Source organism: Pseudomonas sp. 13159349 (assembly GCF_013305685.1).
GTDB lineage: Bacteria > Pseudomonadota > Gammaproteobacteria > Pseudomonadales > Pseudomonadaceae > Aquipseudomonas > Aquipseudomonas asiatica.
Map to the genome: position 1 here is coordinate 113,638 of NZ_CP045553.1, position 54,907 is coordinate 168,544.

Below are 54,907 nucleotides of genomic sequence, written 5' to 3' on the forward strand. Positions count from 1 at the left end.
GATGCGCTGCTGGTTTACGCCGAGCCGCCGTGGCCGACGGACATGCAGGTGCATGTACTGGCCGAGGAGCGCATCGGGCCGGTGCTTAGCCCGCATTTCGCCGGTTTCGAGCGCTTGCATGGCGCGCCGGCCAAGGCCTTGCTGGACGAAGCCTTGCTGCACACCACCTCGCGCCCGCAGGCTTGGCCGACCTGGGCGCTGGAACAGGGTTTGGAGCCGGCGGCCCTCCACTATGGCCAGGCCTTCGAGCACCTGTATTACCTGCTGGAAGCTGCCGTGGCCGGGCTGGGTGTGGCGATTGCGCCGCAGCCGCTGGTCGCTGACGACCTGCGAGCTGGCCGTTTGAGTGCGCCGTGGGGCTTTTCACCTACCCCTGCGGCATTGGCGCTGTGGGTGCCCAGGCGCGCCGCGGACGGGCGCGCCGAGCAGTTGGCGCAGTGGCTAAGGGCGGAACTGGCGCGACAGGGCGCTTAGTTGCGTTTGCACATCAGGTACGCCGCCAGCAAGCCTAGCGCGCCAATGGCAACGCCGGCAGTTGTGTACGGGTGTTCCTGGGCATAGTCGCGGGTGGCGATGCCGGTCTGGCGGGTGCGGTGCTTCACTTCCTCGTAGGCATCGCTCAACAGGTGGCGCGAATGACGCAGGGCACTCTCGGCGTTGCTGCGGATTGCCTTCACCGATTTCTGGGACTCCTCCGACGCATCATGCTTGAGGTTTTCCAGGCTTTTCAGAAGGCTCTCGATCTCCGCTTCCATGCTTTCCAGGGACGTTCTACGCAGCGAATTGCGGTGCATGTTGACTCTCCTTTGCAGTATGGACTGTAAGGATTGCGACCTTGGGTCCGCGGGAAAGTGCGATCGAACTTTCGTCAATGGTGACCGCTCGCAGGTAAACCAGGCCTGCGCTGCTAGGCTCAATCTCACCATCATCCGAGGAGAGCGCTCATGACCGATCATCACACCTACAAGAAGATCGAGCTGGTGGGGTCTTCGACCACCAGCATCGAAGAGGCGATCAACAATGCCCTGGCCGAAGCCGGCAAGAGCATCAAGCACCTGGAGTGGTTCGAAGTGATAGATACCCGTGGCCATATCCGTGACAACAAGGCGGCGCATTTCCAGGTCACGCTGAAGGTCGGCTTCCGTATCGCCAATAGCTGAAACACTGCCGGGCTGGATGAGCCCGGCATGATGGGGTATTTAGGGAGGGGGCGCCTTGGCGGGCGCCTTTTCTGATTTCATCTGCACAAGGAAAGCGAGTGATGAATAAACTGATTCTGGCGCTGGGCCTGATGACGCTGGCCGGTGGTGCGCTGGCGGCGGGCAAGCCGTGCGAGGAGCTCAAGGCAGAGATTGCGGCCAAGCTGGATGCCAAGGGGGTCACCGGCTACAAGCTGGAGATAGTCGACAAGGGCGACCCGGCCGGCAAGGTGATTGGCAGCTGCGAGGCTGGTACCAAGGAGATTGTGTACCGCCGCGGCTAATATGCTGGCCTCTTCGCGGGCTCGCCCGCTCCCACAGGCATATCACAGGCCTGAGAGCGACGCTGTACCTGTGGGAGCGGGCAAGCCTGCGAAGAAGATCACGCGGTCTTGAGAGCCTGCGCCATCAGTTCATAGGACCGAATCCGGTCCGCATGCTCATACAAATCACAGGTGAAGATCAGCTCATCTGCCCCGGTCTGCTCCAGCAGTACTTCCACCTTGGCCCGCACCTTCTGCGGGCTGCCAATCATCGCCAGGCCGAGGAAGCTACCCACCGCGTCCCGTTCATGGGGCAGCCACAGCCCATCCATGCTTTCCACAGGCGGCTTCTGCATCAGGCTCTGCCCGCGAATCAGCGCGAGGATGCGCTGGTACACCGAAGTGGCCAGGTACTCGGCCTTTTCGTCGGTTTCCGCCACCACCATGGGGATGCCCAACATCACATACGGCTTGTCCAATGTGGTCGAGGGCTTGAAGTGGTTGCGGTACACGCGGATCGCCTCGTGCATGTAGCGCGGCGCAAAGTGCGAGGCGAAGGCGTAGGGCATGCCGCGCATGCCGGCCAGTTGAGCGCTGAACAGGCTGGAGCCGAGGAGCCACATCGGCACCTCGGTATCGTGCCCTGGCACGGCGATCACTTTTTGATCATCGGTACGCGGGCCGAGGTAGCGTGACAGTTCCTCGACATCGTCCGGGAAGTCATCCGGGCCTCCGGCGCGGTCGCGGCGCAGGGCGTAGGCGGTCATCTGGTCGGAACCTGGCGCGCGGCCCAACCCCAGGTCGATGCGCCCCGGGTACAGGCTGGCCAGGGTGCCGAACTGCTCGGCGATTACCAGCGGTGCATGGTTGGGCAGCATGACCCCGCCAGAGCCCACGCGAATGCTCGAGGTCCCCCCGGCCAGGTAGCCGATCAGCACCGAAGTCGCCGAGCTGGCGATGCCGTCCATGTTGTGGTGCTCGGCTACCCAGAAGCGGTTGTAGCCAAAGCGCTCGACGTGCTGCGCCAGGTCCAGCGAGTTGCGCAGCGACTGCGCCGGGCCGGCGTCGGCGCGTACCGGCACCAGGTCGAGGGTGGAAATCTTCAGGTCACGCAGCTGCGTCATGGAGCCTCCGCAAAGGTGTTTGGCCCACAGGCCTTTTCAACTCTGTATGGGCACATTCGACGGATTCAATGCTTGCCGTGCGATTGCTCTGAACTTGCCGTAGGCGGCTGACCTCTGAAGCCATAAGCATGTAACCCGAGACCAGGAGGCATCATGAAAAAGACAGCATCGGCGATCTGGCAAGGTGGCCTGAAGGACGGCAAAGGCCTGCTTTCTACCGAAAGTGGCGCGCTCAAGCAGAACCCCTACGGCTTCAACACCCGTTTCGAGGGCTCGCCCGGGACCAACCCGGAGGAGCTGATTGGTGCGGCGCATGCCGGCTGTTTCTCGATGGCGCTGTCGATGATGCTGGGCGAAGCGGGGTTCACCCCGGACAGGATCGACACCGCTGCCGAAGTGACACTCGACAAGCAAGCTGATGGCTTTGCCATTACCGCGGTGCATCTGGTACTGAGGGCCAAGGTACCCGGTGCAAGTGAAGCGCAGTTCTTGCAGATCGCCGACAAGGCCAAGGCCGGGTGCCCGGTGTCCAAGGTGTTGAACGCGAAGATCAGCCTGGATGCGGCGCTGGTGGGTTGAAGCAGTGCAATGAGGGCGGTTTGCTGTAGTCTAAACAGCGTCGGCAGCACGCTGCCCTTTCAGGAGCCGTTTCATGATTCGCGTAGCAATCGCCGTGTTGGCTTCCCTGGTCGCCACATCTGCAGTGGCGGCGGTCAAGCCGTGCGAGGAACTCAAAGCCGAGATCGAGGCCAAGATCCAGGCCCAGGGGGTTTCGTCCTATACCCTGGAGATCGTGCCCAACAGCGAGGTCAAGGACCAGAACATGGTCGTCGGGACCTGCGATGGCGGGACCAAGAAGATCATTTATCAGAAGAATGATCGGTAGGTTCAGAATTTTGGGGGCCGCTTTGCGGCCCTATCGCGACACAAGGCCGCTCCTACCGGGATCGCGTATCTCCTGTAGGAGCAGCCTTGCGCTGCGAATGGGCTGCAAAGCAGCCCCAGGTCAAGGAATGCAGAACACCTCGCTAGGCTCGTTCACCACCACCTTGCGGCTGCCGTCATACAGCAGCACCTGCGGTTCCATCACCGGCGCCCGTGCCTCCAGGCGATAGCGTTCACCGGCCTTGAAGTTGTCAAAGCGAACAGTCAGGTAACAGGTACGATCCCGGGGCTGGGTCATGAGGCCGCCCCCATATATCTCGTAATCGAAGCGCACTACCAGTTCGTGCTTGCCCGGCGTCACCTGGAAGTAACGGCCATCTTCCAGGCGCTTGCCGTCGAGGCGGTCGGCCATGATCACCCTGCCGGGAGTCATGGTGTACAGATCGACCCAGGCCTGCTTGGGGTCGACGGGCGGCAAGGGGCTGGCGCATGCCCCCAGTGCACTGAGGGCGATCAGCATCATGGGCTGGCGCATGGCAAAGCTCCCACTTGCGACTTATAGGCTACAAGCATAGCGCCGTTTGTGCGTTTCAGGTGCGCTGGCAGCCTGCAGGCGAGCCCTGGCCAACCAGCTTTTGCTGACGGTCATAGAGTTTGATCCAGGGGCGGAAGCCGATGCTGCCAGCCTGCAACTGGTAGCGCTGACCGGCACTGAAATCCTTGAAGGTCACCTTGACCTGGCAATCCCGCCACAAAGGCTCCTCGACCGGGCCGATATTGCTGGGGGTAACCGGAAACTGGTAGCGCACGGTCAGCTCGTGGCTGCCGGGCTGTACTTCGAAGTAACGGCTGTCGGCCCAGTCGCGTTCATCTACCTGCACGGCGTGCAGCGAGGTGTTGTCGTAGGGCGTGAGGTCGATCCAGGCCTGGTTCGGGTCCGGGTCTGGCAAGGTCGAACAGGCGGATATCAGCAACAGTGAGCCGGTGACCAACAGTGCACGCATGGCGAAACTCCCCCTTGGCGAGATAGTCTTGGAGTGAATCGGCCTTGAGCGAGTCAGACAGTCCCGGATGCTTCGACTTATTCTTATGCAGCGCTCAGGCCCTGGGCCACTCGACCTTGTTTTCACCCGTTTGGTTCCCCTGCTGGCGGTGCTCCTGCTGAACGGTTGCAGCAGCGCCGCCTACTATGGACAGTTGGCCGAGGGCCAGTGGCAGCTGCTACGCGCACGGCAGCCAGTGGATCAGGTAGTGGCCAACCCGGCCACTTCGGCGCAATTGCGCGCGCGCCTGGAACACGCCAGGCAGGCGCGGGTATTTGCCAGCCAGCAGCTGAAGCTGCCGGACAATCGCAGCTACCGGGTGTATGCCGACATTGGCAGGCCCTATGTGGTGTGGAATGTGTTCGCTACCCCCGAGTTGTCGTTGCAGCCAGTGACGCACTGCTTCCCGATCGCGGGGTGTGTGGCCTATCGCGGTTATTATCAGCAAGGCGCGGCACGTGGGGCGGCGGCGTTGATGCGCCAGGATGGCATGGATGTGTACGTGGGCGGCGTGGAGGCCTATTCGACTCTGGGCTGGTTCGACGACCCTATCCTGTCGTCGATGGTGGGCTGGAGCGACGAGCGCCTGGCCACGCTGATCTTCCATGAACTGGCCCACCAGCGCTTCTATGTGCAGGACGACACCGAGTTCAACGAGTCGTTTGCCTCCTTCGTCGAGCAGGAAGGCACGCGGCAATGGCGTGTGGCGCGGGGCCTGGCTGCCTCTGGCGGGGAGCAGGGGCAGCAGCGTGAGCAGTTCATCCGGTTGGTGCTGGCCAGCCGCGAGCGGTTGCAAGCTATTTATGCCGGGCCTCTGGATGATGTGCAGAAGCGGGCGGCCAAGCAGGCGGAGTTCGAGCGGCTTAGGCGGGAATACCGGCAGGTGCGTGATGCCCAGTGGGGTGGTGACAAGCGCTATGACGCCTGGATGTATGGGTCGATGAGCAATGCCAAGTTGCTGCCGTTCGGGCTGTATGACCAGTGGGTACCGGCGTTTGCGGCGGTGTTCCGTGAGGTTGACGGGGATTGGCAGCGTTTTTATCACCGGGTCGAGCAATTGGGGCGGTTGCCGATCGATGAGAGGAAGGCGGCCTTACGGCGGTTGATGGCTAGCCGGTGAGGTTTTGGGGCCGCTTTGCGGCCCATCGCCGGCAAGCCAGCTCCCACCTCGACCGCATTGACCTCAAGCCATGTGCTACCCCTGTGGGAGCTGGCTTGCCGGCGATGGGCTGCAAAGCAGCCCCAATGGCCATCAAGCCTTGAGGAATGCCTGATGCATCTCGGCCAAGGTAGCAAAGTGGTAGGCCGGCTCTTCCGCCATCAGTTCTTCCTGGCTACCAAACCCGTACCCCACCGCCACCGCCTGCAAGCCATTGCTGCGCGCACCGATCAGGTCATGCTTGCGGTCGCCGATCATCAGCGTCTGCGCCGGGTCCAGCCCTTCTTCCTCAAGCAGGTGACGAATCAACTCGACCTTGTTGGTGCGCGTGCCATCCAGTTCACTGCCGTAGATCACCTTGAAGTGGTGGTCGAAGGCGAAGTGCCGGGCGATTTCACGGGCGAACTCCCACGGCTTGGAGGTGGCGATGTACAGCGTGCGACCCTGGCCGTTCAGGGCATCGAGCAGCTCCGGCACACCTTCGAATACCAGGTTTTCGTACAGGCCGGTGACCCTGAAGCGTTCCCGATAGAAGTTCACCGCATCCCAGGCCTTGGCTTCGTCGAAGCTGTAGAACTGCATGAAGGCCTGCAGCAGGGGTGGGCCGATGAAGTGCTCGAGGCGGGTGAGGTCCGGCTCGTCGATGCCCAGTTTGGCCAGGGCATACTGGATCGAGCGGGTGATGCCCTGGCGTGGGTCGGTCAGGGTGCCGTCGAGGTCGAAGAGGATGTTTTGCTGGTGCATTTGCGGGTTCCACTTGAGTGCTGCGTGGCCTTCTTCGCGGGCTTGCCCGCTCCCACAGGTACGGCACTGGCCTTGAAGGCTTCGCTAGACCTGTGGGAGCGGGCGCGCCCGCGAAGGGGTTATTCCGGTTGGTCGTAGCCTTCGGCCAGGTGCTGGTCCTTGAGCTTCACGTAGTTACTGGCGCTGTAGGCGAAGAACGCGTGTTCCTGGTCGTTCAGCAGCCGGGCTTGCTTCACCGGGCTGCCCATGTACAGGTAGCCACTGACCAGGCGCTTGCCCGGCGGTACCAGGCTGCCGGCGCCGATGATCACTTCGTCCTCGACAATGGCGCCGTCCATGATGGTGCTGCCCATGCCGACCAGGATGCGGTTGCCCAGGGTGCAGCCATGCAACATGACCTTGTGGCCGATGGTCACTTCGTCACCGATGATCAGCGGGAAGCCGTCCGGGTTGAACGGGCCTGCATGGGTGATGTGCAGCACGCTGCCGTCCTGCACGCTGGTACGCGCGCCGATGCGGATGCGGTGCATGTCGCCGCGTATCACAGTCAAAGGCCATACGGAGCTGTCTTCACCGATTTCCACGTCGCCCAGCACTACCGCCGATCGGTCGACGAAGGCCCTGGGCCCAACTTTCGGAGTGTGTTGCTGGAAGCTTCGGATGGCCATGATAGCGTCTCTCATCTGTGCCGATAGGCAGGCTGCCTGCTGCGGTCGGCGTCGATTGTAATTAAGATGGGGCAGTGTTTCTTCTGCCAAGGTATCCAAACCGTGAGTGCGAACAACCCGCTTCTGCAGTCCTACGATCTGCCGCCCTTCTCGCAAATCCGTGCCGAACACGTGTTGCCGGCGATCGAAGCGATCCTGGCCGACAACCGTAAAGCCATTGCCGAGATCCTCGAAAAGCAGGGCAAGAACCCTACCTGGGCTGGCCTGGTGCTGGCCATTGACGAACTGAATGACCGCCTGGGCGCCGCCTGGAGCCCGGTCAGCCACCTCAATGCGGTGTGCAACAGCGCTGAGCTGCGCGAAGCCTACGAGTCTTGCCTGCCGGCGCTTAGCGCCTACTCTACCGAACTGGGCCAGAACCGTGCGCTGTTCGAAGCCTACCAGGCGCTGATCGACAGCCCCGAAGCCGCCGGCTTCGATGTGGCGCAAAAGACTATCCTCGAGCACGCCCTGCGGGACTTCCGCCTGTCGGGTATCGACCTGCCGGCGGATAAACAGCAGCGCTACGCCGAAGTGCAGAGCAAGCTCAGCGAGCTGGGCAGCCGTTTCTCCAACCAGCTGCTCGACGCCACACAGGCCTGGACCAAGCATGTTACCGACGAAGCCGCGCTGGCCGGCCTGACCGATTCGGCCAAGGCGCAGATGGCCGCGGCCGCCCAGGCCAAGGGCCTCGACGGCTGGCTGATCACCCTGGAATTCCCCAGCTACTACGCGGTGATGACCTACGCCAGCGACCGCGCCCTGCGCGAAGAGCTATACGCGGCCTACTGCACCCGCGCCTCGGACCAGGGCCCGAATGCCGGCCAGTTCGACAACGGCCCGGTGATGCAGGAAATCCTTGACCTGCGCCAGGAGCTGGCCGAACTGCTGGGCTACAAGAACTACGCGGAGCTTAGCCTGGCCACCAAGATGGCCGAGTCCAGTGACCAGGTGCTGAGCTTCCTGCGTGACCTGGCCAAGCGGTCCAAGCCGTTCGCCGCCCAGGACCTGGAGCAGCTCAAGGCTTATGCCGCCGAGCAGGGCTGCCCTGAGCTGGCCAGCTGGGACGCCGGGTACTTCGGCGAGAAGCTGCGCGAGCAGCGCTACAGCGTGTCGCAGGAAGCCCTGCGCGCCTACTTCCCGATCGACAAGGTGCTGGGTGGCCTGTTCAGCATCGTGCAGCGCCTTTACGGTATCGAGATTGCCGAGCTCAAGGGCTTCGACAGCTGGCACCCGGATGTGCGCCTGTTCGAGATCAAGGAAAACGGCCAGCACGTCGGCCGCTTCTTCTTCGACCTCTACGCGCGCGCCAACAAGCGTGGCGGCGCCTGGATGGATGGCGCGCGTGACCGTCGCCGCACAGCCGCTGGCCAGTTGCAGAGCCCCGTGGCCAACCTGGTGTGCAACTTCACCCCGGCCGCGCCCGGCAAGCCGGCGCTTTTGACCCACGATGAAGTCACCACCTTGTTCCACGAGTTCGGCCACGGTCTGCACCACATGCTGACCCGCATCGAGCATGCCGGTGTATCCGGCATCAACGGCGTGGCCTGGGACGCGGTCGAACTGCCGAGCCAGTTCATGGAAAACTGGTGCTGGGAGCCGGAAGGCCTTGCACTGATCTCCGCCCACTACGAAACCGGCGCCCCCCTGCCCCAGGACCTGCTGGACAAGATGCTGGCGGCAAAGAACTTCCAGTCGGGCATGATGATGGTACGCCAGTTGGAGTTCTCGCTGTTCGACTTCGAGCTGCATGCAACCCATGGCGACGGCCGCAGCGTGCTGCAGGTGCTCGAAGGCGTGCGCGACGAGGTGTCTGTCATGCGCCCACCGGCGTACAACCGCTTCCCCAACAGCTTTGCGCACATCTTTGCTGGTGGTTATGCGGCGGGCTACTACAGCTACAAGTGGGCCGAGGTGCTGTCGGCAGACGCCTTCTCGCGCTTTGAGGAAGAAGGCGTGCTGAATGCCGAAACCGGCCGAGCCTTCCGCGAGGCGATCCTGGCACGTGGTGGTTCGCGCGAGCCGATGGAGCTGTTCGTCGACTTCCGTGGCCGTGAGCCTTCCATCGATGCCTTGCTGCGCCATAGTGGCCTGAGCGAGGACGCTGCAGCATGAGCGAGGTAGCCGTGAACAAGACCAAGAAACGCTTCATTGCCGGGGCGGTATGCCCGGCGTGCAGCGAGACCGACAAGCTGATGATGTGGAACGAAGACGGAGTACCGCACCGCGAGTGCGTGGCCTGCGGCTTTACTGACACCCTCAACGAGCAGGGCTTGTCGGTGCCGAAGGAGCTCGGCACCCGGGTCAACCATCTGGAGCCGAAAGCCGCGCCGGCCAAGGTACAGACGGTGCAGTTCTTCCCCAACCCGAAGCTGAAGAAACCGGCTGAATAAAGCCGTCGTGCCGCCCGGGTTCGTGCCCGGGCGGGCATGCCCCGGGTGGTAGATAGTCAGGCCACCTGCTGCACGCTGGCCATGCAAGCTCGCCTGCTCTTCTCTACGAGCAAGGTGTTGCACCATGGACAACCCCCTTCTGCAAAATAGCCGTATCCCCGTCGATTATCCTTCGATCACGCTTCAAAACATGCAGTTTGCCTTCGACCACGTGCTGTTGGCGCACGAGCAAGGCATCGAGCGCATCATTCGCGAACAGCAGGAACTGCCAACCTGGGATGACATGGTGCTGGCGGTGGACGGGCTGGATAGTCAACTGCTGACGGTGTTGTATGCCGCCTCGCCATTGGTTGGTCGGGATCAAGCCTGGGCCGGTGCCATCTTCGACTTCTTCGCCAAGGCCACGGAGCGGTTCGAACAGAAATTCGCCAATTCAGCACTGCAGGCCCTGTATGAGCGCTTGGCCAACAGCGACATCGGCAAGCAGCTGGATGCCCAGAAACGCGCCACGCTGCGCTGGCATCTGCACAAGTTCACCTCCAGTGGTGCATCGCTCGACCCCGCAGGCAAGGTACGCCTGGCCGAACTGCTGAAACGGATTGGCGCTGCGCGCGAGGCGTTTCGCAGCAACATCAACCGGCCAGGGCTGAGCATTACGGATGAGTCCGAACTGAGCGGTGTACCTCAACGCATCCGTGACGAGCTGGCTAGCAGGGCACAGGAGGCGGTTGAGCCGGGTTGGTTGATTGCATGTGAAAGCGTGACTACCGACGCCGTGCTCAAGCATGCCGACAACCGGCAGCTGCGTGAGCACGTATACCGGGCTTACAACACCCGAGGCGTCGGCCTTGGCCAACAGCAGGATAATCGCTCGCACCTGGAGCAACTGGCGAGGCTGCTGGAAGAAAAGGCCCACTTGCTCGGTTTTGCCAGCCATCTGGAGCAGAGCCTGCATTCGAAGAGCGCGGGTTCGATTGCCCAGGTGCGCGGCTTTCTTCATGACCTTGCCGACCATGTGCGGCCGGCCGTGCTGCAGTGGCGTGCAGATATGCAGCATCAGGCCGCAGCCAGAGGTCTGGGGAATGTCCAGCCCTGGGACATTGCCTATCTGCAGGCCTCGTCGCGCGAGGTGCTTTCCACCGAAGCCTTGCGCGAACACTTCCCTCTGAATGCCGTGGTCAGCGCATTGCAGCAGTTGGCGGAAAAACTGTTTGGCGTAACGCTGCTGGCCAAGCCGCTGGCAACCTGGGATGAAAGCGTGTAACCGTTTGAGGTGTGGCAGGACAACGCCTTGATCGGTTTCCTGTACTTGGACGCCGTACAGCATGCTGGCAAGCAACCTGACTCGGTGTTCACCACCTACATTCGCAATCGTCGGGTCGATGCCGAGGGCATCTTCCAGGCGGCCTCGGTGGTGGTCTACAGCGACGTGCCTGCAGCGCTGCCGGGTAGTCAGCCGTTGCTGGACCATCTGTCACTGCGCAAGCTGTTCCATGAGTTTGGCCATGCCTTGCACCATTTGCTGGTGCGCACGACCAACCACGTGATGTCCAACGTCACCGAACTCGGTACCGATGGCGTGGAACTGTTCGGCAAGCTGTTTGAGCGCTGGGTCTGGGACGCGGATTACCTGGTGGCGATCTCTTCGCCACTTCAGGATGGCAGCAAGCTTTCCCGGGCCCGGGTCGATGAATGCCTGCGCCGCTTGCGGCAGCAAGGTGTGGAGGAAACCGCGCGCGACCTGAGCATGGCGCTGTTCGATCTGGACCTGCATGGCACGCCGAACGATGGCCGGTCCCTCGAGCAGCGCCTGGGCGATGCCCGTGAGCGTTGTGGCTACTGGCCCTTGGCCGATTTCGAGCACCCGGCGCATGCCTTCGACCATCTGGTAAACGGCTACGATGCCGGTTATTACGCCTATCTGTGGTCGGACGTGCACGCATTCGACCTGTTCACCCGCTTCGAGGCCCAAGGCCTGCTGGACCGGGCCACAGGCCGGGCGCTGCAGGAAACATTGCTTGCCCCTGGGGCATCGCGACCTTTACGTGACGGCATTGAGGCGTTTCTCGGCCGGCAGTCAAGCCAACTGCCCTTCCTGCGTTGGCATGGCCTGAAGTGAGAGTGGGCTGACCGGAGGTGCTGGAAAGAATCAGGCATGCGCGATACTGTACATGAATACAGTATTCGGGGTAGGCCATGATTCCTCCAGCACCGCAAAAGGGCCGTGGCACGGCGCACAATCCGCACAACCGCTTTGCCCCCAGCCATTCGGTGGCGGAGGATGACGGCTGGTATCAGGAGGTGCCGCAAACCCAGGGCACCGAGGTACGGGTAGAGACGGCCAAATCGGTGATCAGTCGCAATACCTCGCCCGACCTGCCCTTCGACCGTTCCATCAACCCATACCGTGGCTGCGAGCACGGTTGCATCTACTGCTATGCCCGCCCTTCCCACGCTTACTGGGACCTTTCCCCCGGCCTGGATTTCGAGACAAAACTGATTGCCAAGACCAACGCCGCCGAGGTGCTTGCGCAACAATTGAACAAACCGGGTTACGTGTGCGCGCCGATCAACCTGGGTTCCAATACCGACCCGTACCAGCCGATCGAGCGTGAACAACTGCTGACCCGTCGCCTGCTCGAAGTGCTACTGCGTTTTCGCCACCCGGTGACCATCGTCACCAAGGGGGCGCTGGTGCTGCGCGACCTCGACCTGCTGGCCGAGATGGCTCGCCAGCGCCTGGTGCGGGTGATGATCAGCCTGACCACGCTGGACGATGACTTGAAACGGGTGCTGGAACCGCGTGCGGCGTCACCCAAGGCGCGCTTGCGGGCGATCCGCGTGTTGCGCGAGGCGGGAGTGCCGGTGGGCGTGTTGTGTTCGCCGATGATTCCGATGATCAACGACAGTGAACTGGAACGGCTGCTGGAGGCGGCGAGGGAGGCAGGTGCACAGAGCGCAGCCTACATGATGTTGCGCCTGCCGCTGGAAGTGGCACCGTTGTTCGAGCAATGGCTGCAGGACCATTACCCGCAGCGGGCGGCACATGTATTGAGCCTGATCCGCCAGAGCCGCGGCGGCGAACTGTATGACAGCCGCTTTGGTGCGCGCATGCGCGGTGAAGGCGTGTTTGCCGAATTGCTGGCGCAGCGTTTTGCCAAGGCCATGAATCGGCTGGAGTTCGAAGGGCGAGAAGCGCAGGCGCTGGATTGTTCGGCGTTTTGCCCGCCGGGTGGGCAGATGGCGTTGTTCTGATGCTTGAGCAGAGTACGGTCTTTGTGGGAGCGGGCGCGCCCGCGAACACCGGCACAGCCGGTGCCATGTACCGAGTTGCCTCCTTCGCGGGCACGCCCACTCCCACAGGTTCTGCGCAGGTTCCGGGTGCCCGCATGTGGCGCATTGCCAGCCCTCAATGCAACTAATTAAAGTTGATAATTGCAGTAATGGCTCTTGGCAGTTGATGTTTTTTTGCTATTATCCAATACCCGCCTTTCCTATCTGGAACACCCGTTCTAGAGCCTTCGAATTAAGTTTCAGTTAAGTTTTCCCCGCTAGCGTAGGAAATCAGTCTTCACCGACTGTGATCTATGGCCCGTGCGTGTCATCTAAATCCCTGCATAGCCAGAATCTTTCACCGGTAAAATGGATTTACCTACACACCGTCAAGAGGATGAATCATGCCCGTCAAGGACCCATCCAAGGTCGTACCGCAGGTCCCCGCGGAGAGCGCCGATGCCGCCCTGAAGCACATCGTCGACGGCTTCCTGCGTTTTCACCATGACGTTTTCCCCGAGCAGCAAGAGCTGTTCAAGAAGCTCGCCACCGCGCAAACCCCGCGAGCCATGTTCATCACCTGCGCCGACTCGCGCATCGTTCCCGAGCTGATCACCCAGAGTTCACCTGGCGACCTGTTCGTGACCCGTAACGTCGGTAACGTGGTACCGCCGTATGGCCAGATGAACGGCGGCGTTTCCAGCGCCATCGAATACGCCGTACTGGCGTTGAAAGTGCATCACATCATCGTCTGCGGGCACTCCGACTGCGGCGCCATGCGTGCCGTACTCAACCCGCAATCGCTGACCAAGATGCCGACCGTGTCCGCCTGGTTGCGCCACGCCGAAGTGGCCCGCACCGTGGTCGAGAACAACTGCTCGTGCGGCAGCGAACACGAAACCATGCAGGTGCTGACCAAGGAAAACGTCATCGCCCAGCTGCATCACCTGCGCACCCACCCTTCGGTGGCTTCGCGCCTGGCAGCCGGTGAGCTGTACATCCATGGCTGGGTCTACGACATCGAGACCAGCAAGATCGAAGCCTACGACGCCGCCAGCGATACCTTCCTGCCCTTGGCTGCTGGCGAGCCGGTCCCCTGCGCTACTCCGAGAGGCCGCTACTAAGCGACCCATCCACCCGCTGGAACCTTGATAGCCGGCTGCACCCCGTAGGGGTGTGGCACGGCCTTCGGCTGCCTTGAATTCCCTGACTGCCTTGCCGGCACGCCCGCTGGCGGCCCGCGCCTGCGCGCTCGTCAGGGGCAAACGTGCCCACGGCCAGGGGAATGGCTGTGTGACAAAGAAAGGAGAAACACGGTGAACATTACACAGTTGAAAGCGGCCCTGCCGCGTGAGTTGCTGGCGTCGGTGGTGGTCTTCCTGGTGGCACTGCCGTTGTGCATGGGCATTGCGATCGCCTCTGGCATGCCGCCGGCCAAAGGCCTGATTACCGGCATTATCGGCGGTATTGTCGTTGGTTTCCTCGCCGGTTCGCCGCTGCAGGTCAGTGGCCCGGCCGCCGGTCTGGCGGTATTGGTATTCGAGCTGGTACGCCAGCACGGCATGGCCATGCTCGGGCCGATCCTGCTGCTGGCCGGCTTGCTGCAGTTACTGGCCGGGCGCCTGCGCCTGGGCTGCTGGTTCCGGGTTACCGCACCGGCGGTGGTGTACGGCATGTTGGCGGGGATTGGCGTGCTGATCGTGCTTTCGCAGGTGCATGTGATGTTCGACACCGCGCCGCAGCCATCCGGCATGCAGAACCTGCTGGAGTTCCCGGCGACCGTGGCCGCCGCCCTGCCGCTGGAAAGCGTCGGCTCTGGTTGGATGGCCGGTGCGCTTGGCCTGGGCACCATCGCCATCATGTGGAGCTGGGAGCGGCTGCGACCGCAGCGGCTGCGCTTCGTCCCGGGTGCCCTGCTGGGTGTGTCGGCCATGACGGCCATCAGCATCTGGCTGGCTTTGCCGGTGAACCGCGTACAGGTGCCGGCCGACCTGTCCGAGGCTATCGACTGGATCCGCCCTGGTGACCTGATGCAACTGGCCGACCCTACCTTGTTGGTCGCCGCTTTTGCCTTGGCCTTCATCGCCAGTGCCGAAACCTTGTTGTCGGCTGCAGCGGTCGACCGCATGCACAGCGGCCAGCGTTCGGACTTTGATCGTGAGCTGTCGGCCCAGGGCATCGGCAACATGCTGTGCGGGGTGCTCGGTGCGTTGCCGATGACCGGGGTGATCGTGCGTAGCTCGGCCAACGTGCAGGCAGGTGCGCAGACCCGGGCTTCGGCGATCTTCCATGGCCTGTGGCTGCTGGCGTTCGTGGTGGCGCTGAGCAGCGTGCTGCAGCAGATCCCGGTGGCTAGCCTGGCGGGTGTGCTGGTGTTTACCGGGGTCAAGCTGGTGGATTTCAAGGCGTTTCGTGGGCTGGGCCGCTATGGCCGCATGCCGATGTTCACCTACGCGGCGACGGCGCTGGCGATCATCTTTACCGACCTGCTGACCGGTGTATTGCTGGGCTTTGCCCTGACCTTGCTGAAGCTGGCACTGAAGGCGGCGCGATTGAAGATCAACCTGGTCAGCCTGGAAAAGGCTGGACACATGGAGCTGCGGTTGAGTGGCGCGGCTACCTTCCTCAAGGTGCCGGCGCTGACCCAGGTGCTGGATAGCGTACCGGCGGGGACCACCCTGCATGTGCCGTTGGGTAACCTCAGCTATATCGACCACTCGTGCCTTGAGCTGCTTGAAGATTGGGGCCGCAGTAATTCAGCAAATGGGTCGCGGTTGCTGATCGAGCAGCGGCGCTTGAAGCGGCGGATCGAGGGGCGGATGCGGACTACGGCCGGGGTTGGGGCCTAGAGCCGGAATCTTTGCTGCATGAGCCGGCCCTTTCGCGGGCACGCCCGCTCCCACAGGTAATCCACAGTCATCAAGGCATGTGCTTTCCCTGTGGGAGCGGGCGTGCCCGCGAAGAGGCCGGGACAGGAACTTCAGGCCGGCTGGCCCAGCTCCACCCCCAGCTGCCGCGACAGGCACGGCCAGCGCTTCCATGCCGCGCCTGTTTCCGGGCTGCTCAATTTCTCGCGGTAGGCCTCTACCGATTCCACCGCGAAGCTTTCATCATTCAACATTTCATCCACCGAGTGGTGCACTACTTCATCCAGCTGATTGGCAAACGTCTCGCCAATCAACTGATGGGCAATCAGGTTGGCGACGGTGGTGTCGACCGGGATCAACGGTTGCTGGAAGTGACGGATGTACAGGTCGTTCACCTCTTCCACCAGGCGGTGTGCCAGGTAGGCCTCATCCAGCAGGCAGTCCAGGCCCACATGCCCTTGCATCACGCTGGGCGGCTGCAGGAAGTAGGCCTCGGCTATTTTCAGTACAGGTTTGATCTGCGATTCGATCCCGGCCTCGCGGGCGACCTCATGGGCGGCCTCCAGCAGTTCCGGAACCTGGTCGATGTAGGCGCTGACGAAGCGCGCCAAAGTACCCTGGGCGTCCTGCTCAGGCAGTTGGATCGAGGGGTGCAGGTGGGGCAGTTGCAGCTCGAGACGCTTTTTCAGTTGGCCGGTCTGGCCTTCGTGTTGATGGGCTTGGCTTACCTGCTCGCGTACAGCAGCGATGTTCATGACAACTCCAGGGACATTACGTTTCAAACGGAAGACACTAAATTAGCTCGGTATACAGAATACCTAAGACGCATTTGTTATAAGTCGCGCAAACGTGTGCATGCTCAGGCATATCGAAAAGCCACTATTGTGCCATGCCGTGTCAAGCGCGCGGTTTTCAGGCCATTCAGCCATTTCATGAAGTTCATTTCACGGGCTTCGTTGCGTGCCGTTGGTCGCTGTCTATACTCCCGGTGAACGTGATTCGTTGATGAGGCCCGACTGCTTTTAGCAGGGGCTCGGTCGTCGAAGCCAGGTAGTCTTGACCACCGTTCCCTCTTGCCGCAGGCCACGCCTCCGGGACTACAAGAACGAGAAGGGGAACCCGCAATGATGCGACATCCACATGTCTGGATGGGCCTCCTGTTGTGGTCGGTTTTTGGTCAGGCCAACGCCGCCTGGACCGTGAACATGCACCCAGGCGCGACGGAAGTCTCCAACGCCGTCTTCGACCTGCACATGACCATCTTCTGGATCTGCGTGATCATCGGCATCGTTGTCTTTGGCGCGATGTTCTGGTCCATGGTCATCCACCGCCGTTCCACCGGCCAGCAGGCTGCGCATTTCCACGAGCACACCTGGGTGGAAATCCTCTGGACCGTGGTCCCCTTCCTGATCCTGGTAGCCATGGCCATCCCGGCCACCAAGACCCTGATCGACATCTACGATGCCAGCGAGTCGGACATCGATATCCAGGTTACCGGCTACCAGTGGAAGTGGCACTACAAATACCTTGGCCAGGACGTGGAGTTCTTCAGCAACCTGGCCACCCCCACCGAGCAGATCCACAACAAGGCACCCAAGGACGAGCACTACCTGCTCGAAGTCGACCAGCCGCTGGTGCTGCCGGTTGGCGCCAAGGTGCGCTTCCTGGTAACCGCTGCCGATGTCATCCACTCCTGGTGGGTGCCGGCCTTCGCGGTCAAGCGTGATGCCATCCCCGGTTTCGTCAACGAAGCCTGGACCCGTATCGAGAAGCCCGGCATCTACCGCGGCCAATGCACCGAGCTGTGCGGCAAGGACCACGGTTTCATGCCGGTGGTGGTCGAGGTCAAGTCCAAGGCCGACTACGACACCTGGCTGGGCGAGCGCAAGGCTGAAGCTGCCAAGCTCAAGGAACTGACCAGCAAGGAATGGACCCTGGAGGAGCTGGTGGAACGTGGTGACAAGGTCTACCACACCACCTGCGTGGCCTGTCACCAGGCCGAAGGCCAGGGCCTGCCGCCGATGTTCCCTGCGCTCAAGGGCTCGAAGATCGCCACCGGGCCGAAGGAAGCCCATCTGGGCATCGTATTCCACGGCAAGCCTGGCACTGCCATGGCCGCGTTCGGCAAGCAGCTCTCGGAAGTCGACATCGCCGCCGTGGTCACCTACGAGCGCAACGCCTGGGGCAACAACAAGGGTGACATGGTCACGCCGAAGGACGTGCTGGCGCTGAAGCAGGCAGAAGCGCAATGAACCGGGTTACTCGCGGCAATCAATGGATTGCAGGAGACAGGACATGAGTGCAGTGATCGACGACCACGCCCACGGCCATGACCATGCGCACGGCCCGGCCAAGGGCCTGATGCGCTGGGTGCTGACCACCAACCACAAGGACATCGGCACGATGTACCTGTGGTTCAGCTTCATCATGTTCCTGCTCGGCGGCTCGTTCGCCATGGTGATCCGCGCCGAGCTGTTCCAGCCCGGCCTGCAGATCGTCCAGCCGGAGTTCTTCAACCAGATGACCACCATGCACGGCCTGATAATGGTGTTCGGTGCGGTGATGCCGGCCTTCGTCGGCCTGGCCAACTGGATGATCCCGCTGATGATCGGCGCGCCCGACATGGCCCTGCCGCGGATGAACAACTTCAGCTTCTGGCTGCTGCCGGCTGCTTTCCTGTTGCTGGTTTCGACCCTGTTCAGCCCGGGCGGCGGGCCCAACTTCGGCTGGACCTTCTACGCCCCGCTGTCCACCACCTACGCGCCGGCCAGCGTCACCTTCTTCATCTTTGCCATCCACCTGATGGGCATCAGCTCGATCATGGGCGCGATCAACGTGATCGCCACCATCCTCAACTTGCGCGCCCCAGGCATGACCTTGATGAAGATGCCACTGTTCGTCTGGACCTGGCTGATTACCGCATTCCTGCTGATTGCGGTGATGCCGGTGCTGGCCGGCGTCGTGACCATGATGCTGATGGACATCCACTTCGGTACCAGCTTCTTCAGTGCCGCCGGCGGTGGTGACCCGGTGCTGTTCCAGCACGTGTTCTGGTTCTTCGGCCACCCCGAGGTGTACATCATGATCCTGCCGGCCTTCGGCGCGGTCAGCTCGATCATCCCGGCGTTCTCGCGCAAGCCGCTGTTCGGCTACACCTCGATGGTGTACGCCACCGGCGCCATCGCCTTCCTGTCGTTCATCGTCTGGGCCCATCACATGTTCGTGGTCGGTATTCCCGTGGTCGGCGAGCTGTTCTTCATGTACGCCACCATGCTGATCGCCGTGCCTACCGGGGTGAAGGTGTTCAACTGGGTCAGCACCATGTGGGAAGGCTCGCTGACCTTCGAAACGCCGATGCTGTTCGCCATCGCCTTTGTCATCCTGTTCACCATCGGCGGTTTCAGCGGGCTGATGCTCGCCATCGCCCCGGCGGACTTCCAGTACCACGACACCTACTTCGTGGTAGCGCACTTCCACTATGTGCTGGTGCCTGGGGCGATCTTCGGCATCTTCGCCTCGGCCTATTACTGGCTGCCGAAATGGACCGGCCACATGTACGACGAAACCCTCGGCAAGCTGCACTTCTGGCTATCGTTCGTCGGCATGAACATGGCCTTCTTCCCCATGCACTTCGTGGGGCTGGCCGGCATGCCACGGCGGATCCCCGACTACAACCTGCAGTTCGCCGACTTCAACATGGTGTCGTCGATCGGCGCGTTCATGTTCGGCGCCACGCAGATATTCTTCCTGTTCATCGTCATCAAGTGCATCCGCGGCGGCGCGCCGGCACCGGCCAAGCCATGGGATGGCGCCGAGGGCCTGGAGTGGTCGATCCCTTCGCCTGCGCCCTACCACACCTTCCAGACGCCACCGGAAGTGAAATAGGAACCGTGCCATGAACGGCCTTTCGCTGAAACGTCTGGTGTTGCGCCTGTTGATGCTGACGGTGGTGATGTTCGCCTTCGGCTTCGCCCTGGTGCCTATCTATGACGTGATGTGCAAGGCCTTCGGCATCAACGGCAAGACCGGAGGGCAGTACGAAGGCAGCCAGGTCAGCGACCCGACGCGTTCGGTGCGGGTGCAGTTCATGTCGACCAATGCCAGCGACATGGTCTGGGACTTCTACTCCACCGCCGACCAGCTGGAGGTCAACCCGGGTGCGGTGAACCAGATGATCTTCATCGCCCATAACCCGACCGACCGGCCGATGAGTGCGCAAGCCATCCCCAGCATCACCCCGGCCGAAGCCGCGGCGTACTTTCACAAGACCGAGTGCTTCTGCTTCACCCAGCAGGTGCTGCAGCCCGGCGAACGCATCGAGATGCCGGTGCGCTTCATTGTCGACCGCGACCTGCCGGCCAGCGTGAAGCACCTGACACTGGCCTACACCTTGTTCGACATCACCGCTCGCCACCCGCCGGTCGCGCATGTAGCGGCCCAGGACGTCCAGGGCGCCCGTTAAGGGAAGGAGAACAGCAATGGCAAGTCATGAGCACTACTACGTTCCGGCGCAGAGCAAGTGGCCGATCATCGCCACCATCGGCATGTTCATCACGGTGTTCGGCCTGGGTACCTGGTTCAACGACATGAAGGCCGGCCACCCCGAGTCGCACGGGCCGCTGATGTTCTTCATCGGCGCGTTGTTCCTGGCCTACATGCTGTTCGGCTGGTTCGGTTCGGTGGTGCGGGAGAGCCGCGCGGGGCTGTACAGCCCGCAACTGGACCGCTCGTTCCGCTGGGGCATGAGCTGGTTCATTTTCTCCGAGGTGATGTTCTTTCTGGCCTTCTTCGGTGCGCTGTTCTACGTGCGCGTGCTGGCCGGGCCGTGGCTGGGCGGTGAAGGGGCCAAGGGTGTTGCGCACATGTTGTGGCCGACCTTCGAATTCACCTGGCCGCTGCTGCACACGCCCGACCCGAAACTGTTCCCGCCGCCCAAGGAAGTGATCGACCCGTGGCACCTGCCGCTGATCAACACCATCTTGCTGGTCAGCTCCAGCGTGACCATCACCATCGCCCATCATGCCCTGCGCCGCGACCACCGTGGCCCGCTGAAATTCTGGATGGCGCTGACCATCGTCCTGGGCGCCAGCTTCATCGCGTTGCAGGCCTACGAGTACCACGAGGCCTATACCAAGCTGGGGCTGACGCTGGGGTCGGGTATCTACGGCGCGACGTTCTTCATGCTCACCGGCTTCCACGGCGCCCACGTGACCTTGGGCACGATCATCCTGATCGTGATGTTCGTGCGCATCTTGCGCGGGCATTTCAACCCGGAGAAACACTTTGGTTTCGAGGCGGCCAGTTGGTACTGGCACTTCGTCGATGTGGTGTGGGTGGGGTTGTTCATCTTTGTGTATGTGCTTTAGGGCCAATCGCCGGCAAACCAGCTCCCACAGGGTCTCATTGGGCCTGAAGCATAGGTGATCCCTGTGGGAGCTGGCTTGCCGGCGATGAGGCCATCAAAACAAGTGCAGTTTCAGAAGGGGGCGTGTGAGACCAGCTGACCGCTGATGAAGCCCCAGGCCACCAGGCCGATGGTGAGGGCCGCCAGGGTCACCCGCACGGTCAGTGCCTTCAGCAAACGGGTCGAGTTTTCATCGTCCTTGACCAGAAACACCAGGCCGCTGAACAGGCTGGCAATCGTGGCCAACAGCATCAGGACAATCGCGGCCTTGAGCATGGCGATACTCCGGGGGGATGCGGTGATGTGGATAAGTATAGCGATCGGCCCGACGAGGCTCCGATGAGGCCGTTTCGTCCGGGCTGGGTACCAACCCTGGTGGTGCTTGCGCTGCTGCCGGGGCTGATCGCGCTTGGCTGCTGGCAACTCGGCCGTGCCGAGGAAAAGCGCGTGCTGCTGGCCGCCTATGCCGAGCGGCGGGTCGAAGCGCCCGTGGCCACGGCCCAGCTGACAGCGAACCAGGACAATGCCTTCCGCCGCGTGCATCTCTATGGCCGCTTCGACGCCGAGCACAGCTTGCTTCTGGACAACCGCATGCGTGACGGCCAGGCCGGTGTCGAATTGCTGCAACCCTTCCATGATCAGGCCAGCGGCCTGTGGCTGCTGGTCAACCGCGGTTGGCTGCCCTGGCCGGACCGCCGCGTGCCGGTGCATTTCGATACCCCTGCCCAGGCGTTGGCGCTGGACGCTTCGGTGTATGTCGCGCCTGGTAGCACGTTCCAGCTGCACCCCGACCCTGCAGGCGGCCAGTGGCCGCACCTGCTGACTGCCGTGGATGCCGCGCAGCTATGGCAACAGCTCGATCGCGATGGCTTCGCCCATGAGCTGCGCCTGGAACCCGGCCCGGCGACCTATCGCCTGGACTGGCCGGTCGTTGCCATGGGCCCGGAAAAACACCTGGGTTACGCCGTGCAATGGTTTGCCCTGGCAACCACTTTGGTACTGCTCTACCTCTACTTCGGCTGGCACCACAACAAGGAGAAACGCCATGGCCACCGCCACTCCACTGGACGTGCCTGAACGCAGCAAACCCAGAGCCCGCGGGCGTTTGCAGCTGCTGCTGATTCTGCTGGTGGTGCTCGGGCCGATGGTTCTGGCCACCAGCATGTACAAGCTCAAGTTCTGGGTGCCGGACGGCCGCAGCTACCACGGCGTGATGATCGGCAACGGGGAAACCCTTGCCGATCTCGGCGTGGCGGGCCAAGGCGAGCGCTGGCAGCTGCTGGTGAGCGCACCCACAGCCTGTGCCGAGGATTGCCAGCGGCTGGTGTACCTGGCCCGGCAGATCCAGGTCGGTCTGGGTCGTGATGCCAGCCGTGCCAGCCATGCCCTGGCGGCTGCCCAGCCGGCAAGCGCCGACTACCAGGCATTGCTCGGTCGCGAATATCCACAGTTGCAGCGTTACCCGCTTGATGCGCAACGCTACCTGCAAAAGGTCGGCGAGACCGGCCCGCAGCTGTGGATCGTCGACCCACACGGCAACCTGGTGCTGCGCTACGACGCCAAGGTCAACGGCAAGCATGTGCTGGACGACCTGCGCCACCTGCTCAAGCTGTCCAACATCGGCTAGGAGCCTGCCATGGCCAGACCCGGATTCCGCCTTGCTGTGTTCGCCACCTTGCTGGCACTGCTGGTCGTCCTGCTCGGTGCCTATACCCGCCTGACCCACGCCGGCCTCGGCTGCCCGGACTGGCCGGGTTGCTACGGCTTCATCAGCGTGCCCAAGAGCGAAGCGCAGCTGGCTCATGCCGAGCTGCATTTCCCCGAACACCCGGTGGAAGCCGCCAAGGGCTGGGCCGAGATGGTCCACCGCTACTTCGCCGGCACCCTGGCGATGGTGATCGCCCTGCTCGCCTTGCAGGCGCTGCGCCGGCATGCCCGCGATGGCCAGCCTTACCGCCTGCCCTTGCTGCTGCTGGGCGTGGTGCTGGCCCAGGCAGCCTTCGGCATGTGGACGGTCACCCTCAAGCTGTGGCCGCAGGTGGTCACCGCGCATCTACTTGGCGGCTTCACTACCCTGAGTTTGTTGTTCCTGTTGTCCCTGCGTCTGTCGCGGGCCTTTGCGCCCTTGCCAAAGCTGCCATTGAGCCTGCGCCGGATCGCCGCGCTGGCCTTGCTGGTGGTGATCGGCCAGATCGCCCTGGGCGGCTGGGTCAGTGCCAATTACGCGGCCGTCGCCTGCATCGACCTGCCCACCTGCCACGGCCAGTGGTGGCCGGCGGCGGACTTCAGCAACGGGTTCCACCTGACCCAGCATGTCGGGCCCAATTACCTGGGCGGGCAGCTGGACAGTGATGCGCGAACGGCCATCCACATCAGCCACCGCCTGGGCGCATTGCTAGTGACCTGCGTGCTGCTGATGCTCAGCTGGAAGCTGCACCGCTGCGGCCTCCCTGGCCTGGCGCGGCTGGTGCTGCTGGCGCTGGTGGTGCAAGTCGGCCTGGGCATCAGCAATGTGCTGCTGCACCTGCCGCTGGCCGTGGCCGTGGCGCACAACGCTGGTGGGGCGCTGTTGCTGTTGAGCATGGTGCTGGTGAACTACCGCATCCGCGTGGTCGACAAGGTTCGCGTGGGTGTCGGCCATGGCTGGCGCCTGCGGCCCGTGGCTGGCGTGGGCATCTCCCACCACATGAGGAATGATTCGTGGCGACGCTTCTGAGCGCACAGAGGGCCAGTTGGCGTGACTACCTGGAGCTGACCAAGCCCAAGGTGGTGGTGCTGATGCTGATCACCTCGCTGGCGGGCATGTTCCTTGCCACCCGTGCGGGTGTCAGCTGGAGCGTGCTGCTGTTCGGCAACCTGGGCATCGGCTTTTGTGCAGGCGGCGCGGCGGTGGTCAACCATGTGGTGGACCGACGCATCGACGCGCTGATGGCGCGTACCCACAAGCGGCCGCTGGCCCAGGGCCGGGTCGAGCCGCTGCCGGCGCTGCTGTTCGCCCTGGCGCTGGCGCTACTTGGCATGGCCCTGCTGCTGGTGTTCACCAACGCCCTCACTGCCTGGCTGACACTGGCTTCCCTGCTCGGCTATGCGGTGCTCTACACCGGTTTTCTCAAGCGCGCTACGCCACAGAATATCGTCATCGGCGGCTTGGCTGGCGCCGCCCCGCCGTTGCTGGGCTGGGTGGCGGTCAGTGGGCATGTCAGCGCCGAGCCCCTGCTGCTGGTGCTGATCATCTTCGCCTGGACACCACCCCACTTCTGGGCTCTGGCGATCCACCGCAAGGAGGAATACGCCAAGGCCGATATCCCGATGCTGCCGGTGACACACGGCGAGCGCTACACCAAGCTGCATATCCTGCTGTACACCTTGGTATTGCTGGCGGTAAGCCTGCTGCCGTACGCCATCCACATGAGCGGCCCGCTGTACCTGGCTTGCGCCCTGGTGCTAGGCCTGCGCTTCCTGCAATGGGCCTGGGTGTTGTACCGTGGCAGCCGGCCGCACGCAGCGATCGGCACCTTCAAGTACTCTATCGGCTACCTGTTCGCGCTGTTCATCGCGTTGCTCCTCGACCACTACCTGTTGCTGAACCTATGACCCGAACCCAGAAAACCGTCTTCATCCTCGTTGCCCTGGTCGCGTTGATCCTGGGCCTGACCGTCAACAAGGTGCTCAATGGCCGCGACCAGCCCAACCCCACCGAACTGATCGATGCCGGCATCATCCTGCTGCCGCAGAGCCGTACCGTGGCCGATGTGACCATGACCAACCAGGACGGCCAGCCGGTGCAACTGGATGACCTGAAGGGCAAATGGTCGCTGCTGTTCTTCGGCTACACCTACTGCCCGGACATCTGCCCGACCACCCTGGCCCAGTTGCGCCAGGTGAAGAGCGAGCTGCCCAAGGAGGCCGTCGACCGGCTGCAGGTGGTGCTGGTGAGCGTTGACCCGAACCGCGACACGCCGAACCAGCTGAAGCAGTACCTGGGCTATTTCGACAAGGATTTCGTCGGGGTGGCGGGGTCGATCGAGGATACCCAGAAGCTGGCCAATGCCTTGAGCATTCCGTTCATTCCGGCCGATACCAGCAAGCCGGGGTATACCGTGGATCACAGCGGCAACCTGGCGGTTGTGGGGCCGGATGGGCGTCAGCGCGGGTTCATTCGGGCGCCGTTCAACAACCAGAAGCTGGTGGCGCAGTTGCCCGGGCTTGTGAAGCGGGACTGAGATTTTTGGGCCTGCTGCGCAGGCCTATCGCGACACAAGGCCGCTCCCACAAAGTGCGGCGTACGCCTCGGTCCTCATGGTTTGCCTGCCAGGGCAAATCGCCGGCAAGCCGGCTCCCACAGGGGCCTCACAGAGCCTGAGGCTGGCGCTGTACCTGTGGGACCTGGCTTGCCGGCGAATGGGCCGCAAAGCGGCCCCGGGGATTTCGGATCAGAACGCCGGAACCACAGCGCCTTTGTACTTCTCGTTGATGAACTGCTTCACCTCAGGCGAGTGCAGCGCAGCAGCCAGCTTTTTCATGGCGTCCGAGTCCTTGTTGTCCGGGCGGGCAACCAGGATGTTCACGTAAGGCGAGTCACTGCCTTCGATGACCAGGGCGTCTTTTTCCGGGTTCAGCTTGGCTTCCAGCGCGTAGTTGGTGTTGATCAGGGCAGCATCGACCTGGGTCAGCACACGCGGGATCGTGGCTGCTTCCAGCTCACGGAACTTCAGGCTTTTCGGGTTCTCGGCAACATCCTTCACGGTGGACAGGATGTTCTTGTTGTCCTTCAGCTTGATCACGCCGGCCTTGTCCAGCAGCAGCAGCGCGCGGCCGCCGTTGGTGGCGTCGTTGGGGATGACCACGGTGGCGCCGGAGGACAGCTCGTCCAGCTTCTTGATCTTGGTCGAGTACACGCCCAGCGGCTCGATGTGCACGCCGGCAACGCTCACAAGGTTGGTACCCTTGGCCTTGTTGAACTCATCCAGGTACGGCTGGTGCTGGAAGAAGTTGGCGTCCAGGCGCTTTTCCGCCACCTGCACGTTCGGCTGGATGTAGTCGGTGAATTCCTTGACCTTCAGCTCCACGCCCTCTTTCGCCAGAACAGGTTTGACGAAGTTGAGGATCTCGGCGTGCGGAACCGGGGTAGCGGCAACGGTCAGGGACTCGGCGTGGGCCGAGAAGGCCGCGACAGCGGCGACAACAGCAAGCAGCTTCTTCATTGATCACTCCTTGTGAGGGCCGCGACGGCCCCCGAACGGGTCGGCCGGGCCGACCCCATTGGGGTTACTTACGGGAAAAATGCACGACCAGTTTGTCGCCCACGCTCTGCAGGACTTGAACCAGTACCAGCAACAGCACCACTGTGACGACCATCACGTCGGTCTGGAAACGCTGGTAGCCGAAGCGGATGGCCAGGTCGCCCAGGCCGCCGGCACCGACCACACCAGCCATGGCGGTGTACGAAACCAAGGTGATGGCGGTCACGGTAATGGCGGCGAAGATGCCCGGGCGAGCCTCCGGCAGCAGTGCGCTGGTGATGATCTGGCGGGTAGTGGCGCCCATCGACTGAGTGGCTTCGATGATGCCGCGGTCCACTTCACGCAGGGCGGTTTCCACAAGGCGCGCGAAGAACGGCGTGGCACCCACCACCAGCGGCGGAATGGCGCCGGCGACGCCCAGGGAAGTGCCTGTGATCAGCACTGTGATCGGGATCATAACGATCAGAAGGATGATGAACGGCAGCGAGCGCAGGATGTTGACGATCAGCGACAGCAGCGCATACACACCCTTCTGCTCGAACATCTGCTTTGGCCCGCAGAGGAACAGCAGCACGCCCAGCGGCAGGCCGAGCAGCACGGTGAAGAACAGCGAGCCGAACAGCATGATCATGGTGTCGACGCTGGCCAGCCAGATTTCGGCCCAGTCGACGTTGGCAAAGAAATTCAGGGCGTCCATCAACGCAGTACCTCCATATGTACGTCAGCTGCCTTGAAGCGGGCGAACGCCGCTTCCATGTCACCGCCGATCAGGGCGAGGGTGAGCTGGCCATAGGGGACATCCTTGATGCGGTCGATACGCCCGGCGAGGATGCTGTAGTCCACACCGGTTTCGCGGGCCACGGTGCCCAGCAGCGGCGCGTAGGTGGCGTCGCCCTGGAAGGTCAGGCGCACGATACGGCCCGGCACGTGGGCGAAGTCGTCACGCTGCTCGCCTTCGTCAACCTGCTCGTCTTCCTGGACGAAGCGCTTGGTGGTGGGGTGCTGCGGGTGCAGGAACACCTCGGCCACCGAGCCCTGCTCGACGATCTGGCCGGCGTCCATCACTGCCACGCGGTCGCAGACCCGGCGGATCACGTCCATTTCGTGCGTGATCAGCACAATGGTCAGCTTCAGCTCACGGTTGATTTCGGCCAGCAATTGCAGGACCGAGGCGGTGGTTTGCGGGTCGAGGGCGCTGGTGGCCTCGTCGCACAGCAGGATCTTCGGGTTGGTGGACAGGGCGCGGGCGATGCCGACGCGCTGCTTCTGGCCACCGGACAGCTGCGCCGGGTACTTTCTGGCGTGGTCGGAAAGGCCGACGCGGGCCAGCAGCTCGGTCACGAGCTTGTCGATTTCGCTGCGCGACAGCTCGCCGGCCAGGGTCAGTGGCAAGGCGACGTTGTCGGCGACAGTCTTGGAGGCCAGCAGGTTGAAGTGCTGGAAAATCATCCCGACCTGCTGACGGAAACCGCGCAGCTGGCTCGCGTTGAACGCGGTAACGTCTTCGCCGTCGACGATGATCTTGCCGCCGGAAGGCTCTTCCAGGCGGTTGATCAGGCGCAGCATGGTGCTCTTGCCGGCGCCGGAATGGCCGATCAGGCCGAACACCTGGCCATCTTCGATGGTCAGGCTGGTCGGATTCAGTGCGGGGATTTCCCTACCGGCGACGCGGTAGGTCTTGTGTACCTGTTGGAACTCGATCACGTAGCGAACCTTGTGGGGCGCATGGAATTTGGGTCAGCGGTTAGCTGGGGTCGCGCATTTTAGCCTTTTCCCATAGCTGTTCTTAGCATTTATTTCGTAATGCACCAATCCTTCGGGCATATCGCGACAACCGGTAATCCTGATTGAACGCTCGGCAAAGCCTCCCGGTCACTACTTGCACACAGCCCGAAACGGGTATGCCTTAAGACTGACGAGGAGAGCCGATCATGCCCAGCAAGAACACGGACGCGCCAAAGCACAGCGAGGCCGCTGGCACCCAGACCCCGGACCGGGCCAATACCAACGCCAAGTTGCAGAGCCTGGAGGCTGACCGAAGCGATGCCACAGGCAGTGCGTTGCGTACCAACCAGGGGGTGCGCATCGCTGACAATCAGAACACGCTCAAGGCGGGGGATAGAGGCCCCTCGTTGCTCGAAGATTTCATCATGCGCGAAAAGATCACGCACTTTGACCACGAGCGCATTCCTGAGCGCATCGTGCATGCGCGAGGAACAGGGGCGCATGGCTATTTCCAGAGCTATGGCAACCACGCCGAGCTGACCAAAGCCGGCTTCCTGCAGGACCCGGAGAAAGTCACGCCCGTCTTCGTGCGATTTTCCACGGTACAAGGCCCGCGCGGCTCAGCCGACACCGTGCGTGACGTGAGGGGCTTTGCTGTGAAGTTCTACACCGACGAGGGCAACTTCGACCTGGTGGGCAACAACATGCCGGTGTTCTTCATCCAGGATGCGATCAAGTTCCCGGATTTCGTCCACGCCGTAAAGCCGGAGCCGCACAACGAGATCCCGACCGGCGCTTCGGCCCATGACACCTTTTGGGATTTCGTCTCGCTGGTACCGGAGTCGGCTCATATGGTCATGTGGGCGATGTCGGACCGCGCTATCCCGCGCAGCTTGCGGATGATGGAAGGGTTCGGGGTGCATACGTTCCGCCTGATCAACGCCCAGGGCGTAGCCAGTTTCGTCAAATTCCACTGGAAACCGCGCCAGGGTGTGCACTCCTTGCTATGGGACGAAGCGCAGAAGCTGGCAGGCAAGGATGCTGATTTCCAGCGTCGCGACCTGTGGGAGGCTATCGAGACGGGTGATTACCCTGAATGGGAACTGGGTGTGCAGATCGTGCCGGAAGCCGACGAGCACAAATTCGATTTCGACCTGCTGGACCCGACCAAGATAATCCCGGAAGAACTGGTGCCGGTTACACCTTTGGGCAGGATGGTCCTGAATCGCAACCCGGACAACTTCTTTGCCGAAGTGGAGCAGGTGGCGTTCTGCCCGGCTCATATCGTGCCTGGCATCGACTTTACCAACGACCCTTTGTTGCAGGGACGGCTGTTCTCCTACACCGACACGCAGCTTAGCCGCCTCGGCGGGCCCAACTTCCACCAGATCCCGATCAACCGCCCCGTCGCTCCTAACCACAACAACCAGCGTGACGCCTTGCATCAGCATCTGGTGCACAAGGGTCGCGCATCCTACGAGCCCAATTCCATCGACGGTGGCTGGCCGAAGGAAACGCCACCAGCCGCGCAGGATGGCGGCTTCGAGAGCTACCAGGAGCGTATCGATGCGCACAAGATCCGCCAGCGCAGCGATTCGTTCAGCGACCATTTCTCGCAGGCGCGGTTGTTCTTCCAGAGCATGAGCCCGACCGAGCAGCAGCACATCATCAAGGCTTACAGCTTTGAGCTGGGCAAGGTGGAGCGGGAGACGATCCGTGCTCGGGAAGTGAATGAGATTCTCGCCAATATCGACCTGAAGCTGGCGGCTGCGGTTGCTGCCAACCTCGGTTTGCCTGCACCGAGCGCAGGCACTGTGCAAGTGAAGGGAAGCCAGCTTGCGCAGTCGCCTGCCCTGAGCCAGATGAACCACCCGGGCTCGGTTGGCATCAAGGGGCGCAAGATTGCCGTGCTGGTGGCAGATGGCGTAGACGCTGCCAGCGTGGACAAGCTGGTCAAGGCTCTGGAGGCGCACAGTGCCCGGCCGATGCTGCTTGGGCCGACCTCGGCACCGGTGACTGCCGCGGACGGTAAGCAACTGCCGGTGGATGCCTCCATGGAAGGGATGCCCTCGATCATGTTTGACGGGATTGTCGTGCCAGCGGGCAAGGCCTCGACCGATGCGCTGGCAGGCAGTGGTTTGGCCAAGCACTTCCTGCTGGAGGGCTACAAACACCTGAAGGCGATGGTGGTGACCAAAGACCTTTTGGGCAGCTTGGGGCTTAAAGAAGACAAGGGGTTGCTGCTGGGGGATGAGCAGAAGACCGTGGATGCCTTCGTCAAAGCGGTAGAGGGGCATCGGGTGTGGGAGCGGGAGGCGGCTGCGGAGGCTGTGCCTGCCTAAGGGGCTGCTTTGCAGCCCATCGCGACACAAGGCCGCTCCTACAGGAGATCGCATTCCCTTGTAGGAGCGGCCTTGTGTCGCGAAAGGGGCGCGCAGCGCCCCCAGATTCTTAACGCTGATGCGGAACCAGAACCACTTGCGCCGGCAGCGACCGCTGGATCTCGTGCTTCTGCTTCAGCTCGAACCCGCTGTCGATCTTGCGCACGCGTTTCTCCAGCAAGGTCTTCAGCCAAGGCGCATCTTCGGTACGCGGCACCTGGAACACCACGTCGCATTGATAGCTCACCACATCGGCGGCAATGTCATCCAGCTGGCGACGCATGGCGCGGCTGTCGGTGGTCTTCAAGGCCACCACGGTGCTCGGTGCAGCCGGGTCGATGATGCGCGCCTTGGGCTTGGCCTCGGCCGCTTTCAACGCCGCTTCAGCTTTCTCCAGCTCGGCCTTGCGCGCCTGGGTCACGGCGTCGCCACCAGTAACCGCCGGGGCCTGCGGCATCAGCGCGCGGGCACGGGCCAGGGCTGTGGCGGCAGCGTTCACATCACCCTTTTGCAGGAAGATCTGGCTGCGTTGCAGGTAGGCTTCGGCAAGCTGGCGCTGGTATTGCTCCAGGCGCGCGTCATCCGGCGCCTGGGCCTGCAAGGCTGCCAGCTGGTCTTCGGCGGTGGCCAGCTCGTTGCTGGCGATGTTCTGTTGCAATTGCTGCCAGGCATCTGCTTGGGCAGGTGCGGTGGCCTGTTCGACCGGCGCGTTTGAACACGCAGCCAGGAACAGGGAAAACGCGGCAACAAGCAGATAACGGGAGGCGAACGGCTTCATTCCTGCGACTCTCTATTTGCGCAAAAAGCGAGCAAGTCTACACCCAGGTGCGCACGCTCGAAAACAAGTCTTACAGACCCTTTACGTGCGGAAAGGTTGCAGGGCGCGCCTTCGCACGCCCTGTTTTTCAGCGTTTTGGCAGGGCCAGGCTCAGCAAGAATAGCACCGCCGCGCAGACCACGATCGATGGGCCGGCAGGGGTGTCCTTGAACCAGGACAGAGCCAGGCCGCCGCATACCGCGCTCACGCCCAGCAGGCTGGCGCCTAAGGCCATCTGTTCGGGAGAACGGGCGTGACGTTGCGCCGCAGCGGCAGGAATGATCAGCAGCGAGGTGATCAGCAGCACCCCGACGATCTTCATGGCAACGGCAATCACCACCGCGATCAGCAGCATCAGCGCCATGCGCAGCCCGGCCACCGGCATGCCCTCGACCATGGCCAGCTCCTCGTGCACGGTGACTGCAAGCAACGGCCGCCACAGTGCAGCGAGCAGCAGCAGGACCAGCGCGCTGCCACCGAGGATCCAGGCAAGATCGGTAGTGCTGATGGCCAGCAGGTCGCCGAACAGATAGGCCATCAGGTCGATGCGGACATCATGCATGAAGCTCAGCACCACCAGGCCCAGCGACAAGGTGCTGGGGGCGAGGATGCCAAGCAGTGTATCGGAGGCCAGCGGTTGGCGTTGCTGCAAGGTAACCAGCAAGATCGCCAGCAACAGGCAGCCCACGGTTACCGCCAGCGCCGGGCTGACGTCCAGAGCAAAACCCAGGGCAACGCCGAGCAGGGCGGCGTGGGACAGGGTGTCGCCAAAATAGGCCATGCGCCGCCACACCACGAAGGAGCCCAGTGGGCCGGCCACCAGCGCCAGGGACAAACCGGCAAGCAGGGCGTAGAGAAGAAAGTCAGCCATGCTTGCAGTGCGCTCCGTGAACATGGGTGCCAGGGGCGACCACCGAGCCGTGCAGGTCGTGGCTGTGGTCGTGATGGTGGTGGTAGATGGCCAGGCTGGGGGCGGCGGTCTTGCCGAACAGCTCGACAAATGCCGGGTCGCCGCTGACCTGTTCGGGGTGGCCCGAACAGCACACGTGGCGGTTCAGGCAAACCACCTGGTCTGTGGCGCTCATCACCAGGTGCAGGTCGTGGGAAACCATCAGCACGCCGCAGCCGTGACGGTCGCGAAGGCGGGTAATGAGGTTGTACAGCTCGGTCTGGCCAACCACGTCTACGCCCTGCACTGGCTCGTCAAGCACCAGCAACTGGGGTTCGCGCAGCAGGGCGCGGGCCAGCAGCACGCGCTGCATCTCGCCGCCGGAAATGGTCTGGATCGGGCTGTCGATGACCTGCTCGGCGCCTACTTCCTGCAACGCCGACAAGGCTGCCGCGCGGTCTACACCGGGCACCAGGCGCAAGAAGCGCAACACTGACAGCGGGAGCGTGGCATCGACCTGGATCTTTTGCGGCATGTAGCCAATGCGCAGTTTCGGCTTGCGCCAAACCTTGCCGCGGTGCGGCTTGAGCAGGCCGAGCACGGCGCGCACGAGGGTGGTCTTGCCCGCGCCGTTCGGGCCGATCAGGGTGACGATCTGGCCAGGTGCGACCGACAGGTCGATGCTGTCGAGCACCGCCTCGCCACCGAAGGTGACACCGACCTGCTCCAGGCGGATCAGTGCATCACTCATGCCGCGCTCCGGCAATTGCTGCACAGACCGACCACTTCCACCGTCTGGGTCTCGACCGTGAAGCCCACGCCCTTGGCGCTGCTGATGATGGCTTCGCTGATACTGTCCTGTTCCAGTTCGATGGCCACATGGCAGGCCCGGCAGATCAGGAACTGACCCTGGTGCAGGTGTTCCGGGTGGCTGCAGCCGATGAATGCGTTGAGCGAGGCGATGCGGTGCACCAGGCCGTTTTCCAGCAGGAAGTCCAGCGCACGGTACACCGTGGGGGGCGCGGCGCGGCGGCCGTCCTGCTCACTGAGCACGGCGAGGATATCGTAGGCGCCCAGCGGCTTGTGGCTTTGCCACACCAGTTCCAGCACTCGACGGCGCAGCGCGGTCAGGCGCAGGCCCTGGCGGGTGCACAAGGCGTCGGCTTCAGCCAATGCGCTGTGTACGCAATGGGAATGATCGTGAGGACGGTTGGCCAGCGGCGTGATGGACATGGGCAGCGACGGTTCTGGATGGAGACGTTATTATGTTACCTGTTTCTGACGACTCGAGTATTCACCGTGTCCCGATTCCTAGTCCTTTTTGTCGCTTTCATCGCATTCTCCGCCCAGGCCGACGTGCGCGTGCTGACCAGTATCAAACCCCTGCAGCAGATTGCCGCTGCCGTGCAGGACGGTGTTGGCACCCCTGAGGTATTGCTGCCTCCGGGGGCTTCGCCACACCACTACGCGCTGCGCCCGTCCGACGTACGGCGGGTAGGCGATGCCGACCTGCTTTACTGGATCGGCCCGGACATGGAAGGCTTCCTGCCGCGGGTACTGGGCAATCGCAGCAAGCCCACTGTGGCCGTGCAGGCGCTACCGGGCATGAAGCTCCGGCATTTTGGCGAGGACAGCCATTCCCATGAGGAAGAAGACCACGACGACCATGACCACGACCACCGCCCGGGCAGCCTGGACGCGCACCTGTGGCTATCGTCGGTCAACGCGCGTGTGATTGCAGCGAAAATGGCGGCTGACCTGGCGCAGATCGATCCGGCCAATACGGTGCGCTACCAGAGCAACCTCAAGGCCTTCGACGAACGCCTGGACGCATTGGATAAGCGGATCAAGGCGCGGGTGGCCGGGATTGCCGGCAAGCCGTACTTCGTGTTCCACGAAGCGTTCGACTATTTCGAGGCGGAGTATGGCCTGAAGCACACCGGGGTGTTCAGCGTGGCGTCCGAGGTGCAGCCGGGTGCGCAGCACGTGGCAGCCATGCGCAAGCGCCTGCAGGAAGTGGGCAAGACCTGTGTGTTCAGCGAACCGCCGCTGCGGCCGCGGCTGGCCGATACCTTGACCGCCGGGCTGCCGGTGCGCCTGGCCGAGCTGGATGCCCTGGGCGGTACCGACCCGGTGGATGGCAAGGGCTATGAGCGCTTGCTGGAGAAGCTGGGTGGCGACCTGGTTGGGTGCCTGGAACAGTTGTAAGCCTGTACCGACCTCTTCGCGGGTAAACCCGCTCTCTTAGAACAACACATGACTCATTGGTTCGGCGAGGTTCTGTAGGAGCAGCCTTGTGCTGCGAAGAGGCCGGTACTGACAAAGCCTGTCTGTTGCTTGTACCGGCCTCTTCGCAGCACAAGGCTGCTCCTACAAAGGACGCGTCAGACGAGCGATATTTGTTCTCTGCGCGACAGCGCAGCCCAAAAGGGCTGGGTAATCTCCCACAGGGATAGCGCCAGCCTCACGCTTGTCACCGTACCTGTGGGAGCGGGTTTACCCGCGAAGAAGCAGACATGCTCTAGAGGGCGAACGGCAGGTGCAAGGCCACCTGCTGACGCTGCGCCAAACGCACTTCGAACTCGCTCGGGTCGTGGATCATCACATCCATTCCGGCAAACGATTCCGCTGCAATCAGGCGCGACAGCCAGAAGCGCACGCAGCCTACCCGCAACATCTCCGGCCACAGCTCGGCTTCGGCCGCGGTGAACGGCCGCAGCGCCGCATAGGCCGCCAGCAACGCCTGGGCGCGTGGCACATCGATCGCGCCGTGTTCATCCAGGCACCAGTCGTTCACGGTGATGGCAATGTCATACAGCATCGGCCCGGAACAAGCGTTGTAGAAGTCGATCACACCGGTCAGGTGGGTGCCTTCGAACATCACGTTGTCGCGGAACAGGTCGGCATGCAGGTTGGCCCGTGGCAGGGCCAGGATCTGTGCCTTGTGCGCACTGATTTCATCCAGCGCCGGTTGCAGCAGCGCGGCTTGCTCGGTGGTAAGGCGCGGCAGCAACTCGGCCCCCGAAGCCAGCATCCAGTCCAGGCCGCGGTCGGTGCGGCGCTCGATGATGTGCTCGCGGGTAGCCAGGTGAATGTGCGCCAGCAGCTCGCCGACCTGGGCGCAGTGCTGGGCGTTCGGTGCCTTGATGTGCTTGCCCGACAGCCGTGGCTGCAGCAGCGCCGGCTTGCCGCACAGCTCGCGCAGGCCATTGCCGTCGCGGTCGCGTATGGCATAGGGCACCGGCATGTCGGCTGCGTGCAAAGTGTCCAGCAGCTCGATGAAGAACGGCATGTCCTCGCTGGGCCCGCGCTCGATCAGCGTCAGGACGAACTCCCCCTGTTCGAGGCTGACGAAGAAATTGCTGTTCTCGGTGCCGGCGGCGATGCCCTGGAAATCGAGCAGACGACCCAGCGCGTACGGCGCCAGAAAGGTTTCCAGCTCAGGCCGGGTCACGGGGGTGAAGACTGACATGATGAAAATTTGCCCATACGGGCACTTCCGCCGGGAAGTGCCGGGTTGATGTGAACGGTGCGCGTCAGATTACCACTCGAAGATCTTCCAGGACGGAATCAGCATGTCCGGCTGGTCGGAACGAATGAAATTGCCATCAGAGCCATCGGCGCGTACCAGGAAATAAGGCTTGCCGTTTTTCGGCGTGATCTTGATCGCATACAGGAACCCGTTCTGCCGGTACTCCTGGATGGTTTTGTCGCCTTCCGTGCGAATGGTCACCTCGGGATCGGCCGAGGGGGCGTCTTCCGCCGCCAGGGTGACGACAGGCATGGTGGCCAACAGACCGAGCAGTAACAGGCGATTGAGTGTACGCATGATAACCTTGTCCCTTTGTCGTCAATGATTCTGGCTATTCTAGCGCCGGACCCGTCGAAAAGGTTGATTCTGCTCATGAGCCAAGCGCCCCTCGTCCTGGTGGACGGTTCCTCCTACCTGTACCGCGCCTTCCACGCGCTGCCGCCGTTGACTACCTCCAAGGGCATGCCGACCGGCGCGGTGAAGGGGGTGCTGAACATGCTCAAGAGCCTGCGCAAGCAATACCCCGACAGCCTGTTCGCGGTGGTGTTCGATGCCAAGGGTGGCACCTTCCGCGATGCCATGTTCGCTGAATACAAGGCAAACCGCCCGAGCATGCCTGACGACCTGCGGGTACAGATCGAGCCGCTGCACGCCAGCGTCAAGGCGCTGGGCTACCCGCTGCTGTGCGTCGAGGGGGTCGAGGCCGACGACGTGATCGGCACCCTGGCGCGCAGCAGCGCCGCGTTGGACCGCCCGGTGATCATCTCGACCGGTGACAAGGACATGGCGCAGCTGGTGGACGGGCACATTACCTTGGTCAACACCATGACCGGAAGCGTGCTGGACGTGGCTGGCGTGCACGAGAAATTTGGCGTCGGCCCGGAACATATCATCGACTTTTTGGCGCTGATGGGCGACAAGGTCGACAACATCCCCGGTGTGCCGGGCGTGGGCGAAAAAACCGCGGTGGGCCTGCTGACCGGTATCGGCGGCGGTCTCAGCGACCTGTACGCTAACCTGGACAAGGTCCCGACGCTGGCCATTCGCGGCGCCAAGACCCTGCCGGCCAAGCTGGAAGAGCACCGCGACGCGGCGTTCCTGTCCTATGAGCTGGCTACCATCAAGGTCGATGTGCCGCTGGATATCGAAGTAGATGCCCTGGTGTGCGGCGAACCTGATCGCGACGCGTTGCTGGCGCTGTACACCGAGATGGAATTCAAGAGCTGGATCGCCGAGGTGCAGCGTGACGCTGCCAAGGCCGGTGACGAAATCGCGCCGGTCGCGGAGCAGGTGGCCAAGGTCGAGCCCAGGTACGAAACCATTCTCGACCAGGCCCGTTTCGACTTCTGGCTGGAGAAGCTGCGCCAGGCGCCATTGTTCGCTTTCGACACCGAGACCACCGGCCTGGACGCTCAGCAGGCCCAGCTGGTCGGCCTGTCGTTCGCCGTTGAACCGCACGAAGCGGCCTATGTGCCGCTGGCCCACGACTATGAAGGCGCGCCGGCCCAGTTGGACCGCACTGCCGTGCTGCAGGCGCTGAAGCCACTGCTGGAAGACCCGGCCAAGGCCAAGGTCGGGCAGAACGCCAAGTACGATATCAACATCCTTGCCAATGGCTCGCCCGCTATCGAAATGCGCGGCGTTGCCTACGACACCATGCTCGAGTCGTACGTGCTGAACTCCACCGCCACCCGTCACGACATGGACAGCCTGGCGCAGAAGTACCTCGACCATACCACCATTGCCTTCGAGGATATCGCCGGCAAGGGCGCCAAGCAGCTGACCTTCAACCAGATCCACCTGGACAAGGCCGGCCCCTACGCTGCCGAAGATGCCGACATCACCCTGCGCCTGCACCAGGCGCTGCAGGCGCGCCTGGCACAGACGCCAAGCGTGCAGCCGGTGTTGATGGACATCGAGATGCCGTTGGTGCCGGTGCTGGCCAAGATCGAGCGCCAGGGGGCGCTGGTCGATGCCGCGTTGCTGCAGGTGCAGAGCGGTGAACTGGGGCTAAAGATGGCCGAACTCGAGCAGCGCGCCTATGAGCTGGCCGGTGAGGAGTTCAACCTCGGCTCGCCCAAGCAACTGGGCGCGATCCTCTACGACAAGCTGGGCATGCCGGTGCTGAGCAAGACCACCAAGGGCCAGCCATCCACGGCAGAAGCGGTGCTCGACGAACTGGCCGAGCAAGGTTACCCGCTGCCGGAGGTACTGATGCAGTACCGCAGCCTGAGCAAGCTCAAGAGCACCTACACCGACAAGCTGCCGGGGCAGATCAACCCGCGCACCGGGCGTATCCACACCTCATACCAGCAGGCGGTGGCGGCCACCGGTCGACTGTCGTCCAGCGACCCGAACCTGCAGAACATCCCGATCCGTACTGCCGAAGGCCGGCGCATCCGCCAGGCTTTCGTTGCCAGCCCGGGTTACAAGCTGCTGGCGGCGGACTACTCGCAGATCGAGTTGCGTATCATGGCCCACCTGGCCAAGGACGAAGGCTTGCTGCATGCCTTCCGCAACAACCTGGACGTGCACCGCGCCACGGCGGCGGAAGTATTCGGCGTAGCCCTGGAAGACGTCACCACCGATCAGCGCCGCAGTGCCAAGGCCATCAACTTCGGCCTGATCTACGGCATGAGCGCCTTTGGCCTGGCCAAGCAGATCGGCGTAGACCGCAAGCAGTCGCAGGATTACATCGACCGCTACTTCGCCCGCTACCCGGGCGTGTTGGCGTACATGGAGCGCACCCGCGCCCAGGCGGCGGAGCAAGGCTTTGTAGAAACCCTGTTCGGCCGCCGCCTGTACCTGCCGGATATCAATGCCAAGAACCCGGCCCTGCGCAGAGGCGCCGAGCGCACGGCGATCAACGCCCCGATGCAGGGTACTGCAGCCGACATCATCAAGCGGGCCATGGTCAATGTGGATAACTGGCTGAGCGAGAGCGGGCTGGATGCACGGGTGATCCTGCAGGTGCACGACGAACTGGTGCTGGAAGTGCGCGAGGACCTGGTGGAGCAGGTGAAAGATGAAATTCGCCAGCACATGAGCAAGGCCGCGCAACTGGATGTGCCGCTGCTGGTCGAGGCAGGAATTGGTGCGAATTGGGACGAAGCTCACTGATCGGGTGGGGAAAGCTGTGTAGGATCCGTGTCGTAGGGATGCGGATCTTGGCACTGCTCAGTGCCAGCGGTGCTGAGGTTTCATGAAACTATCGCAAATAGTTTTCAGGGCTCTGGAACTAAACCGGTGAAGCGGAACTCAGAGTAACTGAATGGCTGGTGAAGCCTTTCGATGCTCCTATGTTGTGTTAAGTGTTGGCAGATATCTGGACCCCGCCCTAGCGGTCCGGACTTGGACCCCGAACTTCCCCCTCCCCATACGAAGTCCGGGGTTTTTTTTGCCCGGAATTTGACCTGATGGCGCAGCTACCCCTGTAGGAACAGCCTTGTGCTGCGAAAGGGCCGGTACAGCCAACAGACCTATACAGCCTGTCATGGCCTCTTCGCAGCACAAGGCTGCTCCTACAACGAGCGGTGCGGGCCTCAGGCTACTGGCTTGTCTTCCAGCTCCATCCAGTCCGCCAGCACCCGGTACGCCTCTTCCACGCCCAGGCGCTTGGGCGCCGAGAACAGCTGGATGGTCACGCCATCGCCCCAACCCTTGCGGATTTCCGACTGCACCTTGAGCAGGGTGTTCTTGCCCGCGCCGTGGGTCAGCTTGTCGGCCTTGGTCAGCAGGATGTGCATCGGCATGCTGCTGGCCTTGGCCCAGTCGAGCATCATCTTGTCGAAGTCGGTCATCGGGTGGCGCACGTCCATCATCAGAATCACGCCACGCAGGCACTCCCGGCTGCCCAGGTAGGCTTCCAGGTGTTTCTGCCAGTGCTGCTTGAGCGGAATCGGGACTTTTGCATAACCGTAGCCTGGCAGGTCGACCAAACGCCGTTCATCGTCCAGACTGAAGAAATTCAACAGCTGGGTGCGCCCGGGGGTTTTCGAGGTGCGTGCCAGGCTGGCATGGGTCAGGGTGTTGAGGGCGCTGGATTTGCCGGCGTTGGAGCGGCCGGCGAAAGCCACCTCGTAACCCTGGTCGTCCGGGCATTGTTCGACCTTGGCAGCGCTGAGGGCGAATTTGGCTTTCTGGCAGAGGCCGAGGATGGGGTTCTTGACTTGCATGGGATATCCGATGTGGGTGTTGCCTGACTCAATAGGCCCGAGCCTGGCAAGCGGTGTCGTTTCCGTTTGGATGGCGGAAGTATATAATGCCCCAGTTTTTGTGTGCTCATTCTCCCGGCGAAGGAGAACGGGCATGGGGTGTCGAACAATAGCTCGCGCAACAGAACGCAGCGCGGCCCCCAACCCTGAAGGTCGTTCCGCATGGCGAAATGGCTGCTTGCTGTCGGTATGTTCCTGCCGTTTTTCAGCGCACAGGCTACACAGGATCCCGAGGTGTTGTACAACCGCACGTGTGCGGCCTGTCACACCGGGCAGTTGCCACAGGCACCCAGGCAGGGTGACCGGGCAGCATGGGAGCCAAGGCTGGCGCAAGGCATGGATGTACTGGTGAAGCACGTGACCCAGGGTTTCAAGGCTATGCCGCCGCGTGGATTGTGCATGGACTGCAGTGCCGAGGACTACCGTTTGGTCATCCTTTGGATGAGTGGCAGTCCCGATACATAACATTTCACCCTTAGCCGTGTTGGATTAGCTGATGAACAAACTAGTCGTGAGTCTGCTGTTGACCCTGGGTGTCGCAGGTGCGGCCACTGCTGCGCAACCCGTCAAAGGCGATGCCGCCGCCGGCCAGGCCAAGACGGCCGTCTGTGGCGCCTGCCACAATCCCGACGGCAACAGCCTGGCACCGAACTTCCCGAAACTGGCCGGCCAAGGCCAGCGCTACCTTGAAAAACAATTGCACGATATCAAGTCGGGCAAGCGTACCGTGCTGGAGATGACCGGCATGCTGGCCGCGTTCAGCGACCAGGACCTGGCCGATATCGCCGCCTACTTCTCCAGCCAGAAAGGCAGCGTGGGCGCCGCCGATCCCAAGCTGGTCGAACGTGGTCGGGCGCTGTTCAACGGTGGAGACCTGGAAAAAGGCATGCCTGCCTGCACCGGCTGCCACTCGCCGAACGGCGCGGGTATCGCCTTGGCCGGCTTCCCGCACCTGGGCGGGCAGCACGCGCAGTACGTGACCAAGCAGCTCACCGACTTCCGCGAAGGCAACCGCACCAACGATGGCGATGCCATGACCATGCGCACCATCGCTGGCAAGCTGAGCAACCACGACATAGAGGCGCTGGCCAGTTACATCCAGGGCCTGCACTGAGGCCATTACGGTCGGCGCATTAACCTTCAGTTAATGTTGTAGGCCAATGATGAAAGGGCGGCCGGACCGCCCTTTTTTTCGTTCGCAGCCGTTACACTACAGAACTCGGCCCGTTCCCGGCCTGTCTCAGTGCAGGTCGCGTCGTGGTGACCAATGACTGCCCAGGAGTAAAGCATGCGTAAACTGATTCTCAGCGCCGCGCTGGTCGCTGCCAGCGTATTCGGTATGACTGCCGTCCAGGCCGCCGAGCCTGTCGCTGGCAAGGAATACCTCGAGCTGAGCAACCCTGTTCCGGTTTCCGTACCTGGCAAGATCGAAGTGGTCGAGCTGTTCTGGTACGGCTGCCCCCACTGCTACCACTTCGAGCCGACCATCAACCCGTGGGTCGATAAACTGCCCAAGGACGTCAACTTCAAGCGCGTACCAGCCATGTTCGGTGGCGCATGGGACGCCCACGGCCAGATGTTCCTGACCCTCGAAGCCATGGGCGTCGAGCAGAAGGTGCACGCCGCAGTGTTCGATGCCATCCAGAACCAGCGCAAGCGCCTGACCGACCCGCAGGACATGGCCGACTTCCTTGCCACCCAAGGCGTGGACAAGGACAAGTTCCTCGCCACCTTCAATTCGTTCGCCATCAAGGGCCAGGTCAACCAGGCCAAGGAACTGGCGAAGAAGTACGAGATCACCGGCGTACCGAGCATGGTGGTCAACGGCAAGTACCGCTTCGACCTGGGTACCGCCGGCGGGCCGGAAGGCGTACTGAACGTTGCCGACCAGCTGATCGCCAAGGAGCGCGCCGCTAAGTAGGCGGCGTAACCCATGCGCCGCTTCAGAACCGCGCGTGGCATTGGCCTGCACCAGCCGCAGGTCAACGAGCATCACCTGCAGGCCCCTGGCCTGCCTGAGGATGGTCGCCTGCGGCTGCTCAGTTTCAACATCCAGGTGGGCATCAGCACCGAGCGCTACCGGCATTACGTGACCCGCAGCTGGCAGCACCTGCTGCCGCACAACGGGCGTGCCGGCAACCTGCAGAAGATTGGCCAACTGCTGGGCGACTTCGACCTGGTAGCCTTGCAGGAGGCCGATGGCGGCAGCCTGCGCTCGGGCTACGTCAACCAGGTCGAGCACCTTGCCCACCTGGGTGCCTTCCCCTACTGGTACCAGCAACTCAACCGCAACCTCGGGCGTTTTGCCCAGCACAGCAACGGGGTGCTCAGCCGCCTGAAGCCGCATCTGCTGGAGGATCACCCGTTGCCCGGCCCGGCTGGGCGTGGTGCGATCCTGGTGCGCTTTGGCGAGGGTGAAGATGCGCTGATCGTGGTGATGATGCACCTGGCCCTCGGCGCCAAGACCCGCACTCTGCAGCTGGGCTACATCCGCGAGCTGATTGGCGGCTATCGCCACCAGGTGCTAATGGGCGACATGAATACCCATGCAACCGACCTGCTGGAGCACTCGCCGTTGCGCGACCTGGGCCTGATAGCCCCGCAAGTCGAGGCCACTTTCCCCAGCTGGCGACCACAGCGTTGCCTGGACCATATCCTGCTCAGCCCAAGCCTCACGCTGGAGCGTGTCGAGGTGCTGGCGCAGCCAATTTCCGACCACCTTCCCGTTGCTGTAGAGATTCGATTGCCTGATGCATTGACTGTGGATACGCTGCCGGTCCTGAGCTAATTGCCATCACCGTTTGCGGACCCGGGCATGACTGAAGACGCTGAGCGCTGGAAAGAAAAATACCTGAAAAGCATCGAGCAGCAGGAAAAGCTCGAGCGCCGTTGGGACGCCCGTCTCGACCTGCTGCGTCGTGGTTTGGTACGCAGCACCCTGGCTGCCGAAGGCAGCGACAAGGTGGTGGACCAGTGCATGAAGGAAATGCGCGAGGTCATCCGCAGCGACAACATGGACGCCGGCCTTGCCGGGTTGATTCCTCGTCTTGAGAAGGCGGTACTGGACTCCGAACAGCGTCGGGAAGCCCGCATGAACCAGGTCAGCGATGCGCTGACAGCGCTGGTCAACCAGCTGCAAGGCCTGCCATTGCCGAACGATGTGTCGCGTCCGTTGAAAAAGCTGGCGAAGAAGCTCGATGGCGGAGTGGCCCAGTCACGCGACCTGCCACCGTTGCTGGGCGAGTTGAGCGGCTTGCAGGGCCGCGCGCTGTCAGCCTTGGGCAAATCGGCGGCGGAGGCCCGCCCCGGCTTCTTGCAGCGCTTGTTCGGCAGCCGCGAGGATGGTGTGCAAGGCGAGCCAGCGCTTGTGCCTCTGGCGCTGCCGGTTGCCGAGGCGCAGCCCTTGGCGGCACCTGCCGGTGTCGATGCCCCGCAGCCCGACGACATGGACGCGCTACAGCCGCTGCCAGCCTCCTCAGCTTCTGTTGTCGAAGCCCTCGTAATATCGGAGCCCGAGCTGGAGGCACCAGGCCCGGCGCTTATCGAAACGGCCGAACTGTCACCAGCCCCGCTGCCGCAGCCGCTCCCGGACGATGTACCGGCAGCGGTAGCTATCGCCAGCGAGCCGCCGGTTGAAGCAGGACCGGCGCAAACACTCGAAGAAACCTTTGGCGAAGATGGCCCCTACGCCCTGCCCTACGCGGTGGAGCCGCCCTACAGCCAGGTTGCCGAGCACATCGAGCACACTCTGATCGGCTTGTTCGATGACCTCAGCCTGCCAGAGCGACACAAGGCCCAGGCGCTAGAGATGCGTGAACGCGTCGCCCGCGGCTTGAACTGGTATGAGCTGATACCGGTGCTGGATGACCTGGCTGTGCTCATGCTGGCGATCACCGACAGCGGCCAGCACGAATTCGAAACCTACCTGCAGCAGCTCAACGAACGCCTGGAAGGTTTCCAGAGCCACCTGCACGAGGCTAGCGCCGGCCATGCCGACAACAGCTCGGCCGCTCGCGAGCTGGATACCCAGCTGCGTGAGCACGTCGATGGGTTGCAGAGCAGTGTGCAAGGTGCCGCCGACGTCGACAGCCTCAAGCACATTCTGGAAAACCGCCTGGAAGGTCTGTTGGTGACTATGGATGAGCACAAGCATGAGCGTGATCGCCGCGAACAGGAGCTGGCTGGTCGCCTGCAAGGGCTGTCGGAGCGGGTGGCGAACATGGAGCAAGAGGCGCTCGGCTACCGTGAGCACTTGGAAGAGCAGCGCCAGAAGGCCTTGCTCGATCCCCTAACCGGCCTGCCCAACCGTGCGGCCTGGAGCGAGCGGGTCGAGCGCGAAATGCTCGAATGGCAGGCACACGGCGGCCATCTGGCGATGGCGATCCTCGACCTGGACCATTTCAAGCGTATCAACGATAGCTATGGGCACCTGGCTGGGGACAAGGTCTTGAAGATCGTCGCCGACCAGTTGCGCAAGCGCCTGCGCAGCCATGACTTCATCGCCCGGTTTGGCGGCGAGGAGTTTGTCCTGCTGCTGCCGCAAACCTCGCCGGCTGCCGCTGCCCAGATAGCCGAGATGCTGAGGGCCACGGTCGAGGCGTGCCCGTTCCACTTCAAGGGCGAACGGGTGGTGATCACCACGTCCATCGGCCTGGGTGCATTCCGTCCCGGCGAGCGCGGCGATCAGGTGCTCAAGCGCGCCGATGCGGCGCTTTACCGGGCCAAGGAATCGGGACGCAACCGTGTCGAGCTGGCATAGCCGGTAGCTGCTGACTCGCGGCAAGCACGGCCCTTGGGGAGCACGTTATACTGTAGCGCTCATACGCTGAGGCCACTGACGTGCTTTCCACGCTTAAAAAAACCCTGATTTCCTTCCTGCTGTTGTCTGTCGCCGGTTGCTCGACCGGCCTGCGCATCGACCGTAGCCACCCTTCGATCAACCAGGACAACCGCATCCAGTTCGTTGTCCTGCACTACACCAATGCTTCGCTGGAGCGTTCCCTGGCGTTGCTGACCCATGGGGAAGTCAGCAGCCACTATCTGATTGGTGACGGCCCGGCGACGGTGTACCAGCTGGTGGATGAAAGCCGCCGCGCCTGGCATGCCGGTGATAGCCAGTGGCAGGGGCGGACCTGGCTGAACTCCTCGTCCATCGGTATCGAAATCGTCAACCCGGGCTTCACCGACACGCCGAATGGGCGGGTCTGGCACCCTTACAGCGAAGCGCAGGTCCAGTCGCTGATCGCGCTGCTCAAGGACATCGTCAAGCGTAACAACATCGAGCCACGGCACATCATTGGCCACAGCGATATCGCGCCGCTGCGCAAGCTTGACCCGGGGCCGCTATTTCCGTGGAAACGCCTGGCCGACGCCGGATTGGGTGTCTGGCCGGATGCAACTGCCGTGGCACGGCAGCAAGCCTATTTCAGCGTCAACCCGCCGAGCGTTGGCTGGTACCAGCAGGAGCTGGCGCGGTTTGGCTATGCGATCGAGCAGACTGGGGTACTTGATGTTGCCACCCGCCATGTGATCGCCGCCTTCCAGATGCGTTTCCGCCCGCAGCGCTTCGATGGCATGCCGGATGCGCAGACGGCGGCGATGCTGCAGGTGCTCAACCGGATGCGTTGATCTGCCAAGGTGAGACGGGCTCTTGTTTAGGAGCGGCCTTCGGCGCTTGTAGCGAAGCGCCAAACGGCAAAGGTGATTCCTGATTCAGTTGCTATAACCTAGTAATCAACTGGATGCCCTCGATGTCAGCCCTCATCGCCTTGCTGCGCCAAATTTTTTACCGTCCCTGGATGCTGGCCACGTTGGCAGCACTGGCCAGCGCGGCACTGTTGCTTTCTGCAAGCATCGGCATTGCCCTGCAACAGATGAAGCAAAGCGAGAGTGCACAGATGAACGCCCAGGGCGAACGCTTTCTGGAGCGCCTCGAGCAGGTGTTCGGCCAGTTGCGCGAAGGGGTCGACCTGCTGCAGGCGCAACCCTTGCGCGGCTGCAGCCCGGCGATGCTGACCGCATTGCAGCAGGTAGGCCTGAGTTCCCGCTTCATTTATGAAGCGGCGTACGTGGATGGAGATGTGGCCTGCTCAAACCGCGGTGATGAGCGGGCGTTCGAACCCCTGCGCGCCCCCGACATTCAAGGGCCGACCTACAGCTACTGGCTGAATACCACGACCGAGCCGAACGAGAACCTGGCCGCGCTGATGCTTGGGAGGGGCAAGTTCGTGGTATCCACCTCTCGTGGGCACCTGACCGATGTGGTCGACTTGCCCCCGGGCGGCAGCCTGGTGGTGGTGTTGGACAACGGTGCCCGGGCCATCCCCGTGCTGGGCCCACCGCAGGTATGGCCGCCTCCTTCGGCCTGGTCAACCAGCCACAAGTCGCTGCTTGAACTCAGCGATCGACTGATCTACCGAATGCCGACCAAGTCACCGGACTACCAGTTGGTGCTGATCGCCCCGCGGGCGAGCCTGCCGTTGAGGATGAACGGCATGCTCTGGCTTCTGTTCCCCGGCAGTGTACTGGCGGCCTGTTGCATCGGCTGGCTGGTACTGCAACTGATCCTGCAGCGGCGGTCGATGAGCTCGGAATTGCAGAATGCTTTGCGTCGCGGCGAACTGCAGGTGCTCTACCAGCCGATCTTCGAGCTCGACAGCCGACGCTGTGTCGGGGCCGAGGCTCTGGTGCGCTGGCGCCGCCCGGACGGTACCCTGACCAGCCCGGACCTGTTCATCCCTTTGGCGGAAAACACCGGGCAGATTCGCCAGATCACGGACTTTGTCCTGCAGCGTGTGCTGGAACAGCTAGGGCAGCTACTGCGCTCGCACCCCAACTTGTACATTTCGGTGAATCTGGCGGCCTGTGATGTGATGGTGCCGCGCATCGGGCGGGTGGCGGCACGCTTGCTGGCCTTGCACCGTGTGTCGGCCAGCCAGATCGCCTTCGAGGTGACCGAGCGCGGCCTGATCGATGTGGTTGTGGCCCGCGACAACCTCCAGGCGCTGCGCGCAGTGGGGCATCAAGTGCTGATCGACGATTTTGGGACTGGCTATTGCAGCCTGGCGTACCTGCAAACCCTGCCAGTGGACTGCCTGAAGATCGACAAGGCGTTTATCGATGCCTTGGGGCACGACGCCGCCAGTAGCGGTGTTGCCCCGCATATCATTCGCATGGCTCACGACCTGCACCTGCGGGTGATTGCCGAAGGAATCGAGTGTGAAGACCAAGCGGTGCTGCTGAACAGCGAAGGGGTCAATTATGGCCAGGGCTGGCTTTTTGCCCGGCCACTGAATGCCCGGCAGTTTGCCGAACTGGTGACTCGAGGTCGGCTGCCGCGGCGGGTTGAGCATTGACTGATCCGGCACCGAAGATGGGGCCGGGGGCAGGGTACATTCAGACCGGTAGTGCCATGTAGAACTGGGTCCCCTGCCCCGGTCGGGAAAACACGCCCATGCGCCCGCCATGCAGCTGCACGATCTCTTTGCACAGCGCCAACCCCAGCCCCGCGCCGCCTTTCTTGCGCCCTACCTGCACGAAGGGCTCGAAGATGCGCCCCTGTTGCCCATAGGCAATGCCTTCGCCGTTATCCTCGACACTGATGATGACCCGCTCCGCATGCCGTCGTGCATGCAGGCGGATACGACCGCCGCTGGCGGTATGGCGGATGGCATTGTGCAACAGGTTGTCCAGCACCCGGTCGAGTTGGGCGACATCGGCCTGGATACGCGGTAGCGGCGGTTCCAGCTCCGTGATCAACTCGATCTGCTTGTTCGCCGCTGGCTCGGCAAAGCGATGTTGTGCACGTTCCAGCAGTTCGTCTATGGCGCAGGGAGCCAGCTCGAGCTTCTGCATCCCGCTCTGGTAGCGGCTGAAGTTGAGCAGGTCGTTGATCAACTGGGTCAGGCGCTGCATTTCCTCGCCGATGGTCTCCAGCAGGTCATGCTCGCGCGCCTCTGGCGGGAACTTGAGCCGCTCGCGCAACAGACCGAAGGCCATGTGCATGCCAGTCACCGGGGTGCGCAACTCGTGGGAAGCGCGCAGCACGAACTCGCTGCGCACGCGTTCGAAGGCGCGCTGCTCGGTTACATCATGCAGCACCATCACTGCGCCAAGTATCGGCCCTTGCGGGTGGCTGACCGGGGTCAGGCTGTAGGCGAGCAGGCGCGTTTCGTCATCGACGTCCATGTTCAGGTCGTCTGGCTGGCGGTCGAGGTTGCCGCCGCGCAGTACCTGCCGTAGCTGCTGTTCCAGTTCCGGGCGCTGCAGGGCTTCGGCCAGGCTGCTGCCGGCGCGGCTGTCGGTCCAGCCCAGCTGGCGCTGCGCCACCGGGTTGAGGTGTTCCAGGCGGCCCTGGCGATCAATGATCAGCAGGCCATCGTCGATGCTGTCCAGCACGGCCTGCAAGCGTTGCTGGCCAGCCAGCAGTTCATCGACGTTGGTGGCCTGGTGCTTGCGCAAGGCATCGGCCATCAGGCCGAAGCGGCGGGTGAGCTGGTTCAGTTCGGTGGCCTGTGTGACCGGCAGGGTGACGTCGAAATCGCCCTTGCCGAGTTGGTCGGCCGCTTTAGCCAATGCTTCGATCGGCTGACCGAAGCGCCGGGCGATGTTGTGCGCAGTGATGAAGCCCAGTACCAGTACCACCAAACCCATCAGGCCGAGTACGCCGCTGACCAGGAGGGCGTGGGCGCGGGTGTGTTCCTCGCTGCGGGTGATGTGCTCCAAGGCCTGCTTGTGGGAATCGATCAGATCGGTGCGGACCTGGTTGAACGCGGCCCCGAGTGGTTGGTCAACGCCCATGCTGCGGGAGGGCGCCGGGCTGTCGCGGTAGGCCTGGAGGAAGGCCTGGTAATTGCTGCTGGCCTTGCTGAAGCCGGTGCGCTCGCCACCTTGGTCCAGGCCTTGGTTCAGCAGGGTCTGGAAGTTGTCTTGCAGCAGCCGCAGGTTTTCCGGGGCGGTCTCGTCATCGAGGATCAGAGTCAACTGTTCGCCAAGGTTCTGGCGCAGCTTCAGCCCTATTTCCAAGGTGTGGGTAGTATCGCGCACCAGTCGCTGCTGCACCGTGGCCATTTGCAGCACGCTGACCAGGCCCAGCAGCAGCCCGAGCAGGGCCACGGTGACCAGCGCCGAAATGCTGAGGAAAAGCCGCGTGCGCAGCTTCATGGGCGGCCATTTCATAGGTTGTACTGCTTGCGCTTGCGGTACAGGGTGGATGCATCGATCCCCAGGGTCTTGGCGGCCTGGTCAAGGGTGTCACTGGCGGCCAGCACCGCGCCAATGTGGGCGCGCTCCAGCTCATCAAGGCTCAGCGCGGCGCCTATGCGAGGGGCGTTACCAGCAGGCTGCTCGCCCATGCCCAGGTGGCTGATTTCCACGCGTTCCTGCGGGCAGATGATACTGGCCCGCTCCACCACGTTACGCAGTTCGCGAATGTTGCCGGGCCAGCGGTAGTTGAGCAGGGCTGTGCGGGCTTCATCACTGAAGCCGCGCGCAGGCCGAGAGTATTCCTTGACGAAGCGGGCGAGAAAGCGGTCGGCCAAGGTCAGGATGTCTTCACTGCGCTCGCGCAGCGGCGGCAGGTGCAAAGTGATGACGTTCAGGCGATACAGCAGGTCTTCGCGGAAACGGCTCTCACGCACCATCTCTTCGAGGTTGAGGTTGGTGGCGGCGAGGATACGCACATCGGCGCGACGGGTGACCGGGTCGCCGACGCGCTCGTATTCCTTGTCCTGGATGAAACGCAGCAGTTTGGGCTGCAAGGTCAGCGGGAAATCGCCGATCTCGTCGAGGAACAGCGTGCCCCCATCTGCCTGGTTGACTCGCCCCAGGGTGCTTTCGCTGGCGCCGGTGAAGGCGCCGCGGGTGTGGCCGAACAACTCGCTTTCCATCAGCTCGGCGTTCAGTGACGGGCAGTTGATGGTCACGCAGGATTTGCGCGCGCGCTTGCTCCAGCCGTGGATGGCCCGGGCCAGTTCACCTTTACCTGTGCCCGACTCGCCAAGGATGAGGATGTTGGCGTCGGTGGTAGCGACCTGGCGGGCGGTTTCCAGTACCGCCATCATGGCCGGGCTGTGCGAGTCGAGGCCGTCCTTGGGTTTGCGCACTTCACCTTCCAGGGCCTCCAGTCGCGCGGAAAGCTGGCGCACTTCCAACTGTTTGGCGGTAGCCAGGCGCAGCTGGTCGGGGCTGCACGGCTTTACCAGGTAATCGGCGGCGCCGGCCTGGATCGCGTCTACCGCCGTATCGATCGCTGAGTGCGCGGTGACGATCACCACCCGCATCCAGGGGGCCTGGATACGCATCTGCGCCAGCACATCGAGGCCGTTGTCCTCGCCCAGGCGCAAATCGAGGAAGCACAGGTCGAATACTTGGCGCTGCAGCAAGGCTTCGGCCTGGGCGGCGCTGTTGGCCGTTGCCACATTGTAGCCCTCGTCCTCCAGGCAGTAGCGGAAGGTGCGCAGGATCGCGGACTCGTCATCCACCAGCAGAATGCGGCCTTGGTTGTCCTGGGCTGACTCCATGTGCTGCGCTCCTTTAGGAAAGATCTTCATTTAGTGTGGGAAAAATCGGGCAAGTTGCATGGTCCATTGTGAAGGAACCTGTCCTTTGCATGCTAGCCACTGGCCAATCAGCGCGTGGAGGCCGCGTTATCCAGATGATTTTCTTAGAGGCGCACGGTGGCACATTGGTTGCGAGGATTTTCAGTTTTTGCCTACAAAAGGAGGCACTGCCATGCGCTTTTCCATCCGAGCCGCCATGTTGGCAGCCACACTGCTACCGGTGTTCACGCCGGTATTCGCCGATCCGGTGCAAGACGCCCGCCTGGAGGGGGCCCTGCAAACTGCCCTGTCGCTGAACCGCATGCTCGACCCGTTCCGTATTCAGGTCGAGGTGGATGGCAAGCAGGCGCGGCTTTCCGGTGAGGTGGAGAACGACGTCGAGCGCCAGCTGGCAGAGCATGTGGCTCTGGCTACCCGTGGCATCGAGCAGGTTGACAACCAACTGCGGGTCAATGCCCAGCTGGTGGAGCGCCCGCTGGCGTTGCGTGCCTACGCCCAGCGCCTGGAGGATGCCACCCTGGCCGCCGTGATCCGTGCTCGGCTGCTATGGAGCCGCATAACCGAGAAGGCACCTATAGATGTACAGAGCAGCGAAGGTGTGGTGACCCTGCGCGGCAAGGTCGACAGTGCCGAGGCCAAGGAGCTGGCCGGCGTGGTGGCGCGCACCACCGAGGGCGTACACCTGGTCAACAACCTGGTCAGCCTCGATACCGCCGCCATGGCCAAGGCCCGGGAAGCTCCGGTTGGGCTGCCGACCGGGCCGCAGCCGAGTGATAGCTGGATCATCGACAAGATCCAGAACAGCTACCGCTTCAGCCGCAACCTCGATGGCCTGAACCTGAAAGTGGCCAGCGAAGAGGGGCTGGTTCGGCTTTCAGGCGAAGTGGTCAGCAGCGAGCAAAAAACCATCGCCGTGGAAATCGCTAGGCAGATCATCGGCGTGCGCGGGGTGGATGCCGACCTGCTCAAGGTGGCGACCAAGATCGAAGGTTGATCGTGCAATTCGCACGACCCCACGGAAGGCATCGTGCAGGATACGTCCCTGTCGATTATCGCCTTTATGTGTAACTACTTGATTTGAAAGGATTTTATTTGATTCAAAAGGCTGGCATGCAGGCTGCAATTACTTATTCAGGTTTGAACAAGAATTACAGCAGGAGGAGCCGGCATGAACTGCCAATCCGTCAACCGCTTGCAGAGCGCCGCACTGCCCCTGCGCCAGGTGTTGTCACTCGGCCTGGCGCTGGTACTGACTTTGGCCGCTGGCCTCTTCTATTACAGCTGGCAGACCGCGCGCCTGGCCGAGCAAGTGGCGGCGCAGACCGCCCTGTTGACGCACATTCAGGCAACCCGTGCCAACACCCTGGTCAAGGCCGCCGACCCGCTGCCAACCGGCCAGGCCAGTGCGTCACCGGGCACCTTGGAAAATGTCGTACCCCAGGACCGCTGGGTGTTCTGACCGCCGGTTGAACCGATTCCGAAAAAGAAAGGAGAACCACCATGCTGAGTTGGGCTATCACTTTCCTCATCATCGCCATTGTCGCCGCCGTACTGGGCTTCGGTGGTATCGCGGGCGCTGCCACGGGTATCGCGAAGATTCTGTTCATTGTCTTCCTGGTGCTGTTCGTAGCCTCCTTCTTCTTTGGACGTGGACGAGGTTGAAGATGGGCAGGAAGCGTTGGACAGCCCTGGCTGCCGCCCTGTTACTGGGTGGCAGTGCGGCGGCGATGGCGGCCAATGACGGCCAGGTCCGGGTCGACCAGTTGCTCGGCTCGGACCCGGAGTACAGGGGAACCTGGCAGGACACGATCAAAGGCGAGGAACGCCTGCCTGACTGGGTGGTCAATCTGACCGGCAGTTCCCAGCAGCAGATGTCTGCCGTCACCGAAGACGGCGACAAGTACCTGGTCGGCCCGCTGTGCGAAGGCCAGGACAACTGCACCTACAAGCGCCTGATCGTGGCGTTCAGCTGGGACAAGGATGATGCCTACGGGATGCTCGTGGAGGTGCCCGAAGGTCTGCCGAACGACAAGTCGCCCACCCGCCACGCGCAGTACCGCTGGCTGGGTGAGCCGGATGACGGCATGAAGGCAATGCTGCAGGAGCAGCTCAAGCGTGACCCGAACTGGTACTGAGCGTTTGTAGCCGGTACGGATGAAAGGTCATGCACTGTCACGTAATAGAAGCTGAACCTGTCTATATTTCAGCCTTCTATGATGCGCCGCCCCGAGGAGGGGCTGCACATGACCAAGGGGCCGGGCTGTTCTGATTGTTGCAGGATCGGAGTGGCCTAGGGGTACAGGGAGTGCCTCCAGCCATGGGCCGGGTCAGGAACGGCGGAATCGGAAGTTTCAGGTCGGCGGTGCCATAGGGGCATCTGACCAGACCTGACTTCCGAGGAGCCATGTAGGAAACGTCTCTTCCCTGCGCGATTTCCTCTTCGAGACACATTTTGTCTCGACCGCACATCAATTTTTTTCGATCAGCTCGGCGCTTGTTCAAGTGGCATTTCGGCCATTCGGATTGTCGAACAAGCCATCGCCCCTGTTCTTTTTACCCTGCCAAATCTGCCTAAATATGGCGGTTTGGTCTTGTTCGGGATTCCGAACGTTGTAAATCAAGCACTTGCGAACCTCTCGTTCTGGTCAGAAACGTTATGCATAAACGGCATGGGTCATGCGCTTCAGGCATTAGATTTCCCCCTTTGCCATCGCAATAGTTGCCGCCTTTTTCGCCGGCCGAGCGCCCTGTCGCTCGCCTGCGGTGTCCTTACATGAAGTCGCCGGACGGAAGCAGCTGCTGCCCGTGACCTAGCCAACGGCTCTGTTACGCGCGTTTCCGTTGGGTGCCCATGACCACTAGAACAAAGGGTAAAGACATGAAGAAGGCAAAACTGAGCCTCGCCTGGCAGATCGTCATCGGTCTGGTCCTGGGTGTTGCAATCGGCGCTCTACTGAATCATTTCAGTGCAGAAAAGGCATGGTGGATCAGCAACGTCCTCCAGCCCGCTGGTGACATCTTCATTCGCCTGATCAAGATGATCGTCGTCCCGATCGTGATTTCGTCGCTGATCGTGGGTATCGCCGGGGTTGGCGACGCGAAGAAACTGGGCAGCATCGGCCTGAAGACCATCATCTACTTCGAAGTGGTGACCACCATCGCCATCGTCGTCGGCCTGGTGTTGGCCAACCTGTTCCACCCGGGCGCCGGCATCGACATGAGCACCCTGGGTACAGTGGACATCTCCAAGTACCAGGCTACCGCGGCCGAGGTGCAGCATGAGCATGCGTTCATCGAAACCCTGCTGAACCTGATCCCGTCGAACATCTTCGCAGCGCTGATGCGTGGCGAAATGCTGCCGATCATCTTCTTCTCGGTGATGTTCGGCCTGGGTCTGTCGAGCCTGCAGGCAGAGCTGCGCGACCCGCTGGTGCGTACTTTCCAGGCGGTTTCCGAGACCATGTTCAAGGTCACCCACATGATCATGAACTACGCCCCTATCGGCGTGTTCGCCCTGATCGCCGTGACCGTGGCCAACTTCGGGTTCAGCTCGCTGCTGCCGCTGGCCAAGCTGGTGGTACTGGTGTACTTCGCCATCGCCTTCTTCGCCTTCATGGTGCTGGGCCTGGTTGCCCGCCTGTTCGGCTTCTCGGTGATCAAGATCATGCGCATCATGAAAGATGAGCTGATTCTCGCTTACTCCACCTCCAGCTCGGAAACCGTGCTGCCGCGCGTGATCGAGAAGATGGAGAAGTACGGTGCGCCGAAGTCGATCTGCTCGTTTGTGGTACCGACCGGCTACTCGTTCAACCTCGACGGCTCGACCCTGTACCAGAGCATCGCGGCCATCTTCATTGCCCAGCTGTACGGTATCGATCTGTCGTGGAGCCAGCAGCTGCTGCTGGTGCTGACCCTGATGGTCACCTCCAAGGGTATCGCTGGCGTACCGGGTGTTTCTTTCGTGGTGCTGCTGGCCACCCTGGGCAGCGTGGGTATCCCGCTGGAAGGCCTGGCCTTCATCGCCGGTGTCGACCGCATCATGGACATGGCCCGTACCGCCTTGAACGTTGTGGGCAACGCCCTGGCAGCCCTGGTCATCGCGCGCTGGGAAGGCATGTACGACGCCGCCAAGGGCGAGAAGTACTACGCCTCGCTGATGGCCGGCAAGCAGGAAGCGGCCATGGTTGGCGAAGCTGCCAAGCGCTGAGCCTGACTGCTGTTTGACCAAAAGCCCCGACTTGTCGGGGCTTTTTGTTGCCTGTGAGATCTTGGGAGCCAATTGCGAACCCTTGTAGGAGCGGCCTTGTGTCGCGAAAGGGCCGCAGAGCGGCCCCGGCAATTTGTGCAGCGGAGCTGAAATCTTGGGGGGCGCTGGGCACCCCTTTCGCGACACAAGGCCGCTCCTACAAAGGATCGCGATCGCCAGTCACAGGCCCCGATACGCTATCATTCGGGCATTTTTCAGGGGGAACACACGGATGCTCAA

Annotated in this window: 55 protein-coding genes and 2 pseudogenes (2 of these 57 running past the window's edge); 37 read left to right on the forward strand and 20 right to left on the reverse strand. The window is 62.5% G+C overall.

The window, feature by feature from the left end:
* Positions 1-474, forward strand: the 3' portion of a protein-coding gene (locus GEV38_RS00515; RefSeq protein ID WP_015268452.1) for a LysR family transcriptional regulator. The gene continues 423 nt to the left of window position 1, outside the view; only the last 474 of its 897 coding nucleotides appear in the window; the start codon falls outside the window, past its left edge; it ends in the stop codon at positions 472-474.
* Here GEV38_RS00515 and GEV38_RS00520 read toward each other — a convergent pair.
* Positions 471-794: a YqjD family protein gene (locus GEV38_RS00520; RefSeq protein WP_003261039.1), complete on the reverse strand. Its 324-nt coding sequence runs from the start codon at positions 792-794 to the stop codon at positions 471-473. The genes GEV38_RS00515 and GEV38_RS00520 overlap by 4 nt on opposite strands.
* Before the next feature lie 150 nt (positions 795-944).
* Between GEV38_RS00520 and GEV38_RS00525 the strand changes: the two genes are divergently transcribed.
* A complete protein-coding gene (locus GEV38_RS00525) occupies positions 945-1,160 on the forward strand; it encodes a dodecin (RefSeq protein WP_013970282.1) in 216 nt (71 codons plus the stop codon).
* A 101-nt stretch (positions 1,161-1,261) separates the two neighbouring features.
* Positions 1,262-1,483 (forward strand): DUF1161 domain-containing protein, encoded by a 222-nt coding sequence (locus tag GEV38_RS00530; protein ID WP_003261041.1) that lies wholly within the window; start codon positions 1,262-1,264, stop codon positions 1,481-1,483.
* 98 nt (positions 1,484-1,581) lie between these two features.
* Here GEV38_RS00530 and GEV38_RS00535 read toward each other — a convergent pair whose 3' ends face one another.
* Positions 1,582-2,586 carry an LLM class flavin-dependent oxidoreductase gene (locus GEV38_RS00535; protein ID WP_015268453.1) on the reverse strand — a complete coding sequence of 335 codons (1,005 nt, stop codon included), beginning with the start codon at positions 2,584-2,586 and terminating at the stop codon, positions 1,582-1,584.
* A 153-nt stretch (positions 2,587-2,739) separates the two neighbouring features.
* On the opposite strand from GEV38_RS00535, the gene GEV38_RS00540 reads away from it, so the two are divergent.
* Together GEV38_RS00540 and GEV38_RS00545 are read left to right on the forward strand one after the other, a co-directional pair.
* Entirely contained in the window at positions 2,740-3,165 is a 426-nt protein-coding gene (locus GEV38_RS00540; protein WP_013970285.1) for an OsmC family protein, read from the forward strand.
* Positions 3,166-3,238: 73 nt separating this feature from the next.
* On the forward strand, positions 3,239-3,472 hold the full coding sequence (locus GEV38_RS00545; protein ID WP_015268454.1) for a DUF1161 domain-containing protein: 234 nt from the start codon (positions 3,239-3,241) through the stop codon (positions 3,470-3,472).
* Positions 3,473-3,592: 120 nt separating this feature from the next.
* On the opposite strand, the gene GEV38_RS00550 is transcribed toward GEV38_RS00545, so the two are convergent.
* Positions 3,593-4,006, reverse strand: coding sequence for a hypothetical protein (locus tag GEV38_RS00550; protein ID WP_013970286.1), 414 nt, complete (start codon positions 4,004-4,006; stop codon positions 3,593-3,595).
* A gap of 55 nt (positions 4,007-4,061) precedes the next feature.
* On the reverse strand, positions 4,062-4,475 hold the full coding sequence (locus GEV38_RS00555; RefSeq protein WP_054572547.1) for a hypothetical protein: 414 nt from the start codon (positions 4,473-4,475) through the stop codon (positions 4,062-4,064).
* An 85-nt stretch (positions 4,476-4,560) separates the two neighbouring features.
* On the opposite strand from GEV38_RS00555, the gene GEV38_RS00560 reads away from it, so the two are divergent.
* Positions 4,561-5,634 carry an aminopeptidase gene (locus GEV38_RS00560; RefSeq protein ID WP_054572548.1) on the forward strand — a complete coding sequence of 358 codons (1,074 nt, stop codon included), beginning with the start codon at positions 4,561-4,563 and terminating at the stop codon, positions 5,632-5,634.
* 132 nt (positions 5,635-5,766) lie between these two features.
* On the opposite strand, the gene GEV38_RS00565 is transcribed toward GEV38_RS00560, so the two are convergent.
* On the reverse strand, positions 5,767-6,417 hold the full coding sequence (locus GEV38_RS00565; RefSeq protein WP_015268457.1) for an HAD family hydrolase: 651 nt from the start codon (positions 6,415-6,417) through the stop codon (positions 5,767-5,769).
* A gap of 119 nt (positions 6,418-6,536) precedes the next feature.
* On the reverse strand, positions 6,537-7,085 hold the full coding sequence (locus GEV38_RS00570) for a gamma carbonic anhydrase family protein (RefSeq protein ID WP_003261048.1): 549 nt from the start codon (positions 7,083-7,085) through the stop codon (positions 6,537-6,539).
* A gap of 66 nt (positions 7,086-7,151) precedes the next feature.
* On the opposite strand from GEV38_RS00570, the gene prlC reads away from it, so the two are divergent.
* From prlC to GEV38_RS00600, 6 genes and pseudogenes are all read left to right on the forward strand, one after another.
* Entirely contained in the window at positions 7,152-9,239 is a 2,088-nt protein-coding gene (gene prlC, locus GEV38_RS00575; RefSeq protein WP_054572500.1) for an oligopeptidase A, read from the forward strand.
* The gene (locus GEV38_RS00580; protein WP_013970292.1) at positions 9,236-9,517 is read left to right on the forward strand and encodes a YheV family putative zinc ribbon protein; all 282 of its coding nucleotides are present in this window, start codon (positions 9,236-9,238) and stop codon (positions 9,515-9,517) included. The genes prlC and GEV38_RS00580 overlap by 4 nt, the downstream gene beginning before the upstream one ends.
* A gap of 124 nt (positions 9,518-9,641) precedes the next feature.
* A pseudogene (locus GEV38_RS00585) lies at positions 9,642-11,636 on the forward strand (M3 family metallopeptidase).
* A 77-nt stretch (positions 11,637-11,713) separates the two neighbouring features.
* Positions 11,714-12,772, forward strand: coding sequence for a PA0069 family radical SAM protein (locus GEV38_RS00590; RefSeq protein ID WP_054572502.1), 1,059 nt, complete (start codon positions 11,714-11,716; stop codon positions 12,770-12,772).
* A 422-nt stretch (positions 12,773-13,194) separates the two neighbouring features.
* Positions 13,195-13,914, forward strand: coding sequence for a carbonic anhydrase (locus tag GEV38_RS00595; protein ID WP_013970295.1), 720 nt, complete (start codon positions 13,195-13,197; stop codon positions 13,912-13,914).
* A gap of 192 nt (positions 13,915-14,106) precedes the next feature.
* Positions 14,107-15,639, forward strand: a complete 1,533-nt coding sequence (locus GEV38_RS00600; RefSeq protein WP_015268461.1) for a SulP family inorganic anion transporter — start codon at positions 14,107-14,109, stop codon at positions 15,637-15,639.
* Between the two features lie 131 nt (positions 15,640-15,770).
* Here GEV38_RS00600 and GEV38_RS00605 read toward each other — a convergent pair whose 3' ends face one another.
* Positions 15,771-16,412 carry a hypothetical protein gene (locus tag GEV38_RS00605; protein WP_043935172.1) on the reverse strand — a complete coding sequence of 214 codons (642 nt, stop codon included), beginning with the start codon at positions 16,410-16,412 and terminating at the stop codon, positions 15,771-15,773.
* Positions 16,413-16,781: 369 nt separating this feature from the next.
* Here GEV38_RS00605 and coxB point away from each other — a divergent pair, with 369 nt between their 5' ends.
* The 4 genes from coxB to GEV38_RS00625 are packed head-to-tail and all read left to right on the forward strand — an operon-like array spanning position 16,782 to position 21,023.
* On the forward strand, positions 16,782-17,909 hold the full coding sequence (gene coxB / locus GEV38_RS00610; RefSeq protein ID WP_015268462.1) for a cytochrome c oxidase subunit II: 1,128 nt from the start codon (positions 16,782-16,784) through the stop codon (positions 17,907-17,909).
* Between the two features lie 43 nt (positions 17,910-17,952).
* A complete protein-coding gene (gene ctaD, locus GEV38_RS00615; RefSeq protein WP_015268463.1) occupies positions 17,953-19,542 on the forward strand; it encodes a cytochrome c oxidase subunit I in 1,590 nt (529 codons plus the stop codon).
* Between the two features lie 10 nt (positions 19,543-19,552).
* Positions 19,553-20,119 (forward strand): cytochrome c oxidase assembly protein, encoded by a 567-nt coding sequence (locus GEV38_RS00620; RefSeq protein WP_015268464.1) that lies wholly within the window; start codon positions 19,553-19,555, stop codon positions 20,117-20,119.
* Between the two features lie 16 nt (positions 20,120-20,135).
* Positions 20,136-21,023, forward strand: coding sequence for a cytochrome c oxidase subunit 3 (locus GEV38_RS00625; protein ID WP_015268465.1), 888 nt, complete (start codon positions 20,136-20,138; stop codon positions 21,021-21,023).
* A gap of 110 nt (positions 21,024-21,133) precedes the next feature.
* On the opposite strand, the gene GEV38_RS00630 is transcribed toward GEV38_RS00625, so the two are convergent.
* Positions 21,134-21,337, reverse strand: coding sequence for a twin transmembrane helix small protein (locus GEV38_RS00630; protein ID WP_003258925.1), 204 nt, complete (start codon positions 21,335-21,337; stop codon positions 21,134-21,136).
* 63 nt (positions 21,338-21,400) lie between these two features.
* Between GEV38_RS00630 and GEV38_RS00635 the strand changes: the two genes are divergently transcribed.
* From GEV38_RS00635 to GEV38_RS00655, 5 genes are read left to right on the forward strand one after another with little or no spacing between them, the layout of a single operon-like run.
* A complete protein-coding gene (locus tag GEV38_RS00635) occupies positions 21,401-22,138 on the forward strand; it encodes an SURF1 family protein (protein ID WP_015268466.1) in 738 nt (245 codons plus the stop codon).
* Positions 22,107-22,688 carry a hypothetical protein gene (locus tag GEV38_RS00640; RefSeq protein ID WP_054572503.1) on the forward strand — a complete coding sequence of 194 codons (582 nt, stop codon included), beginning with the start codon at positions 22,107-22,109 and terminating at the stop codon, positions 22,686-22,688. The genes GEV38_RS00635 and GEV38_RS00640 overlap by 32 nt, the downstream gene beginning before the upstream one ends.
* A 9-nt stretch (positions 22,689-22,697) precedes the next feature.
* Entirely contained in the window at positions 22,698-23,777 is a 1,080-nt protein-coding gene (locus tag GEV38_RS00645; protein ID WP_015268468.1) for a heme A synthase, read from the forward strand.
* Positions 23,762-24,655, forward strand: coding sequence for a heme o synthase (gene cyoE, locus GEV38_RS00650; RefSeq protein WP_013970304.1), 894 nt, complete (start codon positions 23,762-23,764; stop codon positions 24,653-24,655). Before GEV38_RS00645 ends, cyoE begins: the two co-directional genes overlap by 16 nt.
* A complete protein-coding gene (locus GEV38_RS00655) occupies positions 24,652-25,284 on the forward strand; it encodes an SCO family protein (RefSeq protein ID WP_013970305.1) in 633 nt (210 codons plus the stop codon). Before cyoE ends, GEV38_RS00655 begins: the two co-directional genes overlap by 4 nt.
* A gap of 210 nt (positions 25,285-25,494) precedes the next feature.
* Here the strand turns inward: GEV38_RS00655 and GEV38_RS00660 are convergent, their stop codons facing one another.
* The 3 genes from GEV38_RS00660 to GEV38_RS00670 all read right to left on the reverse strand — a co-directional run bounded on the left by GEV38_RS00660 (position 25,495) and on the right by GEV38_RS00670 (position 28,008).
* Positions 25,495-26,265, reverse strand: a complete 771-nt coding sequence (locus GEV38_RS00660) for a MetQ/NlpA family ABC transporter substrate-binding protein (RefSeq protein WP_013970306.1) — start codon at positions 26,263-26,265, stop codon at positions 25,495-25,497.
* 64 nt (positions 26,266-26,329) lie between these two features.
* Positions 26,330-27,001 carry a methionine ABC transporter permease gene (locus GEV38_RS00665; RefSeq protein WP_013970307.1) on the reverse strand — a complete coding sequence of 224 codons (672 nt, stop codon included), beginning with the start codon at positions 26,999-27,001 and terminating at the stop codon, positions 26,330-26,332.
* Positions 27,001-28,008 (reverse strand): methionine ABC transporter ATP-binding protein, encoded by a 1,008-nt coding sequence (locus tag GEV38_RS00670; protein WP_054572504.1) that lies wholly within the window; start codon positions 28,006-28,008, stop codon positions 27,001-27,003. Before GEV38_RS00670 ends, GEV38_RS00665 begins: the two co-directional genes overlap by 1 nt.
* A 227-nt stretch (positions 28,009-28,235) precedes the next feature.
* Here GEV38_RS00670 and katE point away from each other — a divergent pair, with 227 nt between their 5' ends.
* A complete protein-coding gene (katE, locus tag GEV38_RS00675) occupies positions 28,236-30,371 on the forward strand; it encodes a catalase HPII (RefSeq protein ID WP_173895518.1) in 2,136 nt (711 codons plus the stop codon).
* Between the two features lie 109 nt (positions 30,372-30,480).
* Here the strand turns inward: katE and GEV38_RS00680 are convergent, their stop codons facing one another.
* From GEV38_RS00680 to zur, 4 genes are all read right to left on the reverse strand, one after another.
* Entirely contained in the window at positions 30,481-31,188 is a 708-nt protein-coding gene (locus tag GEV38_RS00680) for a PA5502 family lipoprotein (RefSeq protein ID WP_015268471.1), read from the reverse strand.
* A 127-nt stretch (positions 31,189-31,315) separates the two neighbouring features.
* Positions 31,316-32,098: a zinc ABC transporter permease subunit ZnuB gene (gene znuB / locus GEV38_RS00685; protein ID WP_054572506.1), complete on the reverse strand. Its 783-nt coding sequence runs from the start codon at positions 32,096-32,098 to the stop codon at positions 31,316-31,318.
* Entirely contained in the window at positions 32,091-32,867 is a 777-nt protein-coding gene (gene znuC, locus GEV38_RS00690; RefSeq protein ID WP_015268472.1) for a zinc ABC transporter ATP-binding protein ZnuC, read from the reverse strand. Before znuC ends, znuB begins: the two co-directional genes overlap by 8 nt.
* Positions 32,864-33,349: a zinc uptake transcriptional repressor Zur gene (gene zur, locus GEV38_RS00695; protein ID WP_015268473.1), complete on the reverse strand. Its 486-nt coding sequence runs from the start codon at positions 33,347-33,349 to the stop codon at positions 32,864-32,866. Before zur ends, znuC begins: the two co-directional genes overlap by 4 nt.
* A gap of 18 nt (positions 33,350-33,367) precedes the next feature.
* On the opposite strand from zur, the gene GEV38_RS00700 reads away from it, so the two are divergent.
* Entirely contained in the window at positions 33,368-34,324 is a 957-nt protein-coding gene (locus GEV38_RS00700; protein ID WP_054572508.1) for a zinc ABC transporter substrate-binding protein, read from the forward strand.
* Positions 34,325-34,637: 313 nt separating this feature from the next.
* On the opposite strand, the gene GEV38_RS00705 is transcribed toward GEV38_RS00700, so the two are convergent.
* Positions 34,638-35,588, reverse strand: coding sequence for a homoserine kinase (locus tag GEV38_RS00705; RefSeq protein ID WP_015268475.1), 951 nt, complete (start codon positions 35,586-35,588; stop codon positions 34,638-34,640).
* Between the two features lie 69 nt (positions 35,589-35,657).
* Positions 35,658-35,945 (reverse strand): DUF2782 domain-containing protein, encoded by a 288-nt coding sequence (locus GEV38_RS00710; protein ID WP_015268476.1) that lies wholly within the window; start codon positions 35,943-35,945, stop codon positions 35,658-35,660.
* Positions 35,946-36,020: 75 nt separating this feature from the next.
* On the opposite strand from GEV38_RS00710, the gene polA reads away from it, so the two are divergent.
* Entirely contained in the window at positions 36,021-38,768 is a 2,748-nt protein-coding gene (gene polA / locus GEV38_RS00715) for a DNA polymerase I (RefSeq protein ID WP_054572509.1), read from the forward strand.
* Positions 38,769-39,190: 422 nt separating this feature from the next.
* Here the strand turns inward: polA and yihA are convergent, their stop codons facing one another.
* Positions 39,191-39,823 carry a ribosome biogenesis GTP-binding protein YihA/YsxC gene (yihA, locus tag GEV38_RS00720; protein ID WP_015268478.1) on the reverse strand — a complete coding sequence of 211 codons (633 nt, stop codon included), beginning with the start codon at positions 39,821-39,823 and terminating at the stop codon, positions 39,191-39,193.
* 201 nt (positions 39,824-40,024) lie between these two features.
* On the opposite strand from yihA, the gene GEV38_RS00725 reads away from it, so the two are divergent.
* From GEV38_RS00725 to GEV38_RS00755, 7 genes and pseudogenes are all read left to right on the forward strand, one after another.
* The gene (locus GEV38_RS00725; RefSeq protein ID WP_015268479.1) at positions 40,025-40,327 is read left to right on the forward strand and encodes a cytochrome c5 family protein; all 303 of its coding nucleotides are present in this window, start codon (positions 40,025-40,027) and stop codon (positions 40,325-40,327) included.
* A 31-nt stretch (positions 40,328-40,358) separates the two neighbouring features.
* The gene (locus GEV38_RS00730; protein ID WP_003256951.1) at positions 40,359-40,976 is read left to right on the forward strand and encodes a cytochrome c; all 618 of its coding nucleotides are present in this window, start codon (positions 40,359-40,361) and stop codon (positions 40,974-40,976) included.
* Between the two features lie 174 nt (positions 40,977-41,150).
* Positions 41,151-41,783, forward strand: coding sequence for a thiol:disulfide interchange protein DsbA (dsbA, locus tag GEV38_RS00735; protein WP_003256950.1), 633 nt, complete (start codon positions 41,151-41,153; stop codon positions 41,781-41,783).
* 34 nt (positions 41,784-41,817) lie between these two features.
* Positions 41,818-42,650: pseudogene (locus GEV38_RS00740) on the forward strand (endonuclease/exonuclease/phosphatase family protein).
* A gap of 27 nt (positions 42,651-42,677) precedes the next feature.
* Entirely contained in the window at positions 42,678-44,621 is a 1,944-nt protein-coding gene (locus GEV38_RS00745) for a GGDEF domain-containing protein (RefSeq protein ID WP_173895524.1), read from the forward strand.
* 80 nt (positions 44,622-44,701) lie between these two features.
* Positions 44,702-45,490 (forward strand): N-acetylmuramoyl-L-alanine amidase, encoded by a 789-nt coding sequence (locus GEV38_RS00750; protein ID WP_013970322.1) that lies wholly within the window; start codon positions 44,702-44,704, stop codon positions 45,488-45,490.
* Between the two features lie 122 nt (positions 45,491-45,612).
* Positions 45,613-47,217 (forward strand): EAL domain-containing protein, encoded by a 1,605-nt coding sequence (locus GEV38_RS00755; RefSeq protein ID WP_015268483.1) that lies wholly within the window; start codon positions 45,613-45,615, stop codon positions 47,215-47,217.
* A gap of 40 nt (positions 47,218-47,257) precedes the next feature.
* Here GEV38_RS00755 and GEV38_RS00760 read toward each other — a convergent pair whose 3' ends face one another.
* Both GEV38_RS00760 and algB read right to left on the reverse strand, forming a co-directional pair.
* On the reverse strand, positions 47,258-49,039 hold the full coding sequence (locus GEV38_RS00760) for a KinB sensor domain-containing domain (protein ID WP_015268484.1): 1,782 nt from the start codon (positions 49,037-49,039) through the stop codon (positions 47,258-47,260).
* Positions 49,036-50,382: a sigma-54-dependent response regulator transcription factor AlgB gene (gene algB / locus GEV38_RS00765; protein WP_015268485.1), complete on the reverse strand. Its 1,347-nt coding sequence runs from the start codon at positions 50,380-50,382 to the stop codon at positions 49,036-49,038. Before algB ends, GEV38_RS00760 begins: the two co-directional genes overlap by 4 nt.
* A gap of 211 nt (positions 50,383-50,593) precedes the next feature.
* Here algB and GEV38_RS00770 point away from each other — a divergent pair, with 211 nt between their 5' ends.
* The 6 genes from GEV38_RS00770 to GEV38_RS00795 form a co-directional block, all read left to right on the forward strand.
* Positions 50,594-51,415, forward strand: coding sequence for a BON domain-containing protein (locus GEV38_RS00770; protein ID WP_015268486.1), 822 nt, complete (start codon positions 50,594-50,596; stop codon positions 51,413-51,415).
* A gap of 174 nt (positions 51,416-51,589) precedes the next feature.
* Positions 51,590-51,880 (forward strand): hypothetical protein, encoded by a 291-nt coding sequence (locus tag GEV38_RS00775; protein ID WP_015268487.1) that lies wholly within the window; start codon positions 51,590-51,592, stop codon positions 51,878-51,880.
* A 41-nt stretch (positions 51,881-51,921) separates the two neighbouring features.
* A complete protein-coding gene (locus GEV38_RS00780) occupies positions 51,922-52,083 on the forward strand; it encodes a DUF1328 domain-containing protein (protein WP_003252966.1) in 162 nt (53 codons plus the stop codon).
* A 2-nt stretch (positions 52,084-52,085) separates the two neighbouring features.
* Positions 52,086-52,556: an inhibitor of vertebrate lysozyme family protein gene (locus tag GEV38_RS00785; RefSeq protein ID WP_015268488.1), complete on the forward strand. Its 471-nt coding sequence runs from the start codon at positions 52,086-52,088 to the stop codon at positions 52,554-52,556.
* 743 nt (positions 52,557-53,299) lie between these two features.
* The gene (gltP, locus tag GEV38_RS00790; protein WP_003256981.1) at positions 53,300-54,628 is read left to right on the forward strand and encodes a glutamate/aspartate:proton symporter GltP; all 1,329 of its coding nucleotides are present in this window, start codon (positions 53,300-53,302) and stop codon (positions 54,626-54,628) included.
* A gap of 271 nt (positions 54,629-54,899) precedes the next feature.
* Positions 54,900-54,907, forward strand: the 5' end (the start) of a protein-coding gene (locus GEV38_RS00795) for a nucleoside recognition domain-containing protein (RefSeq protein ID WP_054572512.1). It continues 1,222 nt past the right edge of the window; 8 of the gene's 1,230 nt are visible here — the first part of the coding sequence; it begins with the start codon at positions 54,900-54,902; its stop codon lies off the right edge, out of view.

What these genes read in the sequence shown, in the direction of transcription:
- GEV38_RS00755 (WP_015268483.1), top strand. Translation starts at nt 45,613, where the DNA reads ATGTCAGCCCTCATCGCCTTGCTGCGCCAAATTTTTTACCGTCCCTGG.
- GEV38_RS00550 (WP_013970286.1), bottom strand. Translation starts at nt 4,006, where the DNA reads ATGCGCCAGCCCATGATGCTGATCGCCCTCAGTGCACTGGGGGCATGC.
- GEV38_RS00580 (WP_013970292.1), top strand. Translation starts at nt 9,236, where the DNA reads ATGAGCGAGGTAGCCGTGAACAAGACCAAGAAACGCTTCATTGCCGGG.
- GEV38_RS00770 (WP_015268486.1), top strand. Translation starts at nt 50,594, where the DNA reads ATGCGCTTTTCCATCCGAGCCGCCATGTTGGCAGCCACACTGCTACCG.
- GEV38_RS00545 (WP_015268454.1), top strand. Translation starts at nt 3,239, where the DNA reads ATGATTCGCGTAGCAATCGCCGTGTTGGCTTCCCTGGTCGCCACATCT.
- GEV38_RS00525 (WP_013970282.1), top strand. Translation starts at nt 945, where the DNA reads ATGACCGATCATCACACCTACAAGAAGATCGAGCTGGTGGGGTCTTCG.
- GEV38_RS00645 (WP_015268468.1), top strand. Translation starts at nt 22,698, where the DNA reads ATGGCCAGACCCGGATTCCGCCTTGCTGTGTTCGCCACCTTGCTGGCA.
- GEV38_RS00605 (WP_043935172.1), bottom strand. Translation starts at nt 16,412, where the DNA reads ATGAACATCGCTGCTGTACGCGAGCAGGTAAGCCAAGCCCATCAACAC.
- gltP (WP_003256981.1), top strand. Translation starts at nt 53,300, where the DNA reads ATGAAGAAGGCAAAACTGAGCCTCGCCTGGCAGATCGTCATCGGTCTG.
- znuC (WP_015268472.1), bottom strand. Translation starts at nt 32,867, where the DNA reads ATGAGTGATGCACTGATCCGCCTGGAGCAGGTCGGTGTCACCTTCGGT.
- GEV38_RS00630 (WP_003258925.1), bottom strand. Translation starts at nt 21,337, where the DNA reads ATGCTCAAGGCCGCGATTGTCCTGATGCTGTTGGCCACGATTGCCAGC.
- GEV38_RS00520 (WP_003261039.1), bottom strand. Translation starts at nt 794, where the DNA reads ATGCACCGCAATTCGCTGCGTAGAACGTCCCTGGAAAGCATGGAAGCG.
- GEV38_RS00680 (WP_015268471.1), bottom strand. Translation starts at nt 31,188, where the DNA reads ATGAAGCCGTTCGCCTCCCGTTATCTGCTTGTTGCCGCGTTTTCCCTG.
- GEV38_RS00730 (WP_003256951.1), top strand. Translation starts at nt 40,359, where the DNA reads ATGAACAAACTAGTCGTGAGTCTGCTGTTGACCCTGGGTGTCGCAGGT.
- GEV38_RS00700 (WP_054572508.1), top strand. Translation starts at nt 33,368, where the DNA reads ATGGAGACGTTATTATGTTACCTGTTTCTGACGACTCGAGTATTCACC.
- GEV38_RS00745 (WP_173895524.1), top strand. Translation starts at nt 42,678, where the DNA reads ATGACTGAAGACGCTGAGCGCTGGAAAGAAAAATACCTGAAAAGCATC.
- GEV38_RS00530 (WP_003261041.1), top strand. Translation starts at nt 1,262, where the DNA reads ATGAATAAACTGATTCTGGCGCTGGGCCTGATGACGCTGGCCGGTGGT.
- GEV38_RS00780 (WP_003252966.1), top strand. Translation starts at nt 51,922, where the DNA reads ATGCTGAGTTGGGCTATCACTTTCCTCATCATCGCCATTGTCGCCGCC.
- polA (WP_054572509.1), top strand. Translation starts at nt 36,021, where the DNA reads ATGAGCCAAGCGCCCCTCGTCCTGGTGGACGGTTCCTCCTACCTGTAC.
- GEV38_RS00595 (WP_013970295.1), top strand. Translation starts at nt 13,195, where the DNA reads ATGCCCGTCAAGGACCCATCCAAGGTCGTACCGCAGGTCCCCGCGGAG.
- GEV38_RS00560 (WP_054572548.1), top strand. Translation starts at nt 4,561, where the DNA reads ATGCAGCGCTCAGGCCCTGGGCCACTCGACCTTGTTTTCACCCGTTTG.
- yihA (WP_015268478.1), bottom strand. Translation starts at nt 39,823, where the DNA reads ATGCAAGTCAAGAACCCCATCCTCGGCCTCTGCCAGAAAGCCAAATTC.
- GEV38_RS00640 (WP_054572503.1), top strand. Translation starts at nt 22,107, where the DNA reads ATGGCCACCGCCACTCCACTGGACGTGCCTGAACGCAGCAAACCCAGA.
- GEV38_RS00660 (WP_013970306.1), bottom strand. Translation starts at nt 26,265, where the DNA reads ATGAAGAAGCTGCTTGCTGTTGTCGCCGCTGTCGCGGCCTTCTCGGCC.
- GEV38_RS00635 (WP_015268466.1), top strand. Translation starts at nt 21,401, where the DNA reads ATGAGGCCGTTTCGTCCGGGCTGGGTACCAACCCTGGTGGTGCTTGCG.
- katE (WP_173895518.1), top strand. Translation starts at nt 28,236, where the DNA reads ATGCCCAGCAAGAACACGGACGCGCCAAAGCACAGCGAGGCCGCTGGC.
- GEV38_RS00565 (WP_015268457.1), bottom strand. Translation starts at nt 6,417, where the DNA reads ATGCACCAGCAAAACATCCTCTTCGACCTCGACGGCACCCTGACCGAC.
- GEV38_RS00760 (WP_015268484.1), bottom strand. Translation starts at nt 49,039, where the DNA reads ATGAAATGGCCGCCCATGAAGCTGCGCACGCGGCTTTTCCTCAGCATT.
- GEV38_RS00705 (WP_015268475.1), bottom strand. Translation starts at nt 35,588, where the DNA reads ATGTCAGTCTTCACCCCCGTGACCCGGCCTGAGCTGGAAACCTTTCTG.
- GEV38_RS00540 (WP_013970285.1), top strand. Translation starts at nt 2,740, where the DNA reads ATGAAAAAGACAGCATCGGCGATCTGGCAAGGTGGCCTGAAGGACGGC.
- GEV38_RS00590 (WP_054572502.1), top strand. Translation starts at nt 11,714, where the DNA reads ATGATTCCTCCAGCACCGCAAAAGGGCCGTGGCACGGCGCACAATCCG.
- dsbA (WP_003256950.1), top strand. Translation starts at nt 41,151, where the DNA reads ATGCGTAAACTGATTCTCAGCGCCGCGCTGGTCGCTGCCAGCGTATTC.
- GEV38_RS00625 (WP_015268465.1), top strand. Translation starts at nt 20,136, where the DNA reads ATGGCAAGTCATGAGCACTACTACGTTCCGGCGCAGAGCAAGTGGCCG.
- algB (WP_015268485.1), bottom strand. Translation starts at nt 50,382, where the DNA reads ATGGAGTCAGCCCAGGACAACCAAGGCCGCATTCTGCTGGTGGATGAC.
- zur (WP_015268473.1), bottom strand. Translation starts at nt 33,349, where the DNA reads ATGTCCATCACGCCGCTGGCCAACCGTCCTCACGATCATTCCCATTGC.
- GEV38_RS00555 (WP_054572547.1), bottom strand. Translation starts at nt 4,475, where the DNA reads ATGCGTGCACTGTTGGTCACCGGCTCACTGTTGCTGATATCCGCCTGT.
- GEV38_RS00665 (WP_013970307.1), bottom strand. Translation starts at nt 27,001, where the DNA reads ATGGACGCCCTGAATTTCTTTGCCAACGTCGACTGGGCCGAAATCTGG.
- prlC (WP_054572500.1), top strand. Translation starts at nt 7,152, where the DNA reads ATGGGGCAGTGTTTCTTCTGCCAAGGTATCCAAACCGTGAGTGCGAAC.
- GEV38_RS00570 (WP_003261048.1), bottom strand. Translation starts at nt 7,085, where the DNA reads ATGGCCATCCGAAGCTTCCAGCAACACACTCCGAAAGTTGGGCCCAGG.
- ctaD (WP_015268463.1), top strand. Translation starts at nt 17,953, where the DNA reads ATGAGTGCAGTGATCGACGACCACGCCCACGGCCATGACCATGCGCAC.
- znuB (WP_054572506.1), bottom strand. Translation starts at nt 32,098, where the DNA reads ATGGCTGACTTTCTTCTCTACGCCCTGCTTGCCGGTTTGTCCCTGGCG.
- GEV38_RS00710 (WP_015268476.1), bottom strand. Translation starts at nt 35,945, where the DNA reads ATGCGTACACTCAATCGCCTGTTACTGCTCGGTCTGTTGGCCACCATG.
- GEV38_RS00775 (WP_015268487.1), top strand. Translation starts at nt 51,590, where the DNA reads ATGAACTGCCAATCCGTCAACCGCTTGCAGAGCGCCGCACTGCCCCTG.
- GEV38_RS00785 (WP_015268488.1), top strand. Translation starts at nt 52,086, where the DNA reads ATGGGCAGGAAGCGTTGGACAGCCCTGGCTGCCGCCCTGTTACTGGGT.
- GEV38_RS00655 (WP_013970305.1), top strand. Translation starts at nt 24,652, where the DNA reads ATGACCCGAACCCAGAAAACCGTCTTCATCCTCGTTGCCCTGGTCGCG.
- GEV38_RS00620 (WP_015268464.1), top strand. Translation starts at nt 19,553, where the DNA reads ATGAACGGCCTTTCGCTGAAACGTCTGGTGTTGCGCCTGTTGATGCTG.
- coxB (WP_015268462.1), top strand. Translation starts at nt 16,782, where the DNA reads ATGATGCGACATCCACATGTCTGGATGGGCCTCCTGTTGTGGTCGGTT.
- GEV38_RS00535 (WP_015268453.1), bottom strand. Translation starts at nt 2,586, where the DNA reads ATGACGCAGCTGCGTGACCTGAAGATTTCCACCCTCGACCTGGTGCCG.
- GEV38_RS00725 (WP_015268479.1), top strand. Translation starts at nt 40,025, where the DNA reads ATGGCGAAATGGCTGCTTGCTGTCGGTATGTTCCTGCCGTTTTTCAGC.